Below are 56407 nucleotides of genomic sequence, written 5' to 3'. Positions count from 1 at the left end.
AGCACGGTTTCGGGCCTGGCTGCCATTTCGCCGATATCCGGTTCGAGCGGGTACTCACCCTGCCCGAGACCGGCCGTCGAGTGCAGGTGGTACTGCGCGACAACGAATTTCGCATCAGTGCCCGCGCCGCCGAGCCGGGTGGCGCGGCCACGGTGTGGACCGAGCACGCTCGCGGACGGATCGTTTCCGGCGAGAACATCCCCGAGGTCCCCGGACTGGCCGCGGCGCAGCGGCACTGCCGCACCGCGGTGGACCCGCAGGATCTCTACGCGGCCTATACCCGCAACGGCACCCGTTACGGGCCTGCCTTCCGCACGGTGACGGAACTGTCGGTCGGCGATGGTGAGGCGCTCGGGCGGGTGAGCGCGGTGGCCGGTGCGCGCGACCCGGAGCACGGGGTGACGGCCGCCGCGGTGCTCGACGGATGTTTCCAGGTGGTCGGCGCACTGGCCGGGGACGAACTGTTCCTGCCGTCCGCGATCGGCGCCCTGCACGTCGCCGACCACATTCCGCCCCAGGTCCACGCCCATGTGCGCCGCTACGCCCGCGACGGTCGCCTGCAGACCGCCGATCTCGACATCTACGCCGACGACGGCTCGCTCGTCGCCACGGTGCGCGAGCTGACCGCGACCCGCGTCGACGCGGCGGATACCGCCGATGCCGCCGTCCTCGCGGTCGATTGGCAGCAGCGTCCGCGCGCGACCGGGCGGCTCTCGGGACGCTGGGTGGTCGTCGGCGGCGACCCGGACGACGACGCAGCGCTGGGACCCGAAACGCTGACCCGGCAACTCGTCGCGGCGGGCGCCGACGCCGCCACCGCCGCGGTCGCGCCGAGTGCCGACGGCACCGAATCGCACGCCCCGCCCTTCGACGAACCTGCGGATCACATCCTGTACCTCGCCGGAACCGAGGACGGCGCAACGGCATTCGCGGATCTGGCCGCACTGCTCGGCCTCGCGCGCACGGCCGTGCGGATGACCTCCGCGCCCCGGCTGTGGGTGGTCACGCGCGGCGGTCAGGCGGTGGCGCAGGAGTGCGTGGACCCGTGGCAGGCGGCCCTGTGGGGTTTCGGCACCGCCCTGGCCGCCGAACACCCCGAACTGCGCACCACGCTCGTCGACCTGGCCGCCGATGCGGGCGTGGACGGCGACGACGCGGCCGACCTGGTCGCGGAACTCGCCGACGGCAGCGAGCGGCATATCGCGCTGCGCTCCGGACTCCGCTGGGTCGCGCGCCTCGACCGGGTCCGGCTGAACCCGGATCCACCCGTCGTCGCCGCGGGCACCCGCGGCTTCGGGGTGGATATCGACGAGCCCGGCCGCCTGCAGACGCTGACGCTGCGCGGTCGCGGCCGGCCGCGACCGGGCCCCCGTGAGGTCGTCGTCGCCGTGGCCGCCGCCGGCCTCAACTTCGCCGACGTCATGTGGGCCATGGGCTTTTTCGCGGATCTCGACGACGTGCCGCTGGGATCGGAATGCGCGGGCACCGTCGTCGCCGTGGGCGCCGAGGTCGACACGGTGCGCGTCGGCGACCGGGTGGTGGCGGTGGCGCTGAACTGCCTGGCCACCCATGCCGTCGCCGACGCGGCGCTGGTCTATCGGCTGCCGGAGACGTTCGCCCTCACCGACGCCGCGGCGCTGCCCACCGCCTACACCACTGCCTGCTACGCACTCGAACGTCTGGCCCGGGTGCGCCCGGGCATGCGCATCCTGATCCATTCGGCTACGGGTGGCACGGGTGCGGCGGCCATCGCGGTGGCACAGCGGCACGGGCTGGAGATCATCGCCACGGCGGGCACCGAGGACAAGCGCCGCGTCCTGCGGGATCTGGGCATCGAGCACGTCTTCGACTCGCGCACCACGGAATTCGAGCAGCAGGTTCTCGACGTCACCGCCGGCGCGGGGGTCGATGTCGTGCTCAACTCCCTGACCGGCGCGGCCGCCGAGGCGAGTCTGCGCACGGTCGCCGCCGACGGGATCTTCCTCGAGCTCGGCAAGCGCGATATCTACGGCTCGGGGCGACTCCCCCTGGAGCATTTCAAACGCCGCATCACCTACACCGCCGTCGATATGGCCGGCCTGCACCGCGAGCGGCCGGCGGTCTTCGCCGAACTGCTGCACCACACGCTCGACCGCGTCGTCTCCGGCGAATTGGAACCGCTTCCGGTGCAGACCTATCCGATCGCCGCGGCGGCCGAGGTGTTCCGGCTGATGAGCACCGGTGCGCACACCGGCAAACTGGTGCTGGTGACCGACGACGCGGCCACCACCGGCATCGTGCGCGGCGCCGCGCAGGGGCTGGCCGAACCCGGCTGCGTCCTGGTCACCGGCGGCCTCGGCGGGCTGGGTCTCGAACTGGCCCGCACCCTGGTCGAACGGGGCGGCGCGCAGGTCGGACTGCTCGCTCGCCGTGAGCCGACCGCCGACGAACGCGCGATCATCGACGAACTCAACGCCGCCGGAGAGCGCGTGGTCCTGGAACGCGCCGACGTCGCCGATGCGGCCGAGGTCGCCGACGCCGTGGGGCGGTTGCGCTCCCGAATCGGTCCGGTGCGCGGGGTGTTCCATCTCGCGGCCGTCCTGCGCGACGCCGTCCTGACCAATCAGAGCTGGGCCCAGTTCGATCCTGTGCTGCGGCCGAAGGCATTGGGCGCCTGGAACATTCACCGCGCGGTGGCGGGCGATCCCGTCGAGTACTTCGTGATGTACTCCTCCACCGCGACCCTGCTGCCTTCGGGCGGTCAATTGAACTACGCCGCCGCCAACGCGTTTCTCGACGGCCTGGCGCACTACCGGCGCGCGCAGGGGCTGGCGGCCACCGCGGTGGCATGGGGTCCGTTCCGCGATACCGGACTCGCCGCGCGCAGCGCCGCGACCGAGGAGTATCTGGCCGGCCGCGGAATCCGCTCGCTGGCGCCGGCGACGGCGTACACGCTGCTGGAGACACTGCTCGACGACGGTCGTCCCCGCGCCGCCATCATCGGTCTCGATGCCGACGCCTGGCTCGGCGCCCATCCCTTCGCGCGCGCCGTGCCGATGTACGAACCTCTGCGCGCCATGAGTTCCGGCGCCACCGTGGCCCTGGCGGACGAGCTGCGCCGCCTGCCGGCCGAGGAGCGCGAGGCCGCGCTGTGGGAGCTGCTGCTGAGCAGAACGGCCGCGGTCCTGCGCATCGATGCCGACGAGATCGATCCCGCCACACCGTTTCTGGAACTGGGCATGAGTTCGCTGGCGCTGCTCGAATTCAAGAACGGGCTGTCGGCGGCGCTGGGGATCGACCTGCCCGGCGCGGTGCACTGGGAACATCCGACCGTGCGGGCCATGCACCGCTACCTGTCCGGCCGCCTGCGCGAGGAGGAGTCCCGATGAGCGTCTATCTGCACGGGATCTCCTATGCCGTCGGCGCTCGCGAGCCCATCGCGAGCCTGGAGCCGCTGCGCGAGGACCCCGCCATGCTGCGCGATATGCACGGCCTCGGCCTGTACCACTACTGCCGCACCGAACAGACCCCGCTGCAACTGGCCGCCGAGGTGGTCGCGAGCACTCTCGACCGGATCCCGGTGGATGCGGCCGAGGTCGACCTGCTGGTCTACGCGTCGTCGAGTCCCGAAACCGGCGCCCTGGCCGGTGGTGAATTCCTGCGTTTCTGTGAGCGTTTCGGCCTCACCCGCGCCACCCCGATCGGTGTCACCCTCGCCGAATGCGCGAATTTCGGCAGCGCCCTGCGGATCGCGCACAGCCTGGTCGCCGCCGGATCGGCCCGCAATGTCCTGGTTGTCACCTCCGACGCGTGCCCGGACCCGCACGCCCGCATCCTGCGCGACGCGCTCTCGGTGCTGAGCGACGGTGCGGCCGCCTGCCTGATCACCTCCGCCGAGCCGTCGCGCATCGAGGTGCTCGGCTCGAATCAGGGCACCAACCAGCTGATCCGCGTGGCGAAGATGCCGGCGCTGGCCGGGCTCACCAAACGCGGCCTGTCCCGCGCGGTCGCCGATATGCTCGACCGCGCCGGCCTGGACCGCGCCGACGTGCGGCGCATCATCGCCAACAACGTCAACGAGGAGGCCGTGCGCTTCATGGCCGATTCGGCCGGACTCGACCACGACCTGTGCTATCTCGACAACATCGCCGACTACGCCCACGTGCACTCGGCCGACAACCTGATCAACCTGCAGACCTATCTGGAGGACGGCGTCGCGCCGGGGGAGATCGTCATGACCATCAGTCACGGGTTCGGCACCTGGGGCGTCGCACTGTTGAGGATCGGCTGACATGCTCGCATTCGTATTCCCCGGTCAGGGCGCGCAATTCCCCGGCATGGGCAAGGCGCTGGCCGACAGCTACCCGGTCGCGCGCGAGGTGTTCGACCGTGCCGACGCGGCGATCGAATTCGGCCTCGGCGAGCTGTGCTTCGGCGGCGACCCGGCGGAGCTGGCCCGGACCGAGTACGCCCAGCCCGCCATCCTGGCCACCAGCGTGGCGGCGTACCGGGTTCTGGTGTCCGAGACCGGCATTCATCCGGTGGTCGTGGCCGGTCACAGCCTCGGTGAGATCACCGCCCACGTCTGCGCCGGCGCCCTCGACTTCGAGACCGCGGTGCGCCTGGTGCGCCGCCGGGGTGCCCTGATGCAGGAGGCGGTGCCGCCCGGGGAAGGTTCGATGGTGGCCGTGATGGGTCTGGCCGCCGACGAGGTCGACCGGATCTGCGCTGCCGCAGCGCAATCCGAGGTCGTCGCGGTCGCCAACTACAACGGCGCGAGTCAGATGGTCATCTCCGGGCACACCGGCGCGGTCGGCAGGGCACGCAAACTCGCCGACGAACGCGGCGCGATCACCCGCGCTCTCGAGGTCAGCGCCCCGTTTCACTGCGCATTGATGGCACCGGCCGCGGCCGCCTTCCGATCCGAGCTGGCCCGCGCCGAATTCACCACGCCACGAATTCCGGTGGTGGACGGCACATCCGGCAATTGGCGAGCCGGAGCGGATCCGGCCGGCTCGCTGTCCGCGCAGGTCTGCGCACCCGTGCGCTGGGACGCCGTGATGGCCGGACTGACGGCTCACGGCGTCCGGTACGTGATCGAAGCCGGGCCCGGCGCCCGCCTCACCTCCATGGTGCGACGGTCGGAAAAATCCATCGCCGCAACGCATTTCGGCGCGCCGGAGGATCTGGACGCGGTGCTCGATCTGCTCGCCGACCGGCCGTGGACGCGGCGCGAACTGGGATATTGGCGCCACGGCGAGCGCGGCGATCTGTACGCGCCCAGCACATCCGAGATCGTCTGGGCCGGTACCGAAGAATCCGAGCCGATGACCGATGCGGCCTGGACCGTCCGTTCCGACGGCTCCCGTCTCCGGCGCTACGGCCCGATGGCGGTGATCACCGCGGACAACGCGCTGCGCACTTTCGATCCGGACGCGTGGACGCCGCGCGAAGACGGAGCCTATCTGCGACGGGACCACCTCGCCGTCGAACATCCGGCCGGTGGCGGTGAGACCTTCGACCCCGCGGAGTGGATCGTCGACCCGGCCGGAACCCTGCGCCGGCGCGACGGCTCCCGCGTCATCTGGCCCGACGGCGACGAATGGAGTTTCGCGACGCCCTGACCGATCTCATACGGTCGTATTGACCGGAGGCCTCATACGTTCGTATGGTAGTTCTCATACGAACGTATGAGAGGGGTGGCTGCCGATGTTTCGTCTCGTGGAACTGCTCGGTCTGTGCGCGCCGCTGCTGGGTGCGGCGATCGCGCTGTACTACCGGCGGCGGCTGGGGCGAGCCTTCGGCGTCGCGGTACTCGCCGCGGGGGTGGCGGTGATCGGCTCGGTGGTCGGACTGGTCACCAGCCGGGCGATGTGGTTCGGTTCCGGTGGCGCCGAGGGCATTACGCAGCGCATGGAGTTCGGCGCCGGCGTCCGCAACCTCTTGCTGGTGCTGGCGTGGGCGCTGTTGCTGGTCGCCATCCTGCGGCGTCCGGTGCGGCCGGAGCCGGCGCGATGAGCGGCGCGCAGGTGGTGTTCGGCGCCGGCGAGCTGGCGGTGGTGGTGCTGTCGGTGGTCTCACTGGTGGCCGGCGTCGGATTGGCGCGCAGCTATCGCCTCGCCGGGTGGTCGCTGGCCGGAGCAGCGGTGTTGTGGCTGGTTGCCGAGGGTTTGCGTCTGCTGCAATTCGAAGCGCTGCTACCGGCGTTGGCGGGACCGGACCACGAATCGGCGCGCGTGCTCGTCGGCCTGCTCGGGGATACGGTCTACTTCGGCCTGAGCGGTGTCGCGGTGCTGCTGCTGTTCTTCGCCGCCGTCGCGGAGCGCGCCTCCCGGGGCGACGGCCGCCGGGAACCGGTGGCGGTGGCGCGTCGGGTGGGAGCGCAGATCCGGCACTACTATCAGGCTCGCGATGAGCGTGAGAGGAGTCGACGCGGTGGGCGTTGAACGGGCCGGGGCGGCCGGTGCCGCGATGGACCGTCGTGGTCAGCTGCTCGATCGGCTGGCCGACGTCATCGCCGAGGGCGGGATCGAGGGCGTCAGTATCCGCACGCTGGCCGCCCGCGCCGAGGTGTCGATCGGTACGGTGCAGTACTACTTCTCGACGAAAACCGACCTCCTGCACCGGGTGTGGGAATACGTGCGGGACGACGCGGCCCGCCGCTTCGACGCCGCGACGGTGGCACAGCTCCCGCCCGCGCAGCGCCTGTCCCGCCTCGTCGACCTGCTCATCGCCCCCGACAGCGAGGATCGCCTCGCCCGGGTGTGGTTCGCGCTGGTGGCCCGCGCCGCCCACGACCCCGAGATCGCGGCGCTGCATCGAGCCCAGTGGCAGCACACCGAAGAACTCATCGCCCGGGCGCTGGTCGCCGTGCATCCGGACCGGTCAGCCGAATCCGCCGACGCCGCAGCCGAATTGCTGGCACTGCTCGACGGTCTCACGCTCGCCGTCCTCACCGAACCCGATCGCATGCCGCCGGCCCGGGCGCGCCGGATCGGGCGGGACTGGACCGACCGCTGGGCGGGCCGGTAACCGTCACCCGGGCGGTGTCAGTGCACCCGTGAGGAATCCGGAATCAGTCGGCCCGCCTCGACCAGAACACGCAGTGCGGCACGGCGGCGCGGGCATTCGTCGGTGCGGCAGCCCCGGTGCATCTGCATGATCTGATGGGCCTTCTGCGGGGTGAGGTCGAGCGGTTCCATCCAACAGGTACTGAACATGTCCACGGTGTAGTCGCCCTCCTCGATCCCTGCCTGACCTTCGGCCATCCCGTGCCGATGTCGGTCTGTCGAGGTTATGCCCCCACTTTCGGGAGCCGGAATGTGCCGAACGGACCGAATATTGGTAATTTCGGACTGTGGTTGGGATCGGTACGCCGTCCGATGTGTTACCGCACGGCAGCGTCAGTGTGCGCATGATGGTGAGTGTCGGGCTCGCGCATGGATTGGATGAACCGCTGTTATTGGCGGGCACCGGAATCGAACCCGCGGATCTGGCCGATGAACAGGTGCGAATTTGGCCGGATCAAGAATTCGCTGTCGCTCGCAATCTCATTCGCGCGCTCGGCGATCGTCCCGGGCTCGGCGTGCAGACCGCCGCGCAGGCGTCGCTCGGCAAGGCCGGTCTGGTCGGCCTCGCGGCCCTGGCCAGCGCGACCATGCGCGATGTGCTGAACATCGCGGTCCGCTATCAGGATCTGGTCTCGGTCGCGGCGCGCTATCATCTCGACGAGTCCGGTGGCGACGAGGTCGCGCTGGTGGCCGACGGCTCGGGAATACCTGCCGACCTGCGTGGATTCTTCGTCGAACGCGAGGTGGCGCTGATCTTCGTGGCCGGCCGGGCGCTCGACGTGACCATTCCCGCCGTCCGCCTGGAACTGGAGCTGGACGCCGACCGGGCCGCCGCACTGGCCGAGTTCGCCTCGATCGACACCATCCTCAGCGACTGCCCGCGTACCGCGCTGGTCCTGCCGCGCTCGTTCCTGGATCTGCGCATGCCACATGCCGATTCGCATACCGCGAATCTGATCGAGCGACAGTGCCGCGAGGCGCTGCAGGTTCTGCTCGACGGCGGCTGGAAGTTGTCGACACTGGTCCGCGAGCGCCTGCTGCGCGAACCGGGTTCGGTGCCGTCGATGGCCGAAGTGGCCGCCGAGCTGCACATCAACGTCCGTACGCTGCGTCGCCAGCTCGCCGCCGAGGGCGCCAGCTTCCGTGGCCTGCTCAACACCATGCGCGAGAGCACCGCGGCGGAGTTGCTGCGCGCCGGGTCGACGGTCGAGGATGTGGCCCGCCGACTCGGATATGCGGAAACGGCTAATTTCACTCACGCCTTCACCCGATGGATGGGGATGTCGCCGCGGGCTTACCGGCAGTCGCTGACCCGAAATCGATAGCGAATCGTGTCCTGACGCGTATTCGGACTTCGGGGAATCCGTGATTTCCGATGCCCGCAAAATGTGTGGCACGGTGTTCCGGATAACTCGCCGCGCGTTTTTCGCGAGCACATTCTGCATTCGCAATATGGCGACCGAATGCCGGCGAATTGCGCCGGGGCCGGATGGTGTCGGGTGCCCAACCGGCTACCCATGTCCGTCCGTGCGGCGGGCGTGAGTGCGCTCATATAGTTTCCTAGTAAAATACCTGTTAACCTTCTCGGGTGTCGCATCGTGCCTCGTCCTCCCCGGCTGCCGGTATCCGCACCACGCTGCGGATGCTGTCGCTGCGCGGGGTCTTCCGGATGCGTCCGGTCGCCGACACCTGGTGCCAGTCCGCGCTGTGCGCGCTGATCGCGATCGGCGGACCGGAGGTCGTGCTGCTGGCGACCGGGCAGGTGCAGCTGGCCTTCTACACCAGCGCCGGCGGTCTGTGCGCCCTGTACGGGCACGGCCTGCCGTACGCCGCCCGCGGCCGGACCCTGGCCTGGGTGGTGCTCGGGATGTTCGCCGGCACCGCGGTCGCCTTGGCCGCGTCGGCGCTGATCGAATCCGCGGCGGTGCGGGTCCTGGTGATCGCGGTGCTCGCCGGGTTGTACAAGCTGGTCTGCGACGCCTCCCGGATGGGGCCGCCCGGCAACATCATCTTCACGTTCGTGGTCTCCAGCGCGGCTTTCATCCCGCAGCGTGCCGGACAACTTCCCGGTCACCTCGCCTTGATCCTGCTGGGCGGCGTCCTGGCGTGGTGTGTCTGTATGGCTCCGGCGCTGGTCCGCCCGCACGGGCCGCAACGACTGGCCGTGGCACGGGCCCTGGAACCGACCGCCCGGCTGCTGCGGGTGCCACTCGGCGATGTGGGAGTGCCGCGCGCCCGGCACGACGCCGCGGTCGCCGTGCAGGCCGGATGGACCGCGCTGTCCAGGGTGCCCGCGACGGCTCGCACCACGGCGCAACTCACCGCGCTGGCCGGTCTGCTCGCTCGCGCCGAAACCCTCGCCGCCACAACCAGGCCCGCCGGTCCCGAATACCTGCTGTACCCCTCCGACGCCGAGAATGACACCGCGGCATCGGATTTCGCGACGGCACGAGATCGAACCCGAATCGACGCCGAGGCCGGCGCCGACACCCTCGACCGGTACGCCCGGGCCCTGCGCAGCGGCCTCGAGGTACCCCGGATCCATTGCGCCGCAGCCGAAGAGTCCGAGATTCGCGGTATCGGCCTCGGCCGAACCGGTGCCGTCCGCGGGGCGGCGTTGCGGCGCGTGGGCCGCGCCTTCCTGCCCGGCGCCCCCGGACTGCCGCTCGCCACCCGCGTCACCCTCGGCGCCGCGGCGGCGGGCTGGATCTCGTTGGCGCTGGGCGTGAATCGTCCGTACTGGGCCGTCATGACCGCCGCGGTCCTGATCGTCGTCAATACCGCGCAGTCGTGGCAGCGTACTGTGCAACGCGTGCTGGGCAATCTCGTGGGTGTCGCGCTGTTCACGGCGGTGGCGCCGTGGGCGCACAGCGCCGTCGCGCTGGTGGTGATGGCGCTGATCTGCCAGGTGATCGTCGAGGCCACCATCTCCCGGAACTATTGGGTCGCTTCGGTGTTCATCACCCCGATGGCCCTGGCGATGGTGGAGTTCGCCACCCCGCGACCGGCCTCCGAGCTCGGACTCGATCGCTGGCTCGACACCTGTGTAGGTGCGGTGGTCGCGGTCCTGATCTGCTTCGCCATCCCCAATCGCCGGGTCACCGACCGGGTGGCGGCGGCGCTGGGCGACCTCGATGCCGCGATCGGCCGCGCCCGCCGGGCGGTGGACTCCGGCACCGCCGCCCCGGCTGACCGGGCTCGGCTCGCGGCGGCCCTGATCGAGGTTCGCACGTGCGCCGATACCGCGGCGGGGGAATGGTGGAGTGCTCCGCTCCCCGACGAACGCATCGTCGCCGCGGAACGCACCGGACATCAGCTCCTGGATCGCTTGCCGGTCGGAACCTTTGCGGCGGTGTCGTGATGACCGCGCGGACTCCGGCCGGCTCTCCTTCCCCGGTCCTCGAAGACGCCACCGCAAACGCCACAGAGAATGCGGCCGAGAACGCGGTAGCCGACGATGCCGTCGCCGAGGTGATGCGGCAGTGGGCGCGGGCCGCACCGGAACTCGATCTGCGTCCGATCGCGGTGATCGGCCGCATCACTCGCTGTGCGGCCCTGCTGCAACAGGTCGCCGACGCCCCGCTCGGCGACGAAGAACTGGCTCGACCGGAATTCGACATTCTGCTGGCGCTGCGGCGGGTCGGCGGTGAACTCACGCCGGGCCGGCTGGCGCGCGAAACGTTCGCCTCGCCCGCGGCCGTGACCAAGCGGCTGCGGGGGCTGGAAGAGTGCGGGCTGGTCGGCCGTCGGGCCGACACGAGGGACCGGCGGGTCTCCCATATCGCGTTGACCGCGGACGGCCGCGCGCTGATCGATCGGCTGATGCCGCGACAGCTGGCCTACGAGGCCGGATTGCTGTCCGGACTACCCGACGACGACCAGCGCGAACTCGCTCGCATTCTGGCCGATGTGCTGGTGCGGTGGGAGGGACGGTTCGGCGGGCTGCCCCGCTGACTCTCGAGACGACTCGCTCCGCTTCTCCCGAGGACGCCCGCATCCGGTCGTACGACGAAGCGGACCGGATGCGGGTGGATTCGCCTGCGCGTCAGCCGTTTCCGACGGCCGAGAGCGGGCGGATCAGGGGGACGCCGTCGGATGCGACGGGTACCGGGACGCCGGCGAGTTTGTCGATCGCCGCGTAGTAGGCGGCCTCGTATCCGGCGCCCAACTGGTCGACGGAGAACTTCTCCACCACCCGGCGCCGGCAGGCGGCCGGGTCGATATCGTCGGCCGCGGCGATGGCCGCCGGCAGTTCGGCGGGATCGTCGCAGATGATGCCCGTGACCCCGTGGTCGACGACCTCTTCGACCGCGCCGCCGCGCAGGGCTACCACGGGGGTGCCGCAGGCCATCGCCTCGATCATCACGATGCCGAACGGCTCCTCCCAGCGAATCGGGAACAGCAGGCAGCGCGCCGAGGCGAGCAGCAGCCGCTTCGCGATCTGGTCGGCCTCACCGAAGACGAAATCGGTGTCGCGCAGCAGCGGCCGCACCGCGTTTTCGAAGTAGGCCTTCTCCGGGGGTTCGTTCATCTTCGCCGCCAGCACCAGCGGCATCCCCGCCTCGTGTGCGGCGTGCAGGGCCAGGTCGGGACCCTTGTAGGGGGCGTAGCGCCCCAGAAACAGGCCGAAGTCCTGTTTGCGGGTCTGGAACGGCCATTCCGCGGGGCGGACCGTGTTGTAGACGCGGCCGACCCAGTTGAGATTCTCCGCCAGGGAGCGTTGCCGATCGCTGATCGCGACGAACTGCGCGGTATCGGTCAGCGAGCTGTAGTACTCCTGCGCTTCCCCGTCGACCGGACCGTGCACGGTGACGACGGTCGGAATGCCGAGAGCGGAGTACATCGGAGCGTTCAGCGGCCCCGCGAAGGTGTGGTCGTGAACGACGTCGATCCGTTCGGTCTGCGCCAATTCGGTGATGATGCGCCGAACCTTGAGCGCGTTGAGCACCTCCGGGAACGGATCGCCGAGGCGTTCGGCGAGGATGTCGTCCCATACCCGGATGAACCGTGCAGTAGTCCCGGAGCGGCCGGCGCCCAGCAGGGTCACCCGGTGCCCACGTGCTACCAGTGCGTCCGCCAGTTGAGCCACCACGGCTTCGACGCCGCCGTAACCGGCAGGCGGCACTTCGAAGTACGGCGGTGCGACCATCACGATGTGTAAGGACGCGCCGGGTTCGTGGAGCCGGTAGATCAAGGATTCCGAGTCCGCCAGTGAAGCGTCCTCCAACGTGGTGCCGCGCAGGGCGCCGGTCGCGGAAGCGCCGGACAGCGATGCGCCGGACAACGATGCGCTGGACAACGATGCGCTGGACAAAGAGGCCGAGTACTCCGATTCCGGATAGTGCAGGGAGTCGTCGTACTCGACGGGACTGGAGCCGGACGGGCCCGAGGAATCCGAGCCTGACGGGTTACTGCTCATGGTACTGCCTCCTCAACGTGTGAAGCTGCGACCAAGCATGGCGAGAGACCAGAAACCACCAGGCGTCTCTCGGGAACTTCGGTTTCCCTCATCGGGCGGGCCGGAGCGACCCGGTGGGTGATGTACCCAGCAGCAGACACGGTAACCCTTCGGCAGTAAAATGTCCGGGAATGCCTGGTAGAACACAAAATTTGTGCAAGCGAGCCGGGGTACGCGGGCGGGATTACCGAGCGGTAGGACATCGCGGCGGACCCTGTCGCCGGTCCTGCCGGGGGTGTCCGGGGCGTCACGGCCGCGTCGGCGGCTCCGCGTTCGAGCGTCGAGGCGCACATATATATAAGGCATCGATAGATCGCTGAATTGAAATCCCGGCAATTCGGGCATTCAAGACAAATTGCGATTACGACGCGCCGACGGATTTACTGTTTCGCGGCAGAGTATTGACCGTTGATTTACCATTGCCGCGCCGCTGCGCGCGGCGTCCGAATGTTCCGGAAAACGCCCTCATTTGCAGGTCGTACGGCGTAGAAAGTGATAGCCGGTCGATGGCTGGGGCAATTGTCCCGGAGTGTCCGGTGCAAAATTCAAGATCAAGTATATGAAGATCAAAAATGTTGCTACGCAAGAAGGTTGGTCTGTGTAAGCTGACCTCGATCACGACCTACTACGAGGTGGGATGGCGGCGATGGTGGTGTCGCAGTGAGTATCGACAAACTCCGGCTGCGCCGTGCGAGCTACATGGTAGCCGCATTCGGCGTGCTGGCTTTGGTGGTGACCGGTCCGCTGGATCGGTTGATGCTGGGTGTTTTCATCTGTATCGGGCTGGGTTTGGGTTGGCTGAACGCGCAACTGACATTGCGGTCGGTCACCGGCATCACCCGCTCGGAATCGCCGAATAAGCAGGCGCTGGCCTTGTCGACGGCCGCGCGGCTGATCATCGTCACCGTACTGGCGATCATCGTGGCGTTCCTGACGCGCCCGAACGGTGTGGGCATCTTCTTCGGACTCGCGTTGTTCCAGGTGATCCTCGTCTTGCATACCGTTGTGCCCGAGTGGAGAGGGCTCCGTCAGCAGTCATGAGCAGCACTATCGCGACGATGATCCTGGCCGATGAAGAGCCGAAGATCGAAGTAGGTCACCACGCCACCACCGAGCTCTGGGGATTGACGTTCAACGTCGACACCATCCTCTCGACGGCGGTCGCTGCGGTGATAGTCATTGCCCTGGCGCTCTTCCTTCGGATGAAGATCACCTCGGGCGTACCGAACGGCGTGCAGTTGTTCTTCGAGACCATCACCGTGCAGATGCGCGGGCAGGTCGAGTCCGCGATCGGAATGCGTATCGCGCCGTTCGTATTGCCGCTGGCGGTAACGCTTTTCACCTTCATCCTGCTGTCGAACTGGATATCGGTGCTGCCGATGCAGTACGGCCGCGGCGAATTCATCTTCCCGCCGGCCTCCGATGTCAATTTCGTCTATGCCCTGGCATTGTTCGTCTTCGTCTTCTACCACGCGGCGGGTATCCGGCGCCGCGGTCCGGTGACGCATGTGAAACAGTTGCTGAAGGGCCACACGGGGTGGGGACCGATGGTGTTGATCAACATCATCGAAGAGATCGCCAAGCCGCTGTCGCTGTCGCTGCGATTGTTCGGAAATATGTTCGCCGGCGGCGTCATGGTCGCGGTGATCGCGCTGTTCCCGTACTGGATCGCGTGGGGCCCCAACGCCATCTGGAAGCTGTTCGACTTGTTCGTCGGCGCCATTCAGGCGTTCATCTTCTCGCTTTTGACCGTCCTCTACTTCAGCCAGTCCATGACGCTGGAGCACGAAAACCACTGAACGGCAGTCCCGGTCGGCCTCACCGATCGGTCAACGTTGGAGAACAGGAAGAGAAAATGGCAGCAGATCCAGCAATCGTCCAGGGTGCCCTCATCGGCGGCGGCCTCATCATGGCCGGTGGCGCCATCGGCGCGGGTATCGGTGACGGTCTGGCCGGTTCGGCACTGATCAACGGCGTTACCCGGCAGCCCGAGGCCGAGGGCCGGTTGCGCGGTAACTTCTTCCTGACCGTCGGTCTGGTCGAGGCCGCGTACTTCATCAACCTCGCGTTCATGGCGCTGTTCGTATTCGCAACTCCCGGTAAGTAATCGGCGAGATGTCCGCGCGAACCGATGTGGTGGCCGAGGGGAACTTCCTCATCCCCAACGGCACCTTCTTCGTCGAGCTGATCATTTTCCTGATCGTGCTCGGAGTCATCTGGTTCTTCGTCGTTCCGCCGATCCGCAAGGTGCTGACCGAACGCGAGGAGCGGGTGGAGGCGACCGCCGCCAACGCCAAAGAGGCGAAACAGGTCTTCGCCGACGCCCAGGCGAAATATGAGACGGCGCTGGAACAAGCCCGTACCGAGGCGGCCGACATCCGCAACGAGGCACGGGCCCAGGGCCGGGCGATCATGGACGACCTGCGGACGCAGGCTCAGCAGGAGGTCGACGGCATCGTCGCCGAATCCGCTGCCCATCTGCGCGCCGAGGCCGACCGCGTCAAGTCCGAGCTGCGACTCGAGGTCGAGCCGCTGGCCCAATCGCTCGCCGACCAGGTGGTCGGTGACAGTCGCCACGCCGGCACCGCCGGTCGTAGGAGGGGCAGGGATTCGTAATGATTGACACCAGCGGCGGTGTGCTTGCCGCAGGCGGATACGAGATCACCTTCGACTGGCCGGTCTTCTTCAGTCAGCTGTTCGGCTTCGCCGTCATCGTCTTCATCATCTGGAAATGGGTTGTCCCGCCGGTGAAGAGGTTGATGGCGAAGAGTCAGGACGCGATCGCCAAGCAGCTCACCGAAAGCGATCACGCCGCGCAACAGCTGGAAGAGGCCAAGCGCTCCTACGCGAACGCCATCACCGAAGCGCACGCCGAACTCGACCAGATTCGCGCCGACGCGCGCGCCGACGCCGAGTACATCGTGGCGCAGATGCGAGAAGCGGCCGCGGCGGAAGTCGAACGGGTGCGACGGCAGGGTCGCGATCAGGTCGCCCAGCTGCGTCGCCAGATGGTGCGCGATCTGGAAACGGATCTGGCGGCCGCGATGCTGGCGATCACCGAGGAAAAGGTGCGCGACCAGGTGGCCACCCCGGAGGCGAAGTCGGACAGTATCGAACGGTTCCTCGAGGACCTGGAGATCTTGGCCAACTCGTCGTCGGTCAAGCGGCAGGCCCAACCGGGCTGGAACTGAACATCGTTGGCGAGTAGCCGGCGGGCCACGGCCCACCGGCTACTCGTTTCTATACCGAGACGGTGGCGGGCGGAGTCAGCGCGTCGGCGAGCGCCGCGAGGGTGGGCGAGCAGCCGGAATCGATACGGACGGTGGCCAATTCGTCCCCTCGCGTGGCGCCGCGGTTCACGATCACGACGGGTTTACCGGATTTCGCGGCCCGGCGGACGAAGCGCAGCCCGGACATGACCGTCAGCGAAGAACCCGCGACGACCATCGCGTCGGCCGCATCGACCATCGAAAACGCCTCGGCCACCCGATCTTTCGGGACGTTCTCGCCGAAGTAGACGATATCGGGCTTCAACATGCCGCCGCAGTCGGTGCAGTCGACCATGCGGAAGCTGTCAGTCTCGCCGACCACGGCGTCCGCGTCCGGCGCCACCTCGATACCCGTGGCGGTCGCCAGTTCGGCGAAGCCGGGGTTGGCCGCTTCCAGCCGATCGGCGAGTGTCATGCGCGAGATCAGTCCGTGGCACGACAGGCAGCGCACCCGCGCATAGGTGCCGTGCAGATCGATGACGGCGCGGTGCCCGGCCTTGGTGTGCAGCAGGTCCACATTCTGCGTGATCAGCCCGCTGACCACGCCCGCACGTTCGAGCCGGGACAGGGCGCGATGGCCGAGATTGGGCCGCGCCGCGTCCATCCGCCGCCAGCCGACGTGATTGCGCGCCCAGTAGCGCCGCCGGAACACCGGATCACCGACGAACTGCTGATAGGTCATCGGATTGCGGGGCGGCGAATCCGGCCCGCGATAGTCGGGGATACCGCTGTCGGTCGACATGCCGGCCCCGGTCAGGACCACGATCCGCCGACCCGTCAGCACCTCCACCGCCCGATCGAGGCCGGTGTCGGTCGGCAGGGTCGCGAGCTGGGGCATGAATCCAGGTTACGAGCCCGTGCGCGATGTTCTCCCAGGGCTTACTCGATGGCGCGGATCAGATCGTCGTCGGTGTTCTCCGGTGTGGTCCTGGCCGCCTTCGCGTGGCTGTAGGCGATGCCGGCGACCAGGATGGCCAGCAGGACCGCCGAGGTGCCGTAGGTGCCGAATCCCAGTCCACCGCCGCTGTGCGATTTCGAGAGCAGATCGCCCGCGGTGGCGCCGAGCGGCCGGGTGAGGATGAAGGCCATCCAGAACAGGACGACACCCGAGATCGGCGTGCAGTAGTGCGCCAGCAGGATGACCACCATGATCGTGCCGATCAACGCCGCGCCGCCGCCGTAACCGAGGCCCGAGCTGTCGGACAGATAGTCGCCGAGTGAGGTGCCGAGGGTGTTCGACAGCAGGATCGCCGCCCAGTACAGCATCTCGCCGCGCAGCGTCCGGATGTTCGAGACGTCGTAGGTCTGCCCGCTGAACCGCCAGATCACGAAGACGATCGCCAGGCCGCTGATCAGCAACGCCGCGCCCGCGCCGTAGCCGAGCCCGCCGTCGGTCGAGGTATCCGAACCCGGCCCGCGGTTGATCAGATCGGACATGGTGGTGCCGGCCGTACTGGTCGCGGCGATCACCGTCCAGTACAGGGCGGGATGGAAGCGGCGGGCCCGCAACTGGGCGATGAGGCTCACCACGAAGATGGCGAGGAACAGCAGCGAAGCGGCCGCGTAGCCCAGCTTCAGGGTCTGGGCCAGCAGATCGCCTCCGGTTTCGCCCAGGGTGGTCGCGGCGATCTTCAGAATCCAGAACAACGCCGTGACCTGGGGAAGTTTATATCCGGTCCGGGCCGGTGCCGGGTTGGTCACGTGGTAGTCCTTTCCGGGCCGCGAGCCGGCGACCGTCTCGACACAGGGACGGCGGCATTCTGCCCGCCCGTCGCTGAGACCACGCTGAGATCGTGACGGGCTCGCCGCGGTCGTGGTCGATGATGGGTGGGTGAATCGGTTCCGGCGCTGGACACATCCGTCGCGGTGGGGTGTGCGGATCCGGTCTGCCCTCGTTTCGGCGCTGGCGGTCGGTGTCGTGCTGCTCGTCGCCGCGAGTGCGATGGTCTGGTTGCTGCACCGTTCGCTGATCGACGAACTCGACGCCGCCGCGCAGGCCCGTGCCGCCGAGATCGCGGAGACGCTCGAACACGACCCGGCTCGGGTGCGCGAACTTCCGCGCGCCGAGGACGGGCGCATCGCGGCGGCCCAGGTCGTCGCGCCGGATGGGACCGTGATCTGGGGTTTCGACGATCCGCACGGAGTGCTCGCCACCGCCCCGGCAGGTGCGAGACGGGCCGTCGGACTGTCCGCCTCGCCCGGATACGACGAGGACTTGCGGGTCGCGAGCCGTGTCGCCGAAACGTCCTCGGGCCGCTACCAGGTGTTCGTCGCGGTCGACACCGAATCGGTCGAGCGGGCGGTCGGCCGGGTCGGGGCCTTGCTGGCGGTGGGAGCGCCGATCGTGGTGCTGGCCGCCGCCGTGGCAACGTATCTGCTGGTCGGCCGCTCGCTACGGTCGGTGGAGGCGATCCGCGAGCGCGTGGCCCGGATCGGTGCCACACAGCTCTCGGAGCGGGTGCCGGTGCCGGCGCCGCGCGACGAGATCGCCCGGCTGGCCGAGACGATGAACGACATGCTCGCGCGCGTCGAGGCCGGACACCGGGCCCAGCGCCGTTTCGTCGGCGACGCCTCCCACGAGTTGCGCAGTCCGCTCGCCACGGTCACGGCCGCACTCGAATTGGCGCGCCATCGGCCCGAAACGGTGGACGCGGAGCTGATCGACGGCACGCTGCTGCCGGAAGCCGAGCGCATGCGCAGGCTGATCGACGATCTGCTGACCCTCGCCGCCGCCGACGAACGCGGACTCGAATTGCGTACGGGCGATGTCGATCTCGACGATATCGCCCAGGCCGCGGCCGCCGCCGCTCGGCTGCGCGGGGGGATTACGGTCGATACGGATATCCGCCCGACCCGTATTGTCGGTGATCCGGAGCGATTGGCGCGAGCGCTGCGCAATATCGTCGACAACGCGGTCGCCCATGCCCGTTCACGGATCCGGATCGCGGTCGCGCACGATGTCGCGCCGGGAGCGTCCGGGGGTGCGCGCCTCGTCGTGGACGACGACGGGCCGGGCATTCCCGCGGCCGACCGCACGCGGGTCTTCGATCGTTTCGTGCGACTCGAGGCCGACCGGTCCCGGACGACCGGGGGTTCGGGCCTCGGGCTGGCGATCGTCGCGGAAATCGTGGCGTCCCACGGGGGAGTGGTGCGTGTGGACGAGTCATCGTGGGGTGGAGCACGATTCGTTGTCGAGCTGCCGGTGACGGGACCGCCGGACCGGTGACTCATTCCGGTGTGGCGGTGACTTCCGAGTCGATCAGCCGATAGCCGACACCGCGCAGCGTCTCGATGCTGTTGCTGCCGAACGGCGTATCGATCTTCTTGCGCAGATAACCGATATAGACCTCGACGACGTTCTCCGGGCCGTCGTAGTGCGCATCCCAGACGTTGCGCAAGATCTCGGTTTTGGTGCGGGCACTGCCCTTGTGCCGCAACAGGTATTCGAGAAGACCGAATTCTCTCGGTGTCAGCGATACTTCGGAATCGGCGCGGGTGACCGAGCGTCGCCGCGGGTCCAGTCTCAGATCACCCGCGGCCAGGATTTCGGGCTGCTGTGGGGCGCGCCGGCGCAGCAGGGCGCGCAGGCGGGCGGTGAGGACGACGAAGGAGAACGGTTTGGTCAGGTAGTCGTCGGCGCCCAGGTCCAGCGCGTCGACCTGGTCGTAGTCGCCGTCCTTCGCGGTGAGCATCAGCACCGGGGTGGTGATGTCGCGTTCGCGCAGCCGGCGCAGCACCTCGTAGCCGCTCAGTTCGGGCAGCATGATGTCGAGCACGATGACGTCGAAGTCGTCCTCGCTCGCCCACCACAGGCCGTCGGTGCCGGTGTGAGCGTGCTGGACGACGAAACCCTCCAGTTCCAGGCCGCGCCGCAGAGTGGCGGCGAGCCGGGGCTCGTCCTCGACCACCAGCACACGCATCCCTCCAGCATGCCGGATCCGTGCCGTGGGCCGCGCGGGCCCTACAACCAGATGCCCGATTCGACGACCCATACGCCGCCGTTGTTCTTGCGGGCGGGCTGGGACAGTTGCAGGGAGACGCGCTGTCCGTCCGGCCCGGTCGCGATGGCCAGGTAGGGGCCGCCGTGGGTGATCGCCGGCTGCGACCAGCCGAAGCGTCCGGAGACGAAGGCACGCGCGACGGCGTCCTCGTCCAGCCGCCACGGCTGGTGGCCGGCGTCGACCGACTGCTGCAACTGCTCGGCCGCATCGCCGCTGATGCCTTCGCCGGGGAAGGCGGTGCCGGCCGGCGGATGGTCGCCCGCGGCAGGGACGGAAGGCGAGACGACGGGAAGCTCGGACGTTGGGGCAGAGGGGAATTCGGCGCGGCCGGACGATGGCCGCTCGACACTGCCGGAGCCGTCGTGGGTTTCGACGGTGGTGTTCAGAGCGGCTGTCTGCGTCGTCGAGCGGTATTCGGCGGTATTCGGCCCTTCGGAGGCCGGCGAGTCGGTCGAGCAGGCGCCGAGAGATACGGCGACTGCGACACCGACCGCGACGGCGATGACGCGGGGTAGGTCCGTGGCCCGGACCTGCCGATGGCCGGGTCTGTGCGGGAGTCGGGTATGGGAGCGCATGGCGTTCTCCTGATGCGATCGGTGCTCGTCATCGTGTGATCCGCGCCCGGCCGGTGCGTGTTATCGGCGGTGAGGCGTGTCGGCGCAATCGAGACCACTCCGTCATCGCGACGGGCGTGGGCGGTGGTGCTCGCTCACCTGTCGCGACCGCGGTGTCAGCGCGCCGCGGATCTCGGCGGCCGCCGCCCGCACCCGCGGTGCGATCCGCCGCAGCGCCGCCGGACGATCACAGACGACACCCACGGCCGCCGACGCGTCGACGGCCACGGCCACCGCGGCCAGTCCGGATCCGAATTCGTTGTCGTCGTAATCGGTTGCGTGGCAGACGATTCGGTGCAGCCTGCGGTGCAGGGCTGGGAGATCGAAGCCGGGCTCTATATCGGTCACCCGCGCCTCGACGTCCTCCGGCGGCAGGTGGGCCAGTGCGACGCGGCCGAGGGTGCTGCGATGCGCCGCCACCCGGGTGCCGACCCGGGTGGGCACCGCCGTCGCCGCCCGGCCGCCGAGTTTGTCGAGGTAGAGCACCTCCCCGCCGTCGAGGGCGCCGAGATGGACGACGGCCGCGGTGGCCAGCAGCAATTCGTGCAGAATCGGCGCCGCGCAGGCCCGTAACCGGGACAGCCGCGCGGTGTCGGCGTTCCACGTGCGGACGCGCCGGCCCAGCGCATAACCGTCCGCACTGTGGGTGAGCCACTCCAGTTGGATGAGCTGCCGCACGATCCGATGCACGGTGGCGCGCGGCAGCCGGGTCCGGACGGCGATCTGGCCGAGCGTCAGGTGCCGATCCGGTGCCTGGAACAGATCCATCACCAAGGTGGCGCGCTCGAGCATCGTCAGAGGCAGCTGAGCTGCGGCTACCTCGGACATGTACCGATGGTAGAAGTCGCTCGCGCCGCGCGAGGGCCACGTTATCCATTCGGTACGCCGAGCTCACCCGCCGGATCCGGACGCCGATCCGGCGCCGAGGCCGTTCGCGGATCCGCTGGGCAGTTGCAGTTGAGCGTCCGGTGCGCCGGTGCCGTTCGGGTCGAGCATTCCGCCCTGGCCGGCGTAGGGGCTCCGGCCCGGCGGCGCCTGCAGCACCGTGAGGTAATTCCACAGTCCCGCCGCGAGCGCGCCCCCGCCGACCAGCACCGTCCCGAAGACGCCGCCCGCACCAGCGAACGCCAGGACGGCCGCCGGAATCGTCGCCAGGCAACCGGGGCCGACCACCAGGCAGGTACTCGCTCCGACCGCCGCGCCGATGAGGGCGCCCAGCACGGTGCCGACGACCGTCCCGATCACGGGGCCGCGCGACATGACGGTCGCGAAATCGTTGAGAGCCAACTGATTCTCCATCGCGGAAGCCGCGGGGCGTCTGGCGATATCCGGTGACATCGTGAGCGTGCGCCCGCCGTCGCCGACGCGGGTAGCGATGCGGTGGGTGATGCCGTCCAAGGTGAAGCTCGCCGGCAGCGTCGTGACGGGAGTGCCGCCCACGGTGACGCGGACGGAACCGTCGTCACCCGCGCTGAACGCACCGGCGGCGAAGCCGCTGAGAACTACTGCGTCAGAGGTGGTTTCGATGTTCGGACCCGGTGGCTCGGCGGTCGCGGTGGCGACGGTGACGGATGCGGCCAAGGCCGCGGTGGCCGCGGTGAGCGCGGTGAGCGCGGCGATCGTACGGCTGGACATCTGCGCCTCCCACGCTCAGCGACCGGTATCCGGCACACCCGGCCGGCCACGCAGATCGGGGGCGTATTCGCTGGTTCCCGGCGGAGCCAGCAGCGTGGTGACGTAGCGGTAGAGCCCTGCCGCGGTGGCGGGACCACCGGCCAGTACCAGTCCCGCGACGCCGCCCGCGGCTCCCGCGAGGCTGACGATCGGCAGCACGGCGACAACACAGCCGACGCTCAACACCGCACACGAGGCACCCGCCAGGGCGATCCCGAGCCCGATGCCGAGGACCGCGCCCACCGCCGTGCCGATCAGCGCGCCGACCGAGGTGCCGATACTGACCGCGTTGACCAGGTCGTTCATCGCGAGTTGATTCTCCAGCGGCGAGGCGACCGGGGTCGGGGCGTCGCGGCGCAGACCCGCGGTCTCCGGTGTCAGCGTGAGAGTCGTCGCATCCCCGCCGATCCGCGCGCGGATCGGCATGCGCTGGTCGCCGATCGCATAGGCCAGCGGCAGGGTATCGAGCACGCGGCCCGCATCGTCCCGAACGGTGGCCGCGGTGCCGTCGGGGTCGACGGCGAAGCGGCCGTGGGTCAATTCGACTGTCACCGAGCCGGTATCGGTCGATGCGGCGCGGTAGGTGACCACCGCCGGGGCCGGATCGGCCGCCGCCGTCCCCGCCGCGGCCAGTGCCGCGGCGCAAATCGCCGCTGTCGTCGAGATCCGAATCTTCATGGGGCGCCCCCTCGTCTCGATCCACCGGGCGCTCGTGACGCCCGGCCCCGGTACGGGTGCGGTGTCGCGCACGACGTGCGGGGAGCCGGACCGTAGCGCGGCGGATTCGGAAGCGTCCGAAGGCGTCTCGCTCAGCGAGACAGTTTCTCCGTCGTGGCCCGAAGCCCGGCCAGGAAGGTGGTGATCGCCGAGGTGACCGTTTCCGGATCCTCGACCATCGGCAGATGTCCGCAGTCGCTGAGCACGAGACGCTCACGGGGGCACAATGTTTCGTCGAGCCGGGCGCCGGCGGCCGCCGAGAGGATCCGGTTGCGCCGGCCCCAGACGGTGCAGATCGGCGGGAACTCGGGGCCCGGAGTGAAGTCGTCGAGTGCGGCGAAAGCGGGAAAGTCCTGTACCAGCCGGTCGAGCGCGAGCAGGCGGCCGCGATCGGCCCAATGCGATTGCAGGCGTGGGTCGTTCTGCATTTTCCGGTCGCGTCCGCGCGGTCCCAGCTGAGTGGCGACGATCCATGCGACGAGGGGTTTCGGCAGCGCGAGCCGCCGGGCCAACGGCGCGAGCGGCACGAACCGGTCGAACCACATCAGCGGCGCCTGATCTCCGTGCCGCACGGTATTCCAGGTGAGCGGATTGATCAGCACCAATCCGCGCACCCGCGCCGGATCACCGATCGCGAAACTCAGCGACGTCGCACTGCCCAGGCAATTCCCGACCAGTATCACCCGGTTCAGCCGGTACTCGTCGAGAAAGGCCCGCACGGTGGCCACGTAATCGGCGAGCCGATACCCGTGCGGTTGCTCCGATTCTCCGTAGCCGGGCAGGTCCAAGGCGAACACCTCGTATTCGCCCTGCAACGCGGCCATCTGCTCGTCCCAGATCCGCCGCTGGGCGCCCGCATTGTGGAGGAAGACGACCGGATCGCCGTGGCCGGCGCGGTCGTACACCACGCGCCGCCCCTGATATTCGAATTCCGCCACGACGACTCCTCACTTCTACGAACATCGATGTTCGTAAGTGGGTACGGTACCGCACCCGCGCCGAAAATGCGGGTCAGCGGGCCAATTGCAGGGCCAGGGTCGCCGCGGCCGGGATCAGATACAGCGCCGGGAAGATCGTGGTTCCGTAGGAATGGGCTCGTACTGTGGTTGCCATCGCGCCGAGGAAATACAGAATCAATCCCACGGCCGCGGCCACCCCGATCACCGGGACGAAGAAGCCCACGACGAGCCCCAGCGCCCCGGCGGATTTGGCCAGGGCGAGCCAATTCCACCAGCTTCGCGGCACGCCGTATCGATTCAGCGGTTCCACGACGAATTCGCTCTTGTTGAACAGTGAGTAGCCGGAGAAGCCGATCCACAGTGCGGCCGCTGCGCCGACGATGTAATACGCGATGTTCATGCCGGTGTGACGATGCGGCGGGCAGCAGTGTGACAGTGACATGCCGCCGGGAGCGATGGTGCGATCAGCGTCGCTGCAAGGTGAATCCCGCGATCGAATACGGGGCGTCGATCGAGGTCGCGGCGGCATTCAGGGTGCCTTCCCAATAACCCTGCGGTGCGTCGACGGCGTGCAGGTCCAAACCGGTCGGCATCCCCTCGAACGTCACGTAGGTCTCATCGGGGCCGGCCGCGTTCTGGCGGCCGGTCTTCGAGGAATTCCCGCACACCATCGTCACGGTCGCACCGTCCACGAAGACCTGCAGGTCGCAGTTGTGCACGGGCGAGCCGATCATATTGTCGGGGTGCTGGGTGATGTGGTAGGTCCCGGCCGGAAGGATCCCGTTGCGGGGAACTCCGGGGTCGTCGGCGGAGGCGGCGGCCGGCACCGCGGAAAGGGTGGCGGCGGCGAGTGCGGCTCCGGCCGCGGCGCGTCGAACATTCATGGTCCGGCTCCCATCGGTCGATCCATCGAAATCAGCCGGATGCCGGAGTCGTCTCGGGCAACCGGGTCGCTCTGATGGGAGGATTCCCCGCTCCCGCAAACGAAACCAGCGGCGCGGACATCGCCGCGGACATCGACGTGGTGGCGTCGCCTGCGACTGGCTATCACCGTGCGGACGGACTACTGATGTCCCGAGATGTTAAGTTCTATGTCCCGGCACGGTAAGTTTTTGCGTCTGTCTGCGCCTACCGTTGAACGCATCACCCGGTGCCGGACTCGGCGGCGAGCGAACCGCCCGACCGGATGCACCGAGACACTGCGGACCGTGGATCGCGAGCCCTCGCGGCGCCGATGCTCCGGTCCTGTCGGAAGAGGAGATGTCCTGTGCCACAAGCCTTTCGTTACTACGAGACCGGAGCGCCCGAGGTGCTGCGGTGGGAGCGCGTGGAAGTCGGCGATCCGGGGCCGAACGAGGTGCGGATTCGCCACCGAGCGGTGGGCCTGAACTTCGCCGACACCTATTTCCGTACCGGGCTGTACCCGGCGCCGCTGCCCGCGGGGATGGGCGTGGAGGGCGCGGGTGTGATCGAGGCGGTGGGCCCGGGTGTCACCGACTTCGCCGCGGGCGACCGGGTGACCTATACGGGCAGTCCGCTGGGGGCGTACAGCACGGAGCGGGTGATGCCGGCCGAACATCTGATCGCACTTCCGGACGGCATCGGCTTCGACACCGCGGCGGCGATGACCATGCGCGGCCTCACGGCGGCGTATCTGCTGCGCCGCATCCACCCGCTGCGTCCGGGCGATACGGTGTTGCTGCACGCCGCCGCGGGCGGGGTCGGCCTGATCTTCACCCAATGGGCAAAGCTGTTGGGTATCACCGTGATCGGCACCGTCTCGTCCGACAGGAAAGCCGAGATCGCGCGGGACCACGGGTGCGATCACGTGATCGTGTACACCCGCGAGGATGTCGCCGAGCGCGTGCGTGAACTCACCGACGGCGCCGGCGTCCGGGTGGTCTACGACAGCATCGGCAAGACGACCTTCGACTCCTCGCTGAATTCGCTGGCACGACGCGGGCTGCTGGTGTGTTTCGGCACGGCCTCGGGTCCGGTGCCGCCGATCGACGCCATGAGCCTGGCCGTCAAGGGGTCGTTGTTCGTGACCCGGCCGGCCCTGGCCGATTACATCGCCGACCCGGCCGAGCGCGCCGAACTGGCCGGCGAGCTGTTCGCCCACGTCGCGGCGGGCCGCATCCGCATCGACATCAATCAGCGCTACGAGCTCGCGGACGCGGTGGCCGCGCACCGCGATCTGGAACAGGGCACGAGCATCGGATCGTCGGTCTTCACCGTGGGCCGGAAAGGACAGTCATGACAAGCATTGCCCCCGTGCATCTTTCGGCGCGCTCCGCGCCGTTCGGAGTGCGCCCGCTCACCTGCACGATCGGCGCGGAATTGTTCGATCTGGACCTGGCCGAGGTGGCGCGCGACGACGCTCTGTTCGCCGCCCTGAAGCAATTGCTCCTCGAGTACAAGGTGCTGTTCTTCCGCGATCAGAACATCAGTCGCGCCGAACATGTCGCGCTCGCAGAGCGTTTCGGGCCACTGGAGGACCACCCCGTCCTGGGCAGCGACCCCGAACATCCCGGCCTGGTTCGCATCTACAAGGACTTCGACAGCGCGCCGGAACACTACGAGAACGCCTTTCACTGCGACGCGACCTGGCGGGAGGCTCCGCCCATGGGGTGTGTGCTGCGCTGCGTCGAAACGCCGGCCGTCGGCGGCGACACCATCTGGGTGAATATGGCCGAGGCGTATCGCCGCCTGCCGGAATCGGTGCGCTCGCGGATCGCGGGCTTGCGCGCCCGTCATTCCATCGAGGCGAGCTTCGGCGCGATGCGTCCGGACGCCGAGCGCCTGCGGCTGCACGAACAGTTCCCGGACGCGGAACACCCGGTGGTGCGCACACACCCGGAAACCGGCGAGAAGGTGTTGTTCGTCAACGCGTTCACCACACATTTCGTCAATTACCACACGCCGGAGAATGTGCGGTTCGGCATCGACTACGCCCCCGGCGCGTCGGAACTGCTGAACTACCTCGTCCGGCAGGCGAGCGTTCCGGAATATCAGGTCCGCTGGCGGTGGACCGAGAACAGCTTCGCCATCTGGGACAACCGCTGCACCCAGCATTACGCCGTGCAGGACTACTTCCCCGACGTTCGCAAGATGGAGCGCGCCGGAATCATCGGCGACAAGCCCTTCTGAAAGTCACTGAACCACAGTCTATTTCGATACAGCAGCCTATTTCGATCGGAGTACAGCCATGCATTTCCACGACGACGCCTTGTTCCCGGAGAACCAGGAGAAGCTGGTCATCACCAGCGCGCCGTACGGGCCGGAATGGGAGCCCGACGACTTCCGCGAGGATCTGCCGCTGACCATGGAGGAACATATCCAGCAAGCGGTCGACTGCTACGAGGCCGGCGCCACCGTGCTGCACATCCACGTGCGTGAGCTCGACGGCAAGGGTTCCAAGCGCCTGTCGAAGTTCAACGAGCTGCTGGCCGGGCTGCGCGAGGCCGTCCCGGAGATGATCCTGCAGGTGGGCGGATCGATTTCGTTCGCGCCGGAAGGTGAAGGCGCCGAGGCGAAGTGGCTGTCCGACGACACCCGTCACATGCTGGCCGAACTCGATCCCAAGCCGGATCAGGTGACGATCGCGATCAACACCAGTCAGATGAACATCATGGAGTTGATGACCGCCGACGATATCGCCGGCACCTCCATGCAGCGGCCGGAACTGGCCGAGGCCTACCGGGAGATGACCGTGCCGGCCGGGCCCGCGTGGGTCGCCGAACATCTGCGTCGCCTGCAGGCCGCGGGAATTCAGCCGCATTTCCAGCTGTCGAGCATTCCGCAGCTCGAGACAGTCGAGCGGCTGATCCGCCGCGGCGTGTACATGGGTCCGCTGAATCTGACATGGGTCGGCATCGGGGGCGGCTTCGACGGACCGAATCCCTACAACATCATGAATTTCATTCAGCGCGTCCCCGACGGGGCGTGCCTGACCCTCGAGACGCTGATGCGCTCGGTGCTGCCGGTCAACGCGATGGCGATCGCCATGGGACTGCACACGCGCTGCGGTAACGAGGACACCATCTGGGGGCGCAAGGGGGAGAAGTTCACCTCGGTGCAGCAGATCCAGCAGCTTGTCCGCATCGCCGGTGAACTGGGCCGCGAGGTCGCCACCGCCAAGGATGCGCGTGAGATCTACAAGATCGGCACCACCTACGCCGATGCCGACGAAACCCTCGCCCGGCTCGGCTACGCCCCCAACCGCAGGCCCGGCCAGGTCGGCTTCACCCACCACGCCTGAGTGGACGTACTCCGCCGGGCGGTCCACTGTCTCCGCCCGCCGGGCCTCCGTGCTCGGCCACACCGACTTGCAGAAAGGAGTTGCAGCACAGTGCACACTGCTCTCGAACCGACCGTGGTGATCGTGCCCGGCCTGCGTGATCACGTTCCCGATCACTGGCAGACGAAACTCGCCGCGACGCTGGAGCGGGTACGTATCGTGCCGCCGCTCGAGCAGGACGGAATCGGCCTCGCGGCGCGGGTACAAGCCCTGGATCGGGTGCTGTCGGACGTGGCCGGGCCGGTGGTACTGGTGGCCCACAGTGCAGGCGTGATGATCACCGTGCACTGGGCACAACAACCGACCCGCGATGTTCACAGTGCGCTGCTGGCCACTCCGGCCGATATCGAAAAGCCCTTTCCTCCTGGCTATCCGACGCCCGAGCAACTGGACGCCAACGGCTGGTTGCCGATTCCGCGGCGCCGGCTGCCGTTTCCGAGCATCGTCGCGGCGAGCACCACCGATCCGCTGGCATCCTTCCGGCGGGTGGCCGGTATGGCGGAGGCATGGGGCAGCCGGCTGGTCGACCTGGGCGATGTCGGACATCTCAATCCGGCGTCGGGTTTCGGACCCTGGGACCGCGCGGGGGAACTGCTGCGGGCGGCCGTCGACCTGGCCCGCCCGTCCGCGGTCGGGCGGGAGGCGCGATGACCGAGGTGATCATGTCGGCGGCGGCAGCGGTCGCCGACATCTCCTCCGGATCGTCGCTGGCGGTGGGCGGGTTCGGGCTGTGCGGCATCCCGGAGACGTTGATCGAGGCGGTCGCCGCCGCCGGAGCCGACGAGCTCGCCGTCGTGTCCAATAATTGCGGCACGACGGCGTACGGATTGGGAATTCTGCTGGCGGACAAGCGGGTACGGCGCGTCACCGCCTCCTATGTCGGCGAGAACGCGGAATTCGCCCGGCAGTATCTGTCGGGCGAACTCGAAGTCGAGCTCACTCCGCAGGGCACTCTCGCCGAACGGCTGCGCGCCGGCGGAGCGGGTATCGCCGCCTTCTACACACCGGCCGGCGTCGGCACGCTGATCGCCGACGGCGGAATGCCGTGGCGCTTCGGGCCGAACGGCAGCGTGGCGGTCGCGTCGCCGCCGAAGCCGGTGGCTACCTTCGCGGGGCCCGCCGGGCCGAAACCCTATGTGCTGGAGGAGGCGATCACCACCGACTTCGCCCTGGTGCACGCGCTCATCGGCGACACCGCCGGCAATCTGGTCTTCGACAAATCGGCGCGCAACTTCAATCCGCTGGTCGCGGCGGCGGGTCGGATTTGTATCGCCGAGGTCGAAACAGTCCTTCCCGCAGGCCATCTCGACCCCGACCGGATTCACCTGCCCGGCATCTTCGTCGATCGCATCGTGCCCACCGGGCGGGCCCGGGGTCGCATCGAGAAGCGGACCGTACGGAGCGAGGAGAGGAAATGAGCGGCGTCATCGCCCGTTCCGGATGGGATCGCTCCGCGATGGCGGCGCGGGCCGCGCGAGAATTGCGTCCGGGTGAATACGTCAATCTCGGCATCGGCCTGCCCACGCTGATTCCCGACCACCTGCCCGCCGATATCCGGGTCACCCTGCATTCGGAGAACGGCATCCTCGGCACCGGGCCCTATCCGGTCGAGGCCGAGGTCGACGCGAATCTGATCAATGCCGGCAAGGAGACCGTCACGGTGCTTCCCGGTGCCTCCTTTTTCGATTCCGCGACCAGTTTCGGAATGATCCGGGGCGGTCACATCGATACCGCGATTCTCGGCGGCATGCAGGTTTCGGCCACCGGTGACCTCGCCAATTGGATGGTGCCGGGCCACATGGTCAAGGGCATGGGCGGGGCGATGGATCTGGTGCACGGCGCCCGCCGGGTGATCGTGCTGATGGAGCACACCGATAAATCCGGCGCGCCGAAACTGGTGGCCCGCTGCACATTACCGCTGACCGGCGTGGGCGTGGTCCATCGCGTCATCACCGATCTGGCGGTCCTCGACGTCACCGCTTCCGGTCTGGTGCTGCGCGAATGCGCACCGGGCGTGACCGAGGACGACGTCGTCGCCGCGACCGGCGCGCCCGTACTCACCGACATCGGAGGACACTGATCGTGCTCAATCTCGCGATGCTGCTGGAGGATTCCGCGCGCCGCTGCCCGGATACCGACGCGGTGCGGCTCGGTGTGCTGCGCACGACTTACGCCGACCTGAACGCCCGCGCGGCGCAGGTGGCCAACCTGCTGGTCGAATGGGGTGTGAAACCGGGTGACGCGGTCGCTCTCACCTGCCCGAACCTTCCCGATTTTCCCGCGGTCTACTTCGGAATACTGAAGGCGGGCGCGGTAGTGGTCCCGCTCAACATCCTGCTCAGGCCGGCCGAGATCGCCTATCACCTGGAGGATTCCGGCGCCGCGATCTATATCTGCTTCGAGGGAACCGCGGAATTGCCGACCGGTGAATTCGGGTTGGATGCCTTCGCGCGAGTCCCGGGTTGCCACGACATGTTCGTCATCACCGGCGATCCCGCCGCCCCGTCGCCGTATCCGGGTATCGAAACACTGGGCCGGGCGCTCGCGTCCCAGCCCACGACCTTCGAGACCGTGGTGCGCCGCCCGGACGACACCGCCGTCATCCTCTACACCAGCGGGACGACCGGAAAACCCAAGGGTGCGGAGCTCACCCACGCGAATATGTTGCTGAACGCGGTGACCGCCAATCGACTGTTCGACTCCGGACCGGATCGGGCCGACACCCATTTGGTGACGCTGCCGCTGTTTCACTCGTTCGGGCAAACCATCGATATGAACGCCGGCCTGTCCATCGGCGCGACACTGGTGATGATGCCGCGGTTCGACGCCGTCGCGGCCCTCCGGTTGATGGTCGACGAGCACATCACGTTCTTCGCCGGTGTTCCGACCATGTACTGGAGTCTGTTGCACGCGATCGACGACGGAATCGACACCGGCCGATTGGCCGCGACGTTGCGGCGTGCGGTGTCGGGTGGCGCCGCCTTACCGATCGAGATTCACGCGCGTTTCGCGCAGCGCTTCGGCGTCCGCATTCTCGAGGGTTACGGCATGTCGGAGACATCTCCGCTGGCGATCTTCGCGGATCCGGAGCGAGAGCCGCGGCCCGGTTCGATCGGTGTGCCGGTCTGGGGAATCGAAGCGCGGCTGATCGATTCGGAGTGGAATACGCTCACCGGCGACGACGCCGTCGGTGAGATCGCGATTCGCGGTCACAATGTGATGAAGGGATATCTCAACCGGCCGGAAGCGAATCTGGAGACGATGCGCGACGGGTGGTTGCGGACCGGGGATCTCGCCCGGCGCGACCGCGACGGCTTCTACTACATCGTCGACCGGGCCAAGGACATGATCGTTCGCGGTGGTTTCAACGTCTATCCGCGCGAGATCGAAGAAGTCCTGCTGACCTACCCGGGTGTCTCGCTCGCCGCGGTGGTCGGCATTCCCGATGACCATTACGGGGAGGAGATCGTGGCTTTCGTCGTCCCCGAGGGGAGTGCGCGCCCGGACCCCGGCGAGATCATCGCCTGGTGCCGAGAACGCCTGGCGGCCTATAAATATCCGCGCCGCATCGAGTTCACCGACGCCTTGCCCATGACCGCGAGCGGCAAAATCCTCAAACGGGAATTGCGCATCCCGGATCGACCCGTGCCCGCGGGTTCGGATCATTGACCGGTATCGCTCTGTCCGCCATCGTCTTTCGACGCAGCCCGACGCCATTGGCTCGGGCTGCGTCCGTGATGGCTGCGGAACCAGCGAGTGAAACTGGCGGGGCTGGAGAAACCGAGCATATCCGCGATCTCGGTGAGTGAGCGGCCCTGATTTCCCACCACCCGGCGGGCCAGATCCAGCCGGGTGGTGTTCACGATCTCCGTGTAGGTGCAGCCCTCGTCCGCCAGGCGGCGGTGGACGGTACGACGGTCCACGCCCAGACTGCGCGCGACCTGGTCGGCGGAGCAGCGGCCGGTCGGTAGCAGCATTTCGACGAGTTCCTGCACCCGATCGCGCATCGCCGTTTCGTGGCCGCTGTCCACCGCGCCGAGCAATTGTTGCGTGTACGGGCGCAACAGCGGGTCCGACATCGGGTTCGGGGTGTCGAGATCGCTTGTGTAGAGCGTGATTCCGGTGAATTCGTGATCGAATGTCAACTGGGATCCGAACAATCGCAGATGCGTGGTGCGATCCCGCGGCGCGGAATGGGTGAAGGTGGTTTCCGCCGGTTGCCAGCCCGCTCCGAGGAATGCACGCAGAATTCCCTGCAGCGCTCCCATGGCCAGTTCGGTGGCCTGGCGGGTGCTGCGGTGCTCGCCGATATCCAGATTCAACCGGACGTGGGCGATGCCGTTGCGTTCGGTGAGGCGTATGTGCAGCGATTCGTTGTAGGTGTGCTGATGGCGCACCATCAGTTCGAGGGCGCTGCGCACATCGGGTTCCTCGCGAATCACCAGACTCAGCGGGCCCAGATTAGACAGCCGCCGCCGTTCCGCGAGCAACAGTCCGAAATCCTGCCGGCCGGATTCCGCGGCCGAACGCTCGAGGAGTTCGGTGACGGCCGCGGCGGGCACCCACCGGTCCTGCAGGCTCAAGCCGGCCGGATCGAGTCCGGCCTCGCGCAGCAACCGGGCGGGATCGAGCCCGAGAGACCGGCCGAGATCCACGTAGTCGTTCAAGGCCGCGTATCGCGCCAGGGGTTTCATCAGCGCCTCGCTGTCCCAGATTGTTCGCATCTGTGTCCCCGAGAGTAAAGCACGATAGGACCGGCGCCCCTACTGTTGTCTCCATCACAGCGAGGTGGCCGCCCGATGTTGCCGGTCGGCCACAGGGCTCGAGCGTTTCGGCGCCTCAGCGCCCGCACCTTCCCCAGCTCCGGCGGGCGTCGCCCGCCGCGTTCGTAGGAGCACCCATGCAGTTGAACACCACCCCTGAGCTTCCCGCCGCGCAGGCCTCGGCCGTATCGACCGGCCGTACGCGGCGCTATCCCTGGCTGGTCTTCGCCCTCGCCTTCGGGCTGTTGCTCGCCGACTACATGTCCCGCCAGGTCCTCAGCGCGGTCTTTCCGCTCCTGAAAACCGAATGGGGCCTGACGGATTCACAACTCGGATCACTGAACAGCGTGGTGGCGCTCATGGTGGGCCTGTTGACGTTCCCGCTCTCGCTGCTGGCCGATCGCTGGGGCCGGGTGCGGAGCCTGGTGCTGATGGCGACGCTGTGGAGTATCGCCACCCTGCTGTGTGCGCTCGCGTCGAACTATCACCAGATGCTCGGCGCGCGATTCCTGGTCGGCGTCGGGGAGGCGGCCTACGGCAGTGTCGGGATCGCGGTGGTCCTCGGCGTGTTCGCGCCGCGGGTGCATGCCGCGCTGAGCGGTGCCTTCATGGCCGGGGGTTCGTTCGGTTCGGTGCTGGGCGTCGCGGCCGGCGGCGCGATCGCGGTACACCTGGGATGGCGGTGGTCGTTCGTCACCATGGCGGTGGTGGGCCTGCTGCTCGCGGCGCTGTTCGCCGCGCTGGTCGACGAGCGGAAACTCGCTCGGCACGCCGACGCGGAATCGGTCGAACCCGTGACGCACACCGAATTCCGGGCGCCTGTCTCGTCGCTGTTCACCAACCCGGCGGTGCTGTGCGCCTACGTCGGTGGGGGCGTGCAGCTGTTCGCCGCCGCGGTGCTGCTGGCGTGGACGCCGAGCTTCTTCAATCGGGTCTACGGTTTGGCGGCGGATACCGCAGCCGTCGCCGCGGCCGGTGTCGTCCTGCTGGTCGGCGCCGGAATGGTGTGCTGCGGCATCGTCACCGACCGGATCGGCCGACGTGACCTGTCGCGCAAATGGCTCGCCGCCATCGTGTTCTGCTCGATCTCGCTGATCTGCCTGACGGTCGGATTCAGCATCGAACACGGTGTGGCACAACTGATTCTGATCGGCGTCGGCGCATGGTTCTCGGGTGGTTCCTCCGGGCCCACCGCGGCGATGGTGGCCAACCTGACCCATTCGTCGGTCCGCGCCTCCGCGATGGGAACGCTGACGCTGTCCAACAGTCTGCTCGGAATGGCCTTGGGCCCCTTCGTCGTCGGCGTGCTCGCCGACCACTACGGCCTGAGCGCCGCACTGCGACTCGCTCCGCTCGCCTATCTCGTCGCGATCGCCGCACTGGTGGCAGGTCGCTGCCTGTACCCGGCCGGGCTGCGCACACTCGCCGCTGTTCACAACCGATGATGAGGAAACCGATGAAATTCACGACACCCGCACTGATCACGGCGCTCGGGATCACCGCCGCCGCCGTCACCACCGGCACCGCTCATGCGGAACCCGACCGCACCGCGGTGCACTACGAGATCGGCCGTCAGGCGGATTCGGCCCTGGTGACTACTTCGGACGGCAAGCTGAAAGTGGTTGCGGGCCAATTGATTCTCACCGACCGTGCGGATCGGCCGGTCGCCGCCGTGCCGCTGACCTTCGCCGTCGACGACATCGCGTATCCGATCACCGCCCACATCGACGGCTCCACCGCGACACTCACCCCGGACCGCGGTAACGGGCGGCCGACCCAGGCGCGTCGCGATGTCGTCTCGGTCCGGCAGGCGGCGGAATCGTTCACGCCACGCGATTCGCAGGCGCTGGGCGCGTTCGGTCAGCGGGTCGCCATCGCGGCCGGAGTCAGCGCGGTGCTGGGCGCGGTCATCGGCGGTGGAATCGGCTGCCTGGTCGGCGGCGCCGTCGGCGCGGCGATCTCCAGTCCGGTGATCATGCTCCTGGCGCCGTTCGTCGGAGCCACCGTCGCCGGCTGTGTCCTGGGCGCCGCCACGCTCGGCGCCGTGGGATCGATGGCCGGTCTCATCCTGGCCGGTGGTCCCATCACCCTGTTCTCCGCCATCCAGTACTTCTCGACGGTGCTGGCGCCGTGCCCGCCCGAGCTGCCCTACTGCAAGGACCCCGCACAGCCCGCACCCGCCAAGTAGTCGGCCGCCGGACTCTTCGACCACATCTCAGGAGGCATCGTGTTCGATTCACCCGCACCGGTTTCCACACCGGTCGTCGACGGCATGCGGGCCGGCGGTAGCTGGAACCCGCTGTGGGATCAGCTCTACGAATGGGACCCGGAATGGACCGAACGGTTCATGGCCATGAACGCCACACCGATCGCGCGCCACATCTTTCCACCGGAATTCGTCGAATTGCTGAGCATCGCGATCGACGCGTCCTGCACCCACATGTACGCCCAGGGCGTGCGCCGGCACATCCGCGCCGCACTGGACTTGGGTGTGCCACCCGAACAGATCCTGACGGTCCTCCAAATGGTCAGCGTCCTAGGCATCCACGCCTGCAACCTCGGCATACCCATCCTCGCAGAGGAACTCGGCAAACCTCGGCCGGACCGATGACACAGCAGTCCGATCGGTAGCGCCGATCGACCAGGTCGCCGTGCGCCTGTGTCGCCGTGTTGACGCCGGGGTTCCGGGCTCGATCGCTACGCTGGCGCGGTCCCCGGGAAAAGGAGCGTTCATGGGTGCCGCTGTCGATCGGTTGGCCGAGATCGCGTTTCCGCTGTCGCCGTGTCCGGACGAGAGCCGGGCGTTTCACGAACAGTGGCCGGTGCGGCTCGGGGACACCGATGGGGACCAGCGGCTGCGGCTCGATGCGGTGGCGCGGTATCTGCAGGACATCGGCTACGACCACCTGCAAGTGGTCGAGGACGGGGATTTGCATCCGGGGTGGATCGTGCGCCGGACCGTGATCGACGTGCTGCGGCCCATCGAATTCGGGGATCGGGTGCATCTGCGGCGCTGGCCGTCCGCCCTGTCGAATCGGTGGTGCAACATGCGCATCCAGGTGCGCAGTGAGAACGGCGGCCTGATCGAGACCGAGATGTTCCTCATTCACGTCGATATCGAGGCCGGGCGGCCGGCGCGGATGACCGAGCGCTTCATGGCGCCGATGCGCGCCGCCACCGTCGAGCACCGCCTGCGGTGGCGCGCCGCCTTGCGCGAGGACACCGGTGACGACGCCGAAGTCCGTCCGTTTCCGCTGCGGGTCACCGATGTGGACCGCTATGGGCACGTGAACAACGCGGTCCATTGGGAGGCGGTCGAGGAGGCGCTCGCGCGGTTCCCCGACGCACCGGCGCCGCCCTATCGGGTGATTCTCGAACATGCCGGGCCGGTGATGGGCGCCGACGAGGTGCTGATCCGCGCGTGGCGGGATGCGGCCGCGCTGCATGTGCAGCTCGAAGTCGACGGCAGCGCCCGCACATTGGGGCGGATCGAACCGCTCACGCGCTGACGAGCCGCGCCGGGCGTTTGCCGCCGCCCGGCGCGGTCCTCGGTCATCGCGGCGCGTTGGCCGGGTCGGCGAGGGTCGGGGTGCGTCCCTGCCGGCGTGCCTGCTGGGCGTCGTCGAAGAACTCGCGGCTGAACAGTGCCGAGAGGATCGCGATGCCGCCGCGGTGAACGCGGAACTCGCTCTTGGTGCTGGCTCCGGTCAGCCGGACGACTCGGCCGGCGGCATCCTGCGGCCGGGCGAAATCCTTCACCCGGCCACGCCCGGTCCACTCCAGGTCGCTGTGCTCGACGACCGCGTCGTCGGGAACCAGCAGCTTGACCATGGCGTGATCCACGTCGGCATGGACCACGATCGGGTCCTCGCCCTCGATCCACGGCGAGCGCAGGTCGATGACGACGCTCGCGTAGCGGGCCTTCACCTCGAAGGCGGTGGCGTGGGTCCAATCGCCGAGACGCTTGGCGGTTTCGTGATCGGCGTGAATGCGGACGGTGTCGGTCGTGAGGGTCATTGTTCTGGTCCTTCCGGATCTCAGTGGTCGGGTTCGCCTGCCTCCCAATAGTGACACACAAACTAGTATCGAAGCAACTAGTTTTTCGAAAACTAGTTGGGTGGCACCTAGTAGGATGGGTGACATGCCCACCTCCGACCGGTTCAAGCGATCCCCGCTCGCCATGGCGGTGCTCGGCATCCTGCATCTGGAGCCGATGCATCCGTACGCCATCCAGCGCCGCATCAAGGAGTGGGGCAAGGACAAGGTCGTCAATGTCGGGCAGCGCGCCCAGCTGTACAAGACGATCGCGCGCCTGCAGGACGCCGGTCTGGTGGCGGTCCGCACCACCGGTCGCGACCAGCAGTATCCGGAACGCACGGTCTACGAGATCACCGACGCGGGCCGCGATGCCTGCAAGGCCTGGCTCACGGACATGCTCGCCGTGCCCCGCAACGAATTTCCCGAATTCCCGGCCGCCCTGTCGTTTCTGATGCTCCTCGGTCCCGACGCGGCCCGCGAAGAACTGGAGCGCCGGCTGAAAGCGTTGCGCGCCGAGCATTCCGAGCTCGACACGGGCCTCGCGCAGGCCACGCGGTTCGGCCTGCCGCGTGTCACCATGCTCGAGGACGAATATCAGCGCGCGGTCATCGAGGCCGAAATACGGTGGCTGGAAGGCGTTGTCGCCGCCCTCGCCGACGGGACGCTCACCTGGTCGTGGGAGTCGCTGGCACAGTTCCGGGACCAGGCCGCCCCCGGCGACTAGATATGCCACCGTGGCCGGGTGCGGCTCGACGGCCCTATCGTCGGTTACGGTGCCGACGTCGAGACGAACCGGCGCGAACCGCCGGCGACCAACAGGACACAGGGGATGGCAATGGCAAAGATCGTGTTGTTCGGAGCTACCGGATATACCGGCCGGCTGACCGCTCGAGCCCTGCTCGATCGCGGCGCCGAGCCGCTATTGGCCGCTCGTAACGCCACCGCGCTACAGCAGTTCGCGGCCGATCTCGGCGGCGTCGAGACCGCGGTGGCCGACGTAGCCGATCCCGCATCGGTGCGCGCCCTGCTCGGTCGCGGGGACGTGCTGGTGACGACGGTGGGACCGTTCCTGCGGTACGGCGGCCCGGCGCTGGAGGCGGCACTCGAGGCGGGTGCGCACTACTTCGACTCGACCGGCGAAGGCCCGTTCATCCGCCGGGTCTTCGATCACGACGCCGAGGCGCGCCAGGCGGGTGCCGCCCTGCTGACGGCCTTCGGATTCGATTACGTCCCAGGCAATCTGGCCGCCGCCCTCGCGCTGCGCGACGCGCCGGACGCCGCCCGCGTCGACGTCGGTTACTTCATCGCCAGCCCCGGCACCAGCGGCGGCACCCGCGCATCCATGGTCGGCATGTTGTTCGAGCGCGGCTTCGCCCTTCGCGACGGTGACATCGTGCCGGAGCGAACCGGGGCCCGGACGCACACCTTCGATGTAGAGGGCCGCGCGCTCACCGGCGCCTCGATTCCGGGGTCGGAACACCTCGTTCTGCACCGCGCCCATCCGAACCTGCGCGAGGCCGACGTCTATCTCGGCATGCCCGGTGGCGCCGCCCGTGTGCTGCAGGCGACCTCCCTCGTCACGGACACCGTCGCCCGGGTGGCGCCCGTGAAGCACATGGCCGAGAGTGCCTTGAATGCCCTGGTCAAGGGTTCGACCGGGGGACCCGATGCGGCCACCCGGGCCCGGACGCGCACCTGGGCGGTCGCCGAAACCCGAGACGCCACGGGCCGAATCCTGTCCTCCGCCACCCTGACCGGCGTCGACCCCTACGACTTCACCGCCGCGATCCTCGCCTGGGGCGCGCACACCACGCTCGCCGGCGGTCTCGTCGGCACCGGCGCCCTCGGGCCGGTCGAAGCCTTCGGCCTGGAACCGCTCACCGCCGCGGCGGCGGATGCCGGACTGCGCGGGGCCACACCCGCGTAGACTGACTTCCGGATGTGCGAAGACCCGGCCGGGTATGGGTTGGTCCCGGTGACGCGAACCGTTGAACACCGCACCTTCCACAGGTGTGACCTGTACGTCCCTTCCGATGATGTTGCGTGCGAAGGGACTCGGTCATGTCGAAGTTCACTGTTGTTACGAACCACGTCTGATCGACTACGGATTCAGCGCGGTCCGCACCGGGGCAGCCGACGGACACCGCTTTCTGAGGCAGAACCCGCTGCCCGCGTAGAGGGGCGCGGACGGGGGCCGCGACCCGGCGATCGGGCGCTTCCCACGCCGAGCGGTCCCCTCGCGAGCATGGCAGGCTGCGGGCATGGAGCCCTCGCGCTGTGTTGTCCTGGTCCCGACCCACGGATCGATCGCACCGGATTTCGCCCGCAATCTGGCCCGGCTGGAGCATCGTGGTTACGAGGTCCGGACCGTCACGGGATTCGCGGCGATCGATCAGGGACGCAGTCAGATGGCCACCGATGCGTTGCGCGACGGATTCGAAGGGCTGATGTGGATCGATTCCGATATCGCGTTCGATGTGGATTCGGTGGACCGGTTGCGCAAACACGATCTGCCGATCGTGTGCGGGATCTATGCGAAGAAAGGTGTGCGCGGCCTGGCCTGCCATGTATTGCCCGGAACCCGGAGCATCCTGTTCGGTGAGGGCGGGGGACTGCTGGAGATCAAATACGCCGCCACCGGATTCCTGTTCACCCACCGCGACGTCTACGAAACCGTCGCCGAACACGAACAACTTCCGGTGTGCAATCTGCGGTTCGACCGCCCGACCGTCCCGTATTTCCTGCCCATGCTGGTACCCGACGGTGAGCACACCTGGTATTTGGGCGAGGACTACGCGTTCTGTGAGCGAGCGCGGCGCAGCGGCTACTCGATCATGGCCGACAGCTCCTTCCGGCTGGGGCATGTGGGGACCTACAGCTACAGCTGGGAGGAAGCGGGTGCGGATTCGCACCGCTACGCGAGTTACAACTACCGGCTGGGGTGAGTGGCAGACCGCGAGCGAATGTCCGGAACGCGAATTCCGGTTATTTCGCAGCGATCGGGCGGTCCGGCACGAAATTCGCAATGTGCGTCCCACTGGGGTTGAATCGGGATATGCGGTCGGACTATCACGCGAATCTGCGGCAGCTCGCCGAGTTGTTGCATGCGATGTGTGAACAGGACCGGACGGCCATTTCGTCGGCCACCTATGCGGTGGTGAACGCCGATATCGAACAGGCCGAGGCCGCGCTGGACGTCGTCGGCCGGGTCGAGGAGATGGCGCAGCAGACCGAACAGGAAGCGCTGCGGCTTCTGGCCTTGCAGGCCCCGGTCGCCAGCGAGTTGCGGCGGGTGGTGACCGCTATCCAGCTCACCGGCCATCTCCAGCGCATGGGCGCGCTGGCCGGGCACATCGCCACCAGCGCACGCCGGCGCCATCCCGAGCACGTCGTTCCCGAACCGGTGCGGCCGTTGGTCGAGCGTCTCGGCTCGACCGCCTGCGCCATCGCCACGAGCGCCGCGGCGGTGCTCGAAACCGGCGATCCCTACGACGCGGCCGGTCTCGATGCCCAGGACGACGCGCTGGACCATCTGCACGAGCAACTGCTGGCCGCGGTGCTGGACCACGACTGGGCGCACGGCATCACGGCCGCTGTCGACCTCACGCTGCTGGGACGGTATTACGAGCGCTTCGCCGACAATGCCGTGGAAGTGGGACGCCGCACCATCTTCCTCACCACCGGGGAAACCGCCGACAACTGGGCGCCGGACTACGAGTGATCCGGCCCGCCCGCAGATCTCATGGGGCGGAACCGAATTCGGCCAGCACCGTGCCGTGTCGGACGACACCGGAAAGAGCGGGGAGCTCCACCGGCGCCGACCAGGTGCGAAATCCGTCGTAGCTGTCGCTGTAGAGATAGCGGCCCTCGGTGTAGGCGTCGAGATAGATGCGATGCCCGCCGTCGGGCAGCGGCACCACCGACGGGCCTTCCCGCGGGCCGCCCCATCCGGCCCAATCACCTTCGGCCACAAAGGAATACGGGCCCAAGGGATTGTCCGCGACCGTCAGTTCCACGAGTTTGGTGTCCTCGTTCTTCACGAACGCGTACACCCGCCCGTTCCACCGCACCAGCTGCGTGTCGATGTAGCCCAGCGAACCCGGACCGCTCGGGCCGACGCCGAGCAGCGGTATCGGCGGCGCCCAGGCGGAAAGTCCCGCGCCCGCCGGTATCAGCAGGTGCGGGGTGAAGCCGTGCCCCCAGGTCAGCGACACGATGATGCCGACTCGGCCCGCCGCATCGGCATACCACTCCGGGGCCCACGCACCTTCCAGGCGGCCCGGCACCAGCATCGGGACCGAGGCCAGTTCCGTCCACGCGATCCGGTCGCGGCTGCGCGCCAGACCGATCGAGGTCGCATCGGGGGCTTCGGTGTAGGTGAGGTAGTACCAGCCGTCGGTATGCAGCAGCACGCTCGGATCGCGAGCCAACCCGGTGCGCGGTGTGAACGCGCGTTCGGCGACCGGCGTGAACACCGTCGCATCCGCCGACTGGTACACGGCCACGGTGGTGTCACTGTCGGTGCGAAACGCCGTCATGGTGTACCGCGTGGGCACCCGCTGGGGATCGGCGCCGATCCCCGGTAGCGCCGACTGCGCTCGTGCCGTCCCCGGCGCCGACAGGGGCAGTCCGGCCAGCAACGCGAGTGCGGCTCTGCGTCCCATCGCCATGACCAGCGATTGTGCGGTTCGCGCGCGACGATTCGCCGCAGGCGCGCCGGAGCGGACTCGCCTCCGGCGTGGCGTGGCCCCAGCGCGCCGCCGGCTGTAGTGGAATCGATGCGCAGCACCGCGGTTCAGCCCGAACGTGAAGTGATCTTGCTCGACACCACCGGCACCGACCTCCCGGCCGACGCGGCGAAGGCCGTGGCCGACAGAAGGTGGCCAGACCGAAGAGGGAGAACTCACTCGTGCGAACAACTCTTGTGGCGCCCGTGCTGGCTCTGTTGATAGCGGGCGGCGCCGCGACGGCGAGTCCGGCACCCGCGCAATCCGATCCGATCCCGATGAACCCGCGCACGTCGTTCGCTGTGGCCGCACTGATCCCCGGAACCGGTGCCGGCACAAAGAATTTCGACGAGATCCGGCCCGCCCTGTCGATCATCAAGCTGTATCTGGTCGACTACGTGCTGCGCCATGGCGACGGGTCTCCCTCGGATCGGCGGGCGGCGCAGCGCGCGATCCAGCTCTCCGACAGTGCCGCCGCCAGTGAGCTGGATACCAAGTACCCCCACGCCATCGACGCCACCGCCGCGGAATTCGGATCGGCTGATACCCGGCGCGGTTCGTTCTGGGGCGACTCCTACACCAGCGCCCGGGACGTAGCCGAATTCCTCGTCGCCAAGCAACGCACCGATCCCGGTTCGCCCATGCTGCGGTGGATGGCCACCGCGAGCCCGATCGCCGCCGACGGTACGGCACAGAACTGGGGCACCGCGCATCTTCCCGCGATCATCGGCACGAAATGGGGATGGTCGGACGACGGCACCGAGGTCGCCTCGGCCTCCTTCGGTCCCGGCTTCGCGATCGCCGCCTTCACCCACGGCGATGCGAACGACGAGAACGCCGACCTCGCGGTATTCACCGCCCGGACGGGCACCGCCGAACATCCCATCGGGAGGTAGCGGTGTCTGTGGTGGTTCGCTCTGGCCCGGGGCTGACCGCGGCATGCGAGACCGCTCACCCGATTGTCGGCAGGGTGAACGCGGCGGTGCGGACCACGTCGCCGTGCTCGAAATCGAGGAACAGCCGGTAGGTTCCGGGGCCGGGGACGGCGGTATGGAAGGTGACATCCGGGCCCGGGGCGGTGACGCCGTCGCCGGGTTCGCCGTTCGGGTGGACGTGCACATAGGCCAGATCGCCCGCCCGCAGGATCACCAGATGGCCGTAGGCCGCCAGATACGGCTGTAGGTCGGTGACCGGCTCGCCGTTCTTCCGCACGGTCAGGGTGAGCAGGCGGCCCTCGCCGGGCACCAGATCGCCGTCGAGAGTCACCTCGTAGCCGTCGACTTTCGCGGTCCGTTCGGCCGCGGGCGTCGGCCGCGGTTCGTACGCCCCGGTGACGGCCAGATCCGCGCCCAGGGTGATGGTCTTGCCGAGTGCGCGCGGGGCGATGTCGGTGAAGACTCGATACGCGCCCGCCGCCGGCAGGTTCAGCCGCACCGTCCAGATGCCGTCGGCGGTGAGTTCGGGATGCACGTGCCAGAACCCGGTCAGCTCCCGCTGCACCACGATCAGATGCAACTCCCGATCGTGGATCGCGGTGTACTCGGTGACCGGTGCGCCGTCCGGCCCCAGGATACGGAACCGGAAGTCGACCTCACCCGGTGCGAGGATCGGCTCGGCGAGCGCCAAAGTGTAACCGTCCTGGGTGATCTGGAGTCCGCCCGGCAGCCCACCACCGTGCGCGGCGTGCCCGCCGTGGCCTTCGTGCCCGGCATGCTGCTCGCGCGGGCCGTGAGTCCTGTGATTCGCCTGTGCCCCATGGTGATCGAGGTGAGTGTGTGTGGTCATCGTCCCGGCCTTTCGATCTGTTCTCGTCCGACATCGGAGACATTAATACCCCCCGGGGGTATGCGCAACCCATGGCGAGTGAGACCAAGGAGACGGCCGGATTCAAAACGCGACCGGCCGGCCCGGAATCGGGCCGGCCGGTCGGTCGGAATAGCTTCGAACGAAGTGCTGAGCTCGTTCGGGGGAGTGCCCGTCAGCTCAGACCGGTCACTTCCTGCGCGATCGCGGCGAGCCGCGTCTGGGCGGCCGAGACGACGCCGTGGCGGTTCTTGTGGGCTTCCTCGTAGGCGACGATCGCGCGGATGTCGGCCGGCTCGGTGAGCTCCTTCACCGCGGCGACAGCTTGGGACACGTTCAGCTCGTCGTAGTCGCCGACCGGGAGCTCGCCGGGTTCGAGAACACCCGTGGTGGCGCGGATCGAATGCAGGGCATCGGCGGCCGCCCCGGCGCCTTCGTGGCGTGTGACCTGCTCGGCGGTTTCGAGCGCGGCATCGCGCGAGGCCGACAGCGTCTTGACGGCGACATCACCGGCGTGGGCTCCCCGGGCGAGCAGCTCACCGAGCGCCGGCGGGGTGGTGCGGACGGTGTCCAGCGCGCGATCGAGGCCGCGAGCCGACCACGTGACGGGCAGGTTGAACAGTTTCACCGCGGTCCCCGTCGCCGCCTGCAGAACGGTGCGGCGCAACGCGGCCGGTCCGCCGAGGGCGTCCTCGGCCAGGACGGTGGTCAGCCATTCCACGGTGGCCGAATGCGCGGTGATCAGCCGGTCGGCCAACGTCACGACCTCGCGCTGACCCGCGGCGGTAGCCAGGGCCTTGATGTAGCGTGCGCGGTCGAGCAACTGGTGCTCCAGCGCCAGGTCGCCGAGCAGCGCCTCGTCGAACGGCTGAGCCTGTTCGGCCATCGCCTTGATGGCAGCGACCGCGCGGCCGAGGAACGGGCCGACCACCTCGGGCACACTGCCCAGATCGCGGATCGCCGCCTCGATGGCCTCGGCGCGGGCGCGGCCCTTGTCGGCGTTCTCGGACAGCTCCCTGCGAACCGCCTCGGTCCGGGCCTGAGCGATCCGGGTCTCGGCCACCTGGATCTCGGTGTTGGTCAACGTCAGCACAGCTCGCAGCTGGGCCAGCAAGGTGGAAGTATCGGGAGTGCTCATGCGAATCTCGTCCTTCGGCGTATAGGCGGCATCAGGTCGGGGCGCAACGTTGCACCATATCTGCGACTACCCGCCATTACCGATGATTAACATGTTCGGCGACCACACGATCGCGGCAGGGGGCAGTCGTGGATCGGCCGGGCGGTCCTGATTCGGTCAACCGAGATAAGTCGATTCGAGGACGATGTCTGTGAGCACTTTCTGGTATTCGGCATGCGTCCGATGCTCTCGGGTTGTCCACCGAATGCCCTCGTGGCGACGCATGAACGCTCGATACTCCGGGGCGCCCGGGTATTTCACGTTGTCCGCCACCACGACCGAGCCGGGACGCAGCCAGGCCTGATCCATGATCCGGCGGAGATCGGGAAGATATTCGTCCTTCGCGTGGTCGAGGAAGGCGAAATCCAATGTGCCGGGGGAGAACTGGTGGTCGCTGCCCAGCGCGCCGAGAGTCTTCCCCTCGTCGCCCAGGGTGCCGACGATGACGACGATCCGCTCGCCGACGCCCGCGTGATCCCAGATCCGCCGGGCGACAGCGGCATTCGCCGCGTTGAACTCGATCGAGTACAGCACGGCATCGGCCGGCATGACCCGCGCGATGCGCAATGCGCTGTACCCGCAATAGGTTCCGAGCTCCAGCAGGCGCCGCGGCCGCGCGGCGGCGACGGCCCGGTCGAGGATCCGGCCCTTCTCGTCACCGATGTTGATCAGGTAACTCTTGGTGTAGCAGAACTCGTCGATCGCCCGGATGACGTCGTCGATGTCGCCCTTTCGCGCATGCGCGCACACATAGTCGGCCAGCGCCTGTTCCCGGCCGTCGCCGACCTGCCAGGTGGCGCCCATATGCCGGAGGCCGAACAGAAACCGCACATACGACCATCGCAGGAACATCACCGGTTTGCCTACGCTCTCGTTGGCGGCGATCGCCAGGGCGACCGCCGCGACGGCGGCCAGGGCCAACCGTGGGAGACGGAGACCGAACACAGCCGGCCGGCGCGCGGCCAGCAGAATCGACGAAGCGACCGACACCGCGGAGGCCACGATCGCAGTGGAATGCTTGCTCATCTGTTCTCCCCTTCGCCGTGCCGATGCAGTTCGGCCTCCAGGATCGGCCCGATGACCGCGAGGGCCTCGGGGTTGGTCATCTGGGCATGGGTGACGTCGACGCGGTGTTGCGTGATCTGCCCGGACACGAAGGGCCGCCACATCTCGCCGGTCAGCTCGCCGGTGATGCCTTCGGTCGCCGAGAAATACAGCAGATCGCCGTCGAAGCATGCCGGCCGGTAGCTCGTGGACATGGCGACACTGTCGACATATCCCTGGTGGAGGCGTTCGAGCTGCTCACGGCTCAACCCGCGACCGGGACCGGGACTGTCGGCGAGCACGTCCACAGCTTCGTCCAGGGTGAGTGGCCGCGTGTCCGGGGTGGCCGACTCGTTGCCCTGCAGGTGGGTGACCAGATCACGGACGGTGGGCGGCTCCGGCAGGGGCGCACCCTCGTCGAAGGCCACGCTGTCGAACATCACGAGCAGTCCCACGGCGTGCCCCCGGGCGCGCAGCCGGACGGCGAGCGCGTGCGCGAGTTGCCCGCCCAGCGACCAGCCGAGCAGGTGGTAGGGGCCCTCCGGCTGGACGCGCGTGAGTTCGCGCAGATACACCTCGGCGAGCTCGTCAACGGTGTGGTACCTACGCGACTGCCCGGAGACGGCCGGAGACTGCAGACCGTAGACGGGCCGGTCGGTGACGTACCGTAGCAGGCCCGAATAGCACCACGAGAGCGGAACGGCGGAATGCAGGCAGATCAGCGGCGTCCCGGAACCGCTGCCACGCAACGGAAGAACCGGCTCCAGCGCCGAACCGCCGACCGCCACATCGCTGTTTCCGCCGGCCGCCGTGGCCTCGATGGCGGCGGCCAAGGTGTGCACCGTCGGGGTGAACAGCGAGGAAATCGTCACCGTCGTGCCGGTCCGCTCCGACAGTTGCCGGCACAGCTCGACGCCCAGCAACGAGTTGCCGCCGAGTTCGAAGAAGTTGTCGTCCAGGCCGACCCGAGATTGCCCGGTGACCTCGGCGATGGTCTCCGCGACCGTGCGCTCGATCGGCGATGTCGGCGCGCGGAATGCCGGTCGCGGCAACGTCTGCGGATCCGGCAACGCGGATCGATCGGTCTTGCCGCTGCTCGGATTGATCGGTATCTCGGGCAGCGGCACCAGCATCGCCGGAATCATGCCGGGCGGCAGCACGGTCCGTAACCGCGCCAGGACGGCGGTGCGGTCGAAGTGCTCTTTCGGGGCCGCCGTAGGAACGACATAGCCGATCAGCCGATCGCCGAGCGCCTCGGACGTCCACACCCGCACCACGGCCTGATCGACCGTCTCGTCCGCGGCCAGCGCGCGCTCCACCTCGGACGGCTCGATGCGCTGCCCCCGCAGCGAGATTTGAACATCGCCACGGCCGAGGTACTCGAGCGTGCCGTCGGGTTGTTCGCGGACCATGTCACCCGTGCGATACATCCGAGTTCCGGGCTCTCCGTAAGGATTTGCCACGAAACTCTGCGCGGTGATTCCGGGCCGCCCGAGATACCCGCGCGCCAATGCGTCACCGGCGAGATACAGTTCGCCGCGGGCGCCGCGTGGCGCCGGGCGCAGCCGGGCGTCCAGTACCGGAGTCTGCACGCCGGGCAGTCCGCGGCCGATCGTGATGAGCGCGTTCGGATCGAGTGGTTCGGTTTGGGTCACCACGACGGTGGCCTCGGTGGGGCCGTAGGAGTTGAACATCGGGAGCCGGCCCGCCCAGCGTTCGGCCAGTGCCGGCGGGCATTTGTCACCGCCCACGGTGACCGTCCGCAGTGCCGGCAATCGGTCCGGGTCGAGCGTCGCCAGAATGGCCGGTGTGACCACCAGATGGGTGACGCCCTCGTCCTCCATCACCTGCGAAAGCCGCTGTCCCGCAATGATGTCCGGCGCGAGTGCCACCAGCTTCGCTCCGGGCGTGAACGCGGAGAGATATTCGAGCATCGACGCATCGCAGAACGGTGAATGTGCCTGCAACACCACCGAATCGCTGCCGATGCGGTTACGGGTGCGCAGATCGTCGGCCAATGTCGCCAGACCTTCGTGGGTGCTCAGCACTCCCTTGGGTTCACCGGTCGATCCGGAGGTGTAGATCAGATAGGCCGGGTGAGCAGCTCGCAGCGGTCGTATCCGATCCGCGTCGGTCACCGCGGCGGTCGACCGGGCCGCGGCGGCACGGGTGAACTCGTCGCTGTCGAGCAACAGCCAATCGACCGCGGTGCTCTCCAGAGGCGTGTGCCACTCGGTGCGGGTGATGCCCAGCGCCGCACCGGAATCGGCGATCAGCTTCGACACGCGCGCCGGCGGATCGGCGGGATTGACCGGGAAGAACACCGCGCCGGCCCGGGCGACCGCCCACAGCGCCATGACCGATTCCACCGACCGGGACAACGCCACCGCGACAACGACTTCCGGCCCGGCTCCGTGCGCGATCAGCTCGCGCGCCCACTGCGCGGTCGTCTCGTCGAGTTCGCGATAGGTCACCGACCGGTCCGGCCCACTCAGTGCGATCCGTTCACCGGCATCGATTCCGCCGGAGAGCAACTCCGGCAGCAACCGCTGGTGCTGCCGCTGCTGCGGGGCGGCGATCGTGTGGGTACCGGCGACGGCCGCGAACACCTTCTCCGTATCGTCGGCCCACAGGAATCGGGACAGGCACTCCATGAACTGCTGCCGATACCCCTCCACCTCGTCTGCCCGATACAGCTCCGGGTTGGCGTGGAAGTCGACGACGAACGGCTCGTCGCCGAAGCGGTAGCAGCTGATCGCCATATCCTCCACCGGGCCGGCCGAAAGCAGTTGCGTCCGACCGCGAACGGCGCCGAAATCGATGCTGTCGGGCAGGCTGAGAACGTTGATCAGCGGGCCGTAGCCGTGGCGACCGGCCCGGCCCACGCCGTGGTCACGGAGCAGGTCTTCGTGCCGGTACAACTGGTGGCGCAGCGCGCCGATCATGTTCAGGCGCACCTGGCGGACGAGGTCGCCCACCGTGCTCTCGGCCACGCCCCGCACTCGCAACGGCACCACGTTGGAAACCATCCCGGCCGACTGCCGCAGCGCTCCCGTGGTGCGACCGGCGACGGGCAGCGACACCGTGACATCGGTATCACCGGTCATCTGCGCGAGAAAGGCGGTCACCGCCGCGACCAGCACCTCGGCCATCCCCGTGCCGTACCGCCGCGCTGCGGCGTCGAGCCGTGCCATGACCTCCGCATCGACAATCGCATGCGCGATATGAGGGCGTGCCGAGGGCGCCGCGTACCGCTCGCTGAGGCGGGTCACGTGATCGAGGCCGGCCAGCTCCTTGCCCCAGTACTCGCGGTCGGCGGCGAACCGGGACGAGGACCGATACCGCTGCTCGGCCGCCACGATCTCGGTCAGTGACACCGCCCGGCACGGTGCCGGGGGCCGTCCTTCGGTTGCGGCGGAATGTAATTCGGCCGTTCGATGCAACACCCGAGCGGCGCCTAAACCGTCGACGGCGATGTGGTGGCTGCGCGCATAACAGCGATATCGACCGGGGCCGAGAGTGAACAGCACCGTCTTCGTGACGTCGTCGCCGGTCAGGTCGATGCCCCGATGATGATCCCGGCTCATCCACTCGTCGGCGGCGCGTTCGGGATCGGGGCGATCACTCAGGTCTATGCAGTCGAATCCGGCGTCCAGCTCGTGGTCGAGGTATTGGCGCGGTCGGCCCCCGACGACGGCGAATCGCACATGCGGCGACTGCAATTCGCGCGCGGCGCGGCGGGCGCACTGCTGGAGCAGGCCCAGATCGAGTTCGCCCTGCACATCGGTGTATTGGGAGATGGAGAACGGAACCGAGGGATGTAATTGCTGGGCCAGCCACAGCTCCGACTGCGCTACCGACAATTCGAAGAAGTCCGCGTCCGGAGCCACGCCGTCGTGACGACGCGTGGTACTCGAGAGGTCTACCACCGCAATTCCTTAAATCTCGACGGCGAGGATATCGACGAAAGTGTTTGTGCGAGAAGGCGACATCACGAACCGACCCGCGTCCGGAGAAAGCCCTCGACTTCCGCCGTCATCCGGTCGACCGAATCGGCGACGAAGAGCAGGGGCTGGCAAATGCTGTCGTCGATATCGCTGGTGAGTATGTCCTCGACCCGGAACTCTCGCAGATCCGCATGCACGAAGGACTCCATCTCCGTGACCGAGGACAGAATCGCGGCCCCGTACGCGCGCGGATGACCCTTCTCGGCAACCACGCCGACCTCCAGGGTGAACCAGAACAATCGTGCGATCGCGGCCCGCTCCTCGTCGGAGGTGGCGCGGTTGGCGGCGCGGCCGAAGCAGCGATACAGTTCCGCGAATTCCGGATCGGCGAGTATCACCGCATGTCCGACCAATTCGTGGATGACATCGGGGTCGGGCGAGAACGATTGTTCGGTCACCGGCCGGACGTCCGGGGTCGCGTGCAGGATGCCGTCGGCCATGGGGCCGTAGAACAGGCGGCCCGGCTGGCTTCCGATGGCCGGTGCGAGCTCGAAACCGGTCAAGGACCGAAGCGTGCGGGAAACCTCGCTCATCTGAGGTACCCGGTCGGCGGGCAGTTGAACGATGCGAGCGGCGGCACGATACTCCGTGCATCCCAGTTCCTCGTGCATGGCCCGAAGCGTCGCGAAAACCCGTGACCACAGCGCGTCTTCGTCGCTGCTGTAGACGAATTCGGGCAACGGCTGCCCGGGGCGGCATGCGCGGGCGACGCGCTCACGCTCGGAACGAACGTCGAGACCAACCGTCATCGCAATCAATCCTCTCCTCGAGTTGCCTAAAGTGCGCAGGTCATCACCACTCGGAATCGATCGGCGCTGACAATAGGTGCGTTCTGTGTGCGCGAGTACCCCCGGCTATTTCCTGCAAACAAATCGGCGAAGGCGGCGAGCATAAAGTAGAAGGCCGCTTCCCGCAATACATCTCGGGGAATATTCGGTGAAGATTCTTCGCCGTCCGCGGACCTGCGCGAAAAGTGAAACGGGTTGTCCGGCAAGCGGAAGATTCCCTGCCTGATCTGTCGCTTTTCTCCCGAAATCTTCATGGCGCCTTCACCAATGCTCAGGCGCCGATCGCGGCCGCGAACATCGGCCACGAATCGTGCAGGGCGTCTTGCCGATATCCCCATGCATGGGTTCCCGTCGGCCGGAAATCGATTCGCGCGGGCACGCCGGCGGCGCCCAACGCCGCAGCGAGCCGAGCCGTGCACCCGTTGACCACCGATTCGAAGCCGCCGCCGATGACGACGTGATCGGCGAGCGCGACCGGGTTGTCCGCGACGTCGCGATCGCTCATCGACTCGTGCGGGCCGGGCATCCCTGTCCCCGCCGATATACACAGCGCCGTCCCGCGCAGGCTGTCCGCGTGCAGCGTCGGATCGTTCGCGGCCCACTCCGGATCCGAGGGCGGACCCCACATGTTGACCGGGTTCGCCCCGTAGACCGGATCACCGCCGGCTGACGTGGCCCCCACGGTCGTCGCCGAGAGGAGCAAGACGAAGACCCCGGCGAGCCACCGTAAACCTCCCGCGGGCAGGTTCGGCATCGGCCCCTCCGCTCTTCTCGGGCGAACAACGGTGATCAGTCAAGCTACTACACGGCGAGCGGGGAATTCCCGGTTTGCCGCTACATTGCTGAGCGAGTCTTCTGTCGCTGAGGTCGGCGAATGCTGCGGCCAGGGTCACCGGGTAGGGCCCGGCCTTGGCGGTGTCGCGGCACCCGAGCGCCACCGTGGCACCCGCGGCCGCGATTTGCTCCGCGGCGAAGTATCCGATGCCCGCACTGGCGCCGGTGACCAGAATCGTCTTCCCCTCGGCTCCACAGCCGCTGTGCCATGTCATGCCGGCAACCCTGACACCGTGCTCTTGCACCGCCCTCACGTACCACTGGCACGCGGGCGGATGCCGTGAACGGTAACCACCGGAAAGCTGACGATCGGTGCGACGGGATATATTCTCAGGTCGAAGCTTGTATTCGGGGGAATTGCAGGATTGTTCCCGCTGATGGCGGGAAGAGAGGCGGCGTGGAATTGTGCTGTTTACGAAAAGAAACTTGTCGGAATTAACTTTCCAGTCTGAATAATTAATAGCGGATAATGAAATTCTGGGCGCGTTTTAATTACGCGATTTCGACCATGGAAAGATGAGAAGAGGCTATATTTTAGAAACTCAGTGTTGCGGTCCGACATCCGGTCGTACCGTTGCTCGATATTTTCTGGAGTTAGTCATGAGATCGATCTCTTCCCTGGTTCGTGCCGGCGTTCTCGCTCCGGTGGCGGTCGCCACCGTCTTTTGTCTGGCGGCACCGGCGAATGCCGCCCCGGTCAGCGTGAACTGGAGCTGTAAGGGCACCATTCTCGGGATCGGCCAGACCTCGAGTATGACCACATCGGTCACCGGCACCGCGCCGAGTTCGGCGGCGTCGGGTTCCGCGGTGGCCATCACCCTCACGCCGGGTTCCTCGTCGGTGCCCAGTTCGGCGTCCGGCTTCACGGTGAACAACATCAGCAACTTGAAGATGACCTTCCCGACTCCCGCGAATTCGACATTGGTCTCGGCCACCGCCTCCGGGGGGACCGTGGCCGGCACCGTCACCACGTCGGGTGGGAATGTCGTTCTGACCGTGCCCGGTCCGATCGCCGGCGGTACCAGCTTCACGCCGCCGGCGGTGACCATCAACGTCACCGCCGGTACTCCCGGCACGCCGATCACCAGCAAGTACGCGGGGACCAGCTACACGAATCCCGGTATGACCATGACGACCAACGTCGCCTTGGTCGGCAATGTGGCGACCTCGTGTTATCCGAATCCGTCCCCGACCCTCACCACCACATCTGTCAGCTGATTCCGCGGACAGGGGCCACGGCGTGACGGCCGGTGTCCGCGCCGGCGGCCGGTGGTGAACATGCCTGGACCGGGTTGTGTCAGCAGCCCGGTCCAGGTCTCACCCGGGCGGGACGGGTGACCGCTGTTCCTCATAGTGGTTGCCCCGCTTCACGTTTGGAGTACGGGAAACCGTTGGACCGAATTCTGAAATGCACCGTATCGCATGGGTCGGTGTGTCGTACAGTGCATGTCCGACACTGCCCACGGTCGCTTCGCCGGCCGCGGCGGTGCCAGCTTTCGTGATGTTCGTCAGCCGCGGTTCGGCTGTCGTCCGAATCGATTGACAGGAGCACACATGCCCGCTTCAATCGCCCGGCGGCGATCCCGGAGAACGGCCGAACCCGCCCGACTCTCGGTCGAACTCAAAAGGGCCCTGGAGTTCTACCACGGAACCGTCGAGGACCTGGCCCGCGAATTGATCAGAGTGCTGGGTGTGAACGAAACCGACCGGCGTGCTTTGGAAATCGTGCTGGCCGACGACGAGAAGTCGACGACGCCGGGACTGCTGGCCGAACGGCTCGGCATCACGGCTGCCGGCGTCACGATCATGCTCAATCGGCTGGAAAAGCAGGGCTATATCGCCCGCTCGCTGCATCCGACCGATCGTCGTCGCGTGATAGTGATGGCCACCGAACTCGCGGCGTATCGCATACGAGAAATCGTCGTGCCGATGCTCGTCGAGAGTTACAAGATGTTGTCGAGCTGGTACGACTCGCACGAACTCGAAATAATCGCCGACTTTCTCACCCGCGCGGGTGAGCTGCAACAAATCCACCGGCAACGACTGCGCGACGTGGATCCCTACTCGAGGTCCTGAAACCGGCCGCGAAGCATCGCAGATGCCCCGCCTGTTCGGCGAGGCGACACCGTAATGCGTACGTGTCGGTGTTCGCGGAACTGCCGGAATTCGACGTCCGACGCTCGGGCGTGTTTTCGGTGGCGGAGGCGGTGTGAGCACCGGTTCCGGCGGTCGGCGCATCACAAGGAAGAAAGCGGTGGGCGGATGCGAACCGTCGACAACAGCGAACAGCGAGTGACAGCAACCGATATCGATGATGAGCCTCGGCGTCGAATTCCGCGGTCGGGCGGACGATTCCGGCGGCAGATCTCGCGCGCGGGAGTGGTCACCGCGTTGGTGACCACGGCGATCGGGATCACGCTCGTGGTACGAGCGGATTCGGGCCCGCCGGCGCACGTGAACGAGGCGCAGGCGCACCCCGGCGAACCCACCGTGCAGACTCTCGACTGCGGCGCTGTTCCCAGCGAAGCCGGCGCGGTGAACGCGAGCACGATGTCCGACGCGTCGAGCGAGATCTCCGTACCGGACGACGGCACAGGCAGTACCGACACCACCGCCGATTCCGGGATCGCGCCACCGGCCGTGGATCCCCCCGATCCCGGTGCAGGCCAGGCCACTGCGACAGAATCCACGACGGCCACGACGACGGATACCTCGACGCCGGCCTCGACGGCGGCGTCGGCCGGCGCGAGTTTCTCTGCCACGGCGAGCCTTTCGATCCAGATCTTGCCCGGTGTGCCGGATCCGGGCGCGGTCGTCTCACCAACGATATCCACGGCACCTACGACTTCGGTGGAGACATCGACGGTGACGGTAACTGCCGATCCGAGGACGGAGACCACGACCCTGCCGGCCACGACGGTGCCGACCGCCACTCTGCCTTCCACGAGAGTGCCGATCGCCACGCTGTCGACCACCACGACTACGGCACCGGCCGGCACCACGACGACGGCAGCCAGGGGCACGACAACCAAGTCCACGACGGCCTCCGCAAGTACCTCGATCGCGGCGAGTTCGACGACTTCCACGTCGCCGGAGGTCGCCACGACACCCGGGACGACCACATCGACAAGGCCCGCAACGACCACAACGTCGGCGACGAAACCTCCGATGCCGACCAAGTCGGCGCGTCCGACGACTCCGTCGATCGCACATCCACCGACCACATCGCCGAAACCCGCAGTGGGATAGGCGATCACGCGATCGAGGGTGCGCTCGCTCGAGCATCGGCGGTTGTCGCCGGATCCTGCGCGCCTACGCCGGCGAATGGGCCTCCGGGTGCCAGTCGTACACGACCGTGGTACGCAAAACGATGTCCTGCAGCGAATACCGGCGCGGATCGACCACCACCCAGAACAATCCGACCGCGAACATCACGCAGAACACCGCCCGCATCAGAGCCCGCGGCCATCCCACGAGTTCGCCGCCGCGGGTCACCACCCGCAGCCCCATCATCACGGCGCCGACGGTGCGACCGCTCACGGCCCAGCATCCGGTGAGATACAGCACCGACACCACGATGAATATGCCCGTCGACATCACCGCACCGGCGTCCGGCCACGTGAAATCCTGCGGTGAGAACAGCAGCCGCGCGAACGCCATGCACAGGTAGATCGCGGCCATGATCGCCAGGACGACGGCGACGTCGACCCCCGATGCGATCGACCGCGTCACGATGCCGGCGGGACGGTGCGCAGGAGCACTCACTCCGCGCCCGATTCGGACGGTGCTCGCCGGAGCAACTTTCCGACGAACCCCGCGACGGCATCGTCCGCATGCATCCCCTGGCTCCGGATGCCGAGAACTGCCTCCGCGGACATCGAGTCGGTGGATTCGCGGATGATCCGAGGTAGATCGACACCCTCGATCACGCTGTCGGCCAACCCGACCAGATCGACCCGCCCGATGATCTTGTCGACATCGATCCGTTCGGCCACCGCGTCGAGATCCACGTTGTCGACCACGAGCTCCGTGAGGTCGACAGCGCCGACCGCGGTCCGCACGATCCGGCCGACCACCGCACGCAGCACCCGTTCGGTGAGGTCGTCGACGGCCTCCAAGGTGTCCGCGCCCCGCTGTTCCAGCTCCGCGAGCACCGGCTCGACGCCCGGCACCCGCCGCGCGACGCCGAACCCGAAACCCAGCACGCGCCCAGCAGCTCCGCCGACCCTCGCGGCGGCTCCCGCCACCAGGTTCACCGGCCTCGACATCGGGGTGCCGTCCACACCACCATCAAACTCGCTCGATACCGGATAGGTATGCCTTTCGGGCTATTCGGTGTGCGGACGTCGGCCGAGCTCGGCCGACCGCGGGCGCGGTTCGCGCTGCCAGATCCGGCGGGACGTCGACAGCGTGTCGCCGCCCAGCCCCGGTGGGGTGGTCCGGATCCGGCGAATCCGTTCGGTGGTGTCGAAACTCGGCCATCCGGGGTTGCCGGTCGCCGCGAAGGAGAATGCTCGTGGTTACTACGGGTTTCGGGCGCGTGTGTCGTGGGGCAGTGCGGCGGCTGCGAGGAGTCCGATGACGGCGGCTGCGGCGAGGGTGAGCATCGCGGTGGCGTAGGCGTGGCTGCTGAGTCCGGCGACGAGGATGGTGCCGGCGATGGCGGTGCCCAGTGAAGAGCCCAGGTTGGATACGCAGCGTGAGAGTCCGGAGATTTCGCCTTGGCGTTCCTCGGTGAACGCCGACTGCACGATGGTGACCGAGGGAGTGAGCATCGAGCCGAGTCCCAGTCCGATCAGTAGTAGGCCGGGCGCGAACGCCCAAGGGTTGAGGCTGCGCCCGGCCATGGCGACGAGCACCACCACGCCGGCGGCGACCACCACGAACCCGGTCATGACAAGTGTTCGCTGGGCGAAGTGGCGTGCCAGCCGGGCCGCCGACAGCGACGAGACGAGCAGTCCTGCGGTGGCGGCGGTGAAGATGACGCCGGTGCGGATCGGATCGTAGCCGCGTACGACCTGCAGGTAGGCCGAGACGACGAAGGAGGTTCCCATCAGGATCAGCCATTGCAGCAGTTGAGTGGCCAGCCCGAAATTGGATGCTCGGCTGTGGAACAGGCTGGTCGATACCAGGGGGTCGCCGCCGGATCGTTCGGTGGCGCGCACGTGCAGGAAGAATCCGGCCA

At 67.8% G+C, this 56407-nt stretch carries 59 protein-coding genes (2 of these 59 cut by a window edge); 33 read left to right on the top strand and 26 right to left on the bottom strand.

Annotated elements, in window-relative coordinates; all coding sequences use genetic code 11:
• From NE2_RS37480 to NE2_RS03135, 6 genes are all read left to right on the top strand, one after another.
• A protein-coding gene (locus NE2_RS37480) for a type I polyketide synthase (RefSeq protein ID WP_167356695.1) crosses the window boundary here: on the top strand, positions 1-3368 show its 3' portion. 2923 nt of this gene lie to the left of the window's left edge; only the last 3368 of its 6291 coding nucleotides appear in the window; its start codon lies off the left edge, out of view; the stop codon is at positions 3366-3368.
• Entirely contained in the window at positions 3365-4270 is a 906-nt protein-coding gene (locus NE2_RS03155; RefSeq protein ID WP_063023687.1) for a 3-oxoacyl-[acyl-carrier-protein] synthase III C-terminal domain-containing protein, read from the top strand. The genes NE2_RS37480 and NE2_RS03155 overlap by 4 nt, the downstream gene beginning before the upstream one ends.
• 1 nt (position 4271) lies before the next feature.
• Positions 4272-5603, top strand: a complete 1332-nt coding sequence (gene fabD, locus NE2_RS03150; RefSeq protein ID WP_063023685.1) for an ACP S-malonyltransferase — start codon at positions 4272-4274, stop codon at positions 5601-5603.
• An 85-nt stretch (positions 5604-5688) separates the two neighbouring features.
• Complete coding sequence (locus NE2_RS03145; RefSeq protein ID WP_063023683.1) at positions 5689-5997, top strand: hypothetical protein; 309 nt, start codon at positions 5689-5691, stop codon at positions 5995-5997.
• Positions 5994-6425 carry a hypothetical protein gene (locus NE2_RS03140; protein ID WP_063023678.1) on the top strand — a complete coding sequence of 144 codons (432 nt, stop codon included), beginning with the start codon at positions 5994-5996 and terminating at the stop codon, positions 6423-6425. Before NE2_RS03145 ends, NE2_RS03140 begins: the two co-directional genes overlap by 4 nt.
• Positions 6415-7011 carry a TetR/AcrR family transcriptional regulator gene (locus tag NE2_RS03135; RefSeq protein ID WP_063023676.1) on the top strand — a complete coding sequence of 199 codons (597 nt, stop codon included), beginning with the start codon at positions 6415-6417 and terminating at the stop codon, positions 7009-7011. The genes NE2_RS03140 and NE2_RS03135 overlap by 11 nt, the downstream gene beginning before the upstream one ends.
• Positions 7012-7028: 17 nt before the next feature.
• Here NE2_RS03135 and NE2_RS03130 read toward each other — a convergent pair whose 3' ends face one another.
• Positions 7029-7247: a hypothetical protein gene (locus NE2_RS03130; RefSeq protein ID WP_030515125.1), complete on the bottom strand. Its 219-nt coding sequence runs from the start codon at positions 7245-7247 to the stop codon at positions 7029-7031.
• An 89-nt stretch (positions 7248-7336) separates the two neighbouring features.
• Here NE2_RS03130 and NE2_RS03125 point away from each other — a divergent pair, with 89 nt between their 5' ends.
• The 3 genes from NE2_RS03125 to NE2_RS03115 all read left to right on the top strand — a co-directional run bounded on the left by NE2_RS03125 (position 7337) and on the right by NE2_RS03115 (position 11003).
• Positions 7337-8374 (top strand): AraC family transcriptional regulator, encoded by a 1038-nt coding sequence (locus NE2_RS03125; protein ID WP_146165270.1) that lies wholly within the window; start codon positions 7337-7339, stop codon positions 8372-8374.
• Between the two features lie 263 nt (positions 8375-8637).
• Positions 8638-10410 (top strand): FUSC family protein, encoded by a 1773-nt coding sequence (locus NE2_RS03120; protein WP_146165271.1) that lies wholly within the window; start codon positions 8638-8640, stop codon positions 10408-10410.
• Positions 10410-11003 (top strand): MarR family winged helix-turn-helix transcriptional regulator, encoded by a 594-nt coding sequence (locus NE2_RS03115; RefSeq protein ID WP_084493720.1) that lies wholly within the window; start codon positions 10410-10412, stop codon positions 11001-11003. The genes NE2_RS03120 and NE2_RS03115 overlap by 1 nt, the downstream gene beginning before the upstream one ends.
• A 91-nt stretch (positions 11004-11094) precedes the next feature.
• On the opposite strand, the gene NE2_RS03110 is transcribed toward NE2_RS03115, so the two are convergent.
• The gene (locus NE2_RS03110; RefSeq protein WP_106958571.1) at positions 11095-12468 is read right to left on the bottom strand and encodes a glycosyltransferase family 4 protein; all 1374 of its coding nucleotides are present in this window, start codon (positions 12466-12468) and stop codon (positions 11095-11097) included.
• A gap of 699 nt (positions 12469-13167) precedes the next feature.
• Between NE2_RS03110 and NE2_RS03105 the strand changes: the two genes are divergently transcribed.
• From NE2_RS03105 to NE2_RS03085, 5 genes are read left to right on the top strand one after another with little or no spacing between them, the layout of a single operon-like run.
• On the top strand, positions 13168-13548 hold the full coding sequence (locus NE2_RS03105; protein WP_030515130.1) for an ATP synthase subunit I: 381 nt from the start codon (positions 13168-13170) through the stop codon (positions 13546-13548).
• The gene (gene atpB / locus NE2_RS03100) at positions 13545-14306 is read left to right on the top strand and encodes a F0F1 ATP synthase subunit A (RefSeq protein ID WP_174553905.1); all 762 of its coding nucleotides are present in this window, start codon (positions 13545-13547) and stop codon (positions 14304-14306) included. The genes NE2_RS03105 and atpB overlap by 4 nt, the downstream gene beginning before the upstream one ends.
• A 56-nt stretch (positions 14307-14362) precedes the next feature.
• On the top strand, positions 14363-14614 hold the full coding sequence (locus tag NE2_RS03095; RefSeq protein ID WP_025352811.1) for a F0F1 ATP synthase subunit C: 252 nt from the start codon (positions 14363-14365) through the stop codon (positions 14612-14614).
• An 8-nt stretch (positions 14615-14622) separates the two neighbouring features.
• On the top strand, positions 14623-15123 hold the full coding sequence (locus NE2_RS03090; protein ID WP_036524281.1) for a F0F1 ATP synthase subunit B: 501 nt from the start codon (positions 14623-14625) through the stop codon (positions 15121-15123).
• Positions 15123-15698: a F0F1 ATP synthase subunit B family protein gene (locus NE2_RS03085; protein WP_063023670.1), complete on the top strand. Its 576-nt coding sequence runs from the start codon at positions 15123-15125 to the stop codon at positions 15696-15698. Before NE2_RS03090 ends, NE2_RS03085 begins: the two co-directional genes overlap by 1 nt.
• Before the next feature lie 49 nt (positions 15699-15747).
• Here NE2_RS03085 and NE2_RS03080 read toward each other — a convergent pair whose 3' ends face one another.
• Both NE2_RS03080 and NE2_RS03075 read right to left on the bottom strand, forming a co-directional pair.
• On the bottom strand, positions 15748-16614 hold the full coding sequence (locus NE2_RS03080) for an NAD-dependent protein deacetylase (RefSeq protein ID WP_063023668.1): 867 nt from the start codon (positions 16612-16614) through the stop codon (positions 15748-15750).
• A gap of 41 nt (positions 16615-16655) precedes the next feature.
• Entirely contained in the window at positions 16656-17477 is an 822-nt protein-coding gene (locus tag NE2_RS03075; protein ID WP_063023666.1) for a COG4705 family protein, read from the bottom strand.
• Positions 17478-17607: 130 nt separating this feature from the next.
• Here NE2_RS03075 and NE2_RS03070 point away from each other — a divergent pair, with 130 nt between their 5' ends.
• Positions 17608-19002 carry a sensor histidine kinase gene (locus tag NE2_RS03070; protein WP_063909250.1) on the top strand — a complete coding sequence of 465 codons (1395 nt, stop codon included), beginning with the start codon at positions 17608-17610 and terminating at the stop codon, positions 19000-19002.
• Between the two features lies 1 nt (position 19003).
• On the opposite strand, the gene NE2_RS03065 is transcribed toward NE2_RS03070, so the two are convergent.
• From NE2_RS03065 to NE2_RS03030, 8 genes are all read right to left on the bottom strand, one after another.
• Complete coding sequence (locus NE2_RS03065) at positions 19004-19696, bottom strand: response regulator transcription factor (protein ID WP_063023662.1); 693 nt, start codon at positions 19694-19696, stop codon at positions 19004-19006.
• A gap of 41 nt (positions 19697-19737) precedes the next feature.
• Positions 19738-20352, bottom strand: coding sequence for a hypothetical protein (locus NE2_RS03060; RefSeq protein ID WP_063023660.1), 615 nt, complete (start codon positions 20350-20352; stop codon positions 19738-19740).
• 102 nt (positions 20353-20454) lie between these two features.
• The gene (locus NE2_RS03055; protein ID WP_063023658.1) at positions 20455-21219 is read right to left on the bottom strand and encodes an IclR family transcriptional regulator; all 765 of its coding nucleotides are present in this window, start codon (positions 21217-21219) and stop codon (positions 20455-20457) included.
• Between the two features lie 63 nt (positions 21220-21282).
• Positions 21283-22026 (bottom strand): DUF8020 domain-containing protein, encoded by a 744-nt coding sequence (locus tag NE2_RS03050; RefSeq protein ID WP_063023656.1) that lies wholly within the window; start codon positions 22024-22026, stop codon positions 21283-21285.
• A 15-nt stretch (positions 22027-22041) separates the two neighbouring features.
• A complete protein-coding gene (locus NE2_RS03045) occupies positions 22042-22743 on the bottom strand; it encodes a DUF8020 domain-containing protein (protein WP_063023654.1) in 702 nt (233 codons plus the stop codon).
• Positions 22744-22874: 131 nt separating this feature from the next.
• The gene (locus NE2_RS03040; protein WP_063023652.1) at positions 22875-23720 is read right to left on the bottom strand and encodes an alpha/beta fold hydrolase; all 846 of its coding nucleotides are present in this window, start codon (positions 23718-23720) and stop codon (positions 22875-22877) included.
• A 73-nt stretch (positions 23721-23793) separates the two neighbouring features.
• Positions 23794-24141, bottom strand: a complete 348-nt coding sequence (locus tag NE2_RS03035) for a DoxX family protein (RefSeq protein WP_063023650.1) — start codon at positions 24139-24141, stop codon at positions 23794-23796.
• A gap of 64 nt (positions 24142-24205) precedes the next feature.
• Entirely contained in the window at positions 24206-24625 is a 420-nt protein-coding gene (locus NE2_RS03030; protein WP_063023648.1) for a hypothetical protein, read from the bottom strand.
• 383 nt (positions 24626-25008) lie between these two features.
• On the opposite strand from NE2_RS03030, the gene NE2_RS03025 reads away from it, so the two are divergent.
• The 7 genes from NE2_RS03025 to NE2_RS02995 all read left to right on the top strand — a co-directional run bounded on the left by NE2_RS03025 (position 25009) and on the right by NE2_RS02995 (position 31710).
• Positions 25009-26001 (top strand): quinone oxidoreductase family protein, encoded by a 993-nt coding sequence (locus NE2_RS03025; RefSeq protein ID WP_063023646.1) that lies wholly within the window; start codon positions 25009-25011, stop codon positions 25999-26001.
• Positions 25998-26891, top strand: coding sequence for a TauD/TfdA dioxygenase family protein (locus NE2_RS03020; protein WP_063023644.1), 894 nt, complete (start codon positions 25998-26000; stop codon positions 26889-26891). Before NE2_RS03025 ends, NE2_RS03020 begins: the two co-directional genes overlap by 4 nt.
• Before the next feature lie 58 nt (positions 26892-26949).
• Complete coding sequence (locus NE2_RS03015) at positions 26950-28002, top strand: beta-keto acid cleavage family enzyme (RefSeq protein WP_063023642.1); 1053 nt, start codon at positions 26950-26952, stop codon at positions 28000-28002.
• 90 nt (positions 28003-28092) lie between these two features.
• On the top strand, positions 28093-28692 hold the full coding sequence (locus NE2_RS03010; RefSeq protein ID WP_063023640.1) for an RBBP9/YdeN family alpha/beta hydrolase: 600 nt from the start codon (positions 28093-28095) through the stop codon (positions 28690-28692).
• Positions 28689-29459 carry a CoA transferase subunit A gene (locus tag NE2_RS03005; protein WP_063023638.1) on the top strand — a complete coding sequence of 257 codons (771 nt, stop codon included), beginning with the start codon at positions 28689-28691 and terminating at the stop codon, positions 29457-29459. Before NE2_RS03010 ends, NE2_RS03005 begins: the two co-directional genes overlap by 4 nt.
• On the top strand, positions 29456-30121 hold the full coding sequence (locus tag NE2_RS03000) for a 3-oxoacid CoA-transferase subunit B (RefSeq protein ID WP_063023636.1): 666 nt from the start codon (positions 29456-29458) through the stop codon (positions 30119-30121). The genes NE2_RS03005 and NE2_RS03000 overlap by 4 nt, the downstream gene beginning before the upstream one ends.
• Before the next feature lie 2 nt (positions 30122-30123).
• Positions 30124-31710, top strand: coding sequence for a long-chain-fatty-acid--CoA ligase (locus tag NE2_RS02995; protein WP_063023634.1), 1587 nt, complete (start codon positions 30124-30126; stop codon positions 31708-31710).
• On the opposite strand, the gene NE2_RS02990 is transcribed toward NE2_RS02995, so the two are convergent.
• Complete coding sequence (locus NE2_RS02990; RefSeq protein ID WP_063023825.1) at positions 31704-32735, bottom strand: AraC family transcriptional regulator; 1032 nt, start codon at positions 32733-32735, stop codon at positions 31704-31706. The two genes, NE2_RS02995 and NE2_RS02990, sit on opposite strands and share 7 nt — an antisense overlap.
• Positions 32736-32941: 206 nt before the next feature.
• Between NE2_RS02990 and NE2_RS02985 the strand changes: the two genes are divergently transcribed.
• The 4 genes from NE2_RS02985 to NE2_RS02970 all read left to right on the top strand — a co-directional run bounded on the left by NE2_RS02985 (position 32942) and on the right by NE2_RS02970 (position 36313).
• On the top strand, positions 32942-34249 hold the full coding sequence (locus NE2_RS02985) for an MFS transporter (protein ID WP_063023632.1): 1308 nt from the start codon (positions 32942-32944) through the stop codon (positions 34247-34249).
• Between the two features lie 11 nt (positions 34250-34260).
• Complete coding sequence (locus tag NE2_RS02980; protein WP_106958572.1) at positions 34261-34992, top strand: DUF8020 domain-containing protein; 732 nt, start codon at positions 34261-34263, stop codon at positions 34990-34992.
• 84 nt (positions 34993-35076) lie between these two features.
• Positions 35077-35415, top strand: a complete 339-nt coding sequence (locus tag NE2_RS02975) for a carboxymuconolactone decarboxylase family protein (RefSeq protein ID WP_063023823.1) — start codon at positions 35077-35079, stop codon at positions 35413-35415.
• 121 nt (positions 35416-35536) lie between these two features.
• Complete coding sequence (locus tag NE2_RS02970; protein WP_063023628.1) at positions 35537-36313, top strand: acyl-[acyl-carrier-protein] thioesterase; 777 nt, start codon at positions 35537-35539, stop codon at positions 36311-36313.
• A gap of 43 nt (positions 36314-36356) precedes the next feature.
• Here NE2_RS02970 and NE2_RS02965 read toward each other — a convergent pair whose 3' ends face one another.
• Positions 36357-36821, bottom strand: coding sequence for a hypothetical protein (locus NE2_RS02965; protein ID WP_063023626.1), 465 nt, complete (start codon positions 36819-36821; stop codon positions 36357-36359).
• Positions 36822-36945: 124 nt separating this feature from the next.
• On the opposite strand from NE2_RS02965, the gene NE2_RS02960 reads away from it, so the two are divergent.
• From NE2_RS02960 to NE2_RS02945, 4 genes are all read left to right on the top strand, one after another.
• Positions 36946-37566: a PadR family transcriptional regulator gene (locus tag NE2_RS02960; protein WP_063023821.1), complete on the top strand. Its 621-nt coding sequence runs from the start codon at positions 36946-36948 to the stop codon at positions 37564-37566.
• A 111-nt stretch (positions 37567-37677) separates the two neighbouring features.
• On the top strand, positions 37678-38769 hold the full coding sequence (locus NE2_RS02955; protein WP_063023820.1) for a saccharopine dehydrogenase family protein: 1092 nt from the start codon (positions 37678-37680) through the stop codon (positions 38767-38769).
• 334 nt (positions 38770-39103) lie between these two features.
• Positions 39104-39787, top strand: a complete 684-nt coding sequence (locus NE2_RS02950) for a hypothetical protein (protein ID WP_063023624.1) — start codon at positions 39104-39106, stop codon at positions 39785-39787.
• A gap of 110 nt (positions 39788-39897) precedes the next feature.
• A complete protein-coding gene (locus NE2_RS02945; protein WP_063023622.1) occupies positions 39898-40563 on the top strand; it encodes a phosphate signaling complex PhoU family protein in 666 nt (221 codons plus the stop codon).
• Positions 40564-40582: 19 nt separating this feature from the next.
• Here the strand turns inward: NE2_RS02945 and NE2_RS02940 are convergent, their stop codons facing one another.
• A complete protein-coding gene (locus NE2_RS02940) occupies positions 40583-41512 on the bottom strand; it encodes a family 43 glycosylhydrolase (protein WP_307617027.1) in 930 nt (309 codons plus the stop codon).
• Between the two features lie 239 nt (positions 41513-41751).
• Between NE2_RS02940 and NE2_RS02935 the strand changes: the two genes are divergently transcribed.
• Positions 41752-42465 carry a hypothetical protein gene (locus NE2_RS02935; protein ID WP_233429633.1) on the top strand — a complete coding sequence of 238 codons (714 nt, stop codon included), beginning with the start codon at positions 41752-41754 and terminating at the stop codon, positions 42463-42465.
• Between the two features lie 55 nt (positions 42466-42520).
• Here the strand turns inward: NE2_RS02935 and NE2_RS02930 are convergent, their stop codons facing one another.
• From NE2_RS02930 to NE2_RS02905, 7 genes are all read right to left on the bottom strand, one after another.
• Positions 42521-43354 (bottom strand): DUF8832 domain-containing protein, encoded by an 834-nt coding sequence (locus NE2_RS02930; RefSeq protein WP_063023620.1) that lies wholly within the window; start codon positions 43352-43354, stop codon positions 42521-42523.
• Between the two features lie 193 nt (positions 43355-43547).
• Positions 43548-44510 (bottom strand): DUF8129 domain-containing protein, encoded by a 963-nt coding sequence (locus tag NE2_RS02925; protein ID WP_063023618.1) that lies wholly within the window; start codon positions 44508-44510, stop codon positions 43548-43550.
• Between the two features lie 156 nt (positions 44511-44666).
• Positions 44667-45401 (bottom strand): O-methyltransferase, encoded by a 735-nt coding sequence (locus tag NE2_RS02920; protein ID WP_063023817.1) that lies wholly within the window; start codon positions 45399-45401, stop codon positions 44667-44669.
• A 170-nt stretch (positions 45402-45571) separates the two neighbouring features.
• Positions 45572-49522, bottom strand: coding sequence for a non-ribosomal peptide synthetase (locus NE2_RS02915; protein ID WP_063023616.1), 3951 nt, complete (start codon positions 49520-49522; stop codon positions 45572-45574).
• 62 nt (positions 49523-49584) lie between these two features.
• Entirely contained in the window at positions 49585-50349 is a 765-nt protein-coding gene (locus tag NE2_RS02910; RefSeq protein ID WP_063023614.1) for an amino acid hydroxylase, read from the bottom strand.
• Positions 50350-50375: 26 nt separating this feature from the next.
• Positions 50376-50693 carry a hypothetical protein gene (locus tag NE2_RS35430; protein WP_146165272.1) on the bottom strand — a complete coding sequence of 106 codons (318 nt, stop codon included), beginning with the start codon at positions 50691-50693 and terminating at the stop codon, positions 50376-50378.
• Positions 50660-51142, bottom strand: coding sequence for an alpha/beta hydrolase (locus tag NE2_RS02905; protein WP_063023612.1), 483 nt, complete (start codon positions 51140-51142; stop codon positions 50660-50662). The genes NE2_RS35430 and NE2_RS02905 overlap by 34 nt, the downstream gene beginning before the upstream one ends.
• Positions 51143-51822: 680 nt before the next feature.
• Here NE2_RS02905 and NE2_RS36865 point away from each other — a divergent pair.
• Positions 51823-52440, top strand: a complete 618-nt coding sequence (locus tag NE2_RS36865; protein ID WP_227463022.1) for a hypothetical protein — start codon at positions 51823-51825, stop codon at positions 52438-52440.
• Between the two features lie 336 nt (positions 52441-52776).
• A complete protein-coding gene (locus tag NE2_RS02890; RefSeq protein WP_063009232.1) occupies positions 52777-53298 on the top strand; it encodes a MarR family winged helix-turn-helix transcriptional regulator in 522 nt (173 codons plus the stop codon).
• Between the two features lie 161 nt (positions 53299-53459).
• On the opposite strand, the gene NE2_RS02885 is transcribed toward NE2_RS02890, so the two are convergent.
• From NE2_RS02885 to NE2_RS37590, 4 genes are all read right to left on the bottom strand, one after another.
• Complete coding sequence (locus tag NE2_RS02885; protein ID WP_063023608.1) at positions 53460-54479, bottom strand: hypothetical protein; 1020 nt, start codon at positions 54477-54479, stop codon at positions 53460-53462.
• Between the two features lie 55 nt (positions 54480-54534).
• Complete coding sequence (locus NE2_RS02880; protein WP_063023606.1) at positions 54535-54987, bottom strand: RDD family protein; 453 nt, start codon at positions 54985-54987, stop codon at positions 54535-54537.
• Complete coding sequence (locus NE2_RS02875) at positions 54984-55505, bottom strand: hypothetical protein (RefSeq protein WP_369817456.1); 522 nt, start codon at positions 55503-55505, stop codon at positions 54984-54986. The genes NE2_RS02880 and NE2_RS02875 overlap by 4 nt, the downstream gene beginning before the upstream one ends.
• 240 nt (positions 55506-55745) lie before the next feature.
• A protein-coding gene (locus NE2_RS37590) for an MFS transporter (RefSeq protein ID WP_084493714.1) crosses the window boundary here: on the bottom strand, positions 55746-56407 show its 3' portion. It continues 517 nt past the right edge of the window; only the last 662 of its 1179 coding nucleotides appear in the window; its start codon lies off the right edge, out of view; its stop codon occupies positions 55746-55748.

It is taken from the genome of Nocardia elegans NBRC 108235, assembly GCF_001612845.1.
In the GTDB taxonomy this organism is placed as follows: Bacteria; Actinomycetota; Actinomycetes; order Mycobacteriales; family Mycobacteriaceae; genus Nocardia; species Nocardia nova.
Note: the sequence above shows the minus strand (reverse complement) of the source record. Positions and strands in the feature narration are given on the sequence as shown.

What these genes read in the sequence shown, in the direction of transcription:
- NE2_RS03155 (WP_063023687.1), top strand. Translation starts at nt 3,365, where the DNA reads ATGAGCGTCTATCTGCACGGGATCTCCTATGCCGTCGGCGCTCGCGAG.
- fabD (WP_063023685.1), top strand. Translation starts at nt 4,272, where the DNA reads ATGCTCGCATTCGTATTCCCCGGTCAGGGCGCGCAATTCCCCGGCATG.
- NE2_RS03145 (WP_063023683.1), top strand. Translation starts at nt 5,689, where the DNA reads ATGTTTCGTCTCGTGGAACTGCTCGGTCTGTGCGCGCCGCTGCTGGGT.
- NE2_RS03140 (WP_063023678.1), top strand. Translation starts at nt 5,994, where the DNA reads ATGAGCGGCGCGCAGGTGGTGTTCGGCGCCGGCGAGCTGGCGGTGGTG.
- NE2_RS03130 (WP_030515125.1), bottom strand. Translation starts at nt 7,247, where the DNA reads ATGGCCGAAGGTCAGGCAGGGATCGAGGAGGGCGACTACACCGTGGAC.
- NE2_RS03115 (WP_084493720.1), top strand. Translation starts at nt 10,410, where the DNA reads ATGACCGCGCGGACTCCGGCCGGCTCTCCTTCCCCGGTCCTCGAAGAC.
- NE2_RS03110 (WP_106958571.1), bottom strand. Translation starts at nt 12,468, where the DNA reads ATGAGCAGTAACCCGTCAGGCTCGGATTCCTCGGGCCCGTCCGGCTCC.
- atpB (WP_174553905.1), top strand. Translation starts at nt 13,545, where the DNA reads ATGAGCAGCACTATCGCGACGATGATCCTGGCCGATGAAGAGCCGAAG.
- NE2_RS03095 (WP_025352811.1), top strand. Translation starts at nt 14,363, where the DNA reads ATGGCAGCAGATCCAGCAATCGTCCAGGGTGCCCTCATCGGCGGCGGC.
- NE2_RS03090 (WP_036524281.1), top strand. Translation starts at nt 14,623, where the DNA reads ATGTCCGCGCGAACCGATGTGGTGGCCGAGGGGAACTTCCTCATCCCC.
- NE2_RS03085 (WP_063023670.1), top strand. Translation starts at nt 15,123, where the DNA reads ATGATTGACACCAGCGGCGGTGTGCTTGCCGCAGGCGGATACGAGATC.
- NE2_RS03080 (WP_063023668.1), bottom strand. Translation starts at nt 16,614, where the DNA reads ATGCCCCAGCTCGCGACCCTGCCGACCGACACCGGCCTCGATCGGGCG.
- NE2_RS03065 (WP_063023662.1), bottom strand. Translation starts at nt 19,696, where the DNA reads ATGCGTGTGCTGGTGGTCGAGGACGAGCCCCGGCTCGCCGCCACTCTG.
- NE2_RS03060 (WP_063023660.1), bottom strand. Translation starts at nt 20,352, where the DNA reads ATGCGCTCCCATACCCGACTCCCGCACAGACCCGGCCATCGGCAGGTC.
- NE2_RS03055 (WP_063023658.1), bottom strand. Translation starts at nt 21,219, where the DNA reads ATGTCCGAGGTAGCCGCAGCTCAGCTGCCTCTGACGATGCTCGAGCGC.
- NE2_RS03050 (WP_063023656.1), bottom strand. Translation starts at nt 22,026, where the DNA reads ATGTCCAGCCGTACGATCGCCGCGCTCACCGCGCTCACCGCGGCCACC.
- NE2_RS03045 (WP_063023654.1), bottom strand. Translation starts at nt 22,743, where the DNA reads ATGAAGATTCGGATCTCGACGACAGCGGCGATTTGCGCCGCGGCACTG.
- NE2_RS03035 (WP_063023650.1), bottom strand. Translation starts at nt 24,141, where the DNA reads ATGAACATCGCGTATTACATCGTCGGCGCAGCGGCCGCACTGTGGATC.
- NE2_RS03030 (WP_063023648.1), bottom strand. Translation starts at nt 24,625, where the DNA reads ATGAATGTTCGACGCGCCGCGGCCGGAGCCGCACTCGCCGCCGCCACC.
- NE2_RS03020 (WP_063023644.1), top strand. Translation starts at nt 25,998, where the DNA reads ATGACAAGCATTGCCCCCGTGCATCTTTCGGCGCGCTCCGCGCCGTTC.
- NE2_RS03015 (WP_063023642.1), top strand. Translation starts at nt 26,950, where the DNA reads ATGCATTTCCACGACGACGCCTTGTTCCCGGAGAACCAGGAGAAGCTG.
- NE2_RS03005 (WP_063023638.1), top strand. Translation starts at nt 28,689, where the DNA reads ATGACCGAGGTGATCATGTCGGCGGCGGCAGCGGTCGCCGACATCTCC.
- NE2_RS03000 (WP_063023636.1), top strand. Translation starts at nt 29,456, where the DNA reads ATGAGCGGCGTCATCGCCCGTTCCGGATGGGATCGCTCCGCGATGGCG.
- NE2_RS02990 (WP_063023825.1), bottom strand. Translation starts at nt 32,735, where the DNA reads ATGAAACCCCTGGCGCGATACGCGGCCTTGAACGACTACGTGGATCTC.
- NE2_RS02985 (WP_063023632.1), top strand. Translation starts at nt 32,942, where the DNA reads ATGCAGTTGAACACCACCCCTGAGCTTCCCGCCGCGCAGGCCTCGGCC.
- NE2_RS02980 (WP_106958572.1), top strand. Translation starts at nt 34,261, where the DNA reads ATGAAATTCACGACACCCGCACTGATCACGGCGCTCGGGATCACCGCC.
- NE2_RS02975 (WP_063023823.1), top strand. Translation starts at nt 35,077, where the DNA reads ATGCGGGCCGGCGGTAGCTGGAACCCGCTGTGGGATCAGCTCTACGAA.
- NE2_RS02970 (WP_063023628.1), top strand. Translation starts at nt 35,537, where the DNA reads ATGGGTGCCGCTGTCGATCGGTTGGCCGAGATCGCGTTTCCGCTGTCG.
- NE2_RS02965 (WP_063023626.1), bottom strand. Translation starts at nt 36,821, where the DNA reads ATGACCCTCACGACCGACACCGTCCGCATTCACGCCGATCACGAAACC.
- NE2_RS02960 (WP_063023821.1), top strand. Translation starts at nt 36,946, where the DNA reads ATGCCCACCTCCGACCGGTTCAAGCGATCCCCGCTCGCCATGGCGGTG.
- NE2_RS02955 (WP_063023820.1), top strand. Translation starts at nt 37,678, where the DNA reads ATGGCAAAGATCGTGTTGTTCGGAGCTACCGGATATACCGGCCGGCTG.
- NE2_RS02950 (WP_063023624.1), top strand. Translation starts at nt 39,104, where the DNA reads ATGGAGCCCTCGCGCTGTGTTGTCCTGGTCCCGACCCACGGATCGATC.
- NE2_RS02945 (WP_063023622.1), top strand. Translation starts at nt 39,898, where the DNA reads ATGCGGTCGGACTATCACGCGAATCTGCGGCAGCTCGCCGAGTTGTTG.
- NE2_RS02940 (WP_307617027.1), bottom strand. Translation starts at nt 41,512, where the DNA reads ATGGCGATGGGACGCAGAGCCGCACTCGCGTTGCTGGCCGGACTGCCC.
- NE2_RS02930 (WP_063023620.1), bottom strand. Translation starts at nt 43,354, where the DNA reads ATGACCACACACACTCACCTCGATCACCATGGGGCACAGGCGAATCAC.
- NE2_RS02925 (WP_063023618.1), bottom strand. Translation starts at nt 44,510, where the DNA reads ATGAGCACTCCCGATACTTCCACCTTGCTGGCCCAGCTGCGAGCTGTG.
- NE2_RS02920 (WP_063023817.1), bottom strand. Translation starts at nt 45,401, where the DNA reads ATGTTCCTGCGATGGTCGTATGTGCGGTTTCTGTTCGGCCTCCGGCAT.
- NE2_RS02910 (WP_063023614.1), bottom strand. Translation starts at nt 50,349, where the DNA reads ATGACGGTTGGTCTCGACGTTCGTTCCGAGCGTGAGCGCGTCGCCCGC.
- NE2_RS02905 (WP_063023612.1), bottom strand. Translation starts at nt 51,142, where the DNA reads ATGCCGAACCTGCCCGCGGGAGGTTTACGGTGGCTCGCCGGGGTCTTC.
- NE2_RS36865 (WP_227463022.1), top strand. Translation starts at nt 51,823, where the DNA reads ATGAGATCGATCTCTTCCCTGGTTCGTGCCGGCGTTCTCGCTCCGGTG.
- NE2_RS02890 (WP_063009232.1), top strand. Translation starts at nt 52,777, where the DNA reads ATGCCCGCTTCAATCGCCCGGCGGCGATCCCGGAGAACGGCCGAACCC.